The sequence below is a fragment of the Erwinia sp. HR93 genome (assembly GCF_034555055.1).
In the GTDB taxonomy this organism is placed as follows: domain Bacteria; phylum Pseudomonadota; class Gammaproteobacteria; order Enterobacterales; family Enterobacteriaceae; genus Apirhabdus; species Apirhabdus apintestini.
The window spans coordinates 2,817,272-2,874,942 of sequence record NZ_JAXUDP010000001.1 but is presented as its reverse complement, the minus strand read 5'-3'; the positions used below and the strand labels follow the sequence as shown (position 1 = coordinate 2,874,942).

43 protein-coding genes and 8 pseudogenes (2 of these 51 running past the window's edge) are annotated in these 57,671 nt (G+C 53.3%); 13 read left to right on the top strand and 38 right to left on the bottom strand.

Features of this window, described 5'->3' with window-relative positions:
* Positions 1-656 carry the beginning of a sodium/proline symporter PutP gene (gene putP, locus SFA31_RS13465; protein ID WP_322838436.1) on the bottom strand. 853 nt of this gene lie to the left of the window's left edge, so only the first 656 of its 1,509 coding nucleotides appear in the window; the start codon lies at positions 654-656; its stop codon lies off the left edge, out of view.
* Positions 657-1,063: 407 nt separating this feature from the next.
* Between putP and putA the strand changes: the two genes are divergently transcribed.
* Both putA and SFA31_RS13455 read left to right on the top strand, forming a co-directional pair.
* On the top strand, positions 1,064-5,026 hold the full coding sequence (gene putA / locus SFA31_RS13460) for a trifunctional transcriptional regulator/proline dehydrogenase/L-glutamate gamma-semialdehyde dehydrogenase (protein ID WP_322838435.1): 3,963 nt from the start codon (positions 1,064-1,066) through the stop codon (positions 5,024-5,026).
* A 57-nt stretch (positions 5,027-5,083) separates the two neighbouring features.
* The gene (locus SFA31_RS13455) at positions 5,084-5,482 is read left to right on the top strand and encodes a lysozyme inhibitor LprI family protein (RefSeq protein WP_322838434.1); all 399 of its coding nucleotides are present in this window, start codon (positions 5,084-5,086) and stop codon (positions 5,480-5,482) included.
* Here the strand turns inward: SFA31_RS13455 and rutR are convergent.
* A complete protein-coding gene (gene rutR / locus SFA31_RS13450) occupies positions 5,479-6,114 on the bottom strand; it encodes an HTH-type transcriptional regulator RutR (protein WP_322838433.1) in 636 nt (211 codons plus the stop codon). The genes SFA31_RS13455 and rutR overlap by 4 nt on opposite strands.
* Positions 6,115-6,753: 639 nt before the next feature.
* On the opposite strand from rutR, the gene SFA31_RS13445 reads away from it, so the two are divergent.
* The 3 genes from SFA31_RS13445 (at position 6,754) to SFA31_RS13435 (ending at position 8,928) form a co-directional block, all read left to right on the top strand.
* A protein-coding gene (locus tag SFA31_RS13445; protein ID WP_322836662.1) for an IS3 family transposase occupies positions 6,754-7,889 on the top strand; the annotation gives its coding sequence in 2 pieces (ribosomal slippage) (positions 6,754-7,000 and positions 7,000-7,889; 1,137 coding nt in all).
* A gap of 153 nt (positions 7,890-8,042) precedes the next feature.
* Entirely contained in the window at positions 8,043-8,639 is a 597-nt protein-coding gene (gene wrbA, locus SFA31_RS13440) for an NAD(P)H:quinone oxidoreductase (protein ID WP_322838432.1), read from the top strand.
* A 61-nt stretch (positions 8,640-8,700) separates the two neighbouring features.
* Positions 8,701-8,928: a YccJ family protein gene (locus SFA31_RS13435; RefSeq protein WP_322838431.1), complete on the top strand. Its 228-nt coding sequence runs from the start codon at positions 8,701-8,703 to the stop codon at positions 8,926-8,928.
* Between the two features lie 59 nt (positions 8,929-8,987).
* Here the strand turns inward: SFA31_RS13435 and agp are convergent, their stop codons facing one another.
* Both agp and SFA31_RS13425 read right to left on the bottom strand, forming a co-directional pair.
* A complete protein-coding gene (gene agp, locus SFA31_RS13430) occupies positions 8,988-10,226 on the bottom strand; it encodes a bifunctional glucose-1-phosphatase/inositol phosphatase (RefSeq protein ID WP_322838430.1) in 1,239 nt (412 codons plus the stop codon).
* Between the two features lie 361 nt (positions 10,227-10,587).
* Positions 10,588-11,844 carry a mechanosensitive ion channel family protein gene (locus SFA31_RS13425; RefSeq protein ID WP_322838429.1) on the bottom strand — a complete coding sequence of 419 codons (1,257 nt, stop codon included), beginning with the start codon at positions 11,842-11,844 and terminating at the stop codon, positions 10,588-10,590.
* 316 nt (positions 11,845-12,160) lie between these two features.
* Between SFA31_RS13425 and SFA31_RS13420 the strand changes: the two genes are divergently transcribed.
* Entirely contained in the window at positions 12,161-12,514 is a 354-nt protein-coding gene (locus SFA31_RS13420; RefSeq protein WP_322838428.1) for a nitrous oxide-stimulated promoter family protein, read from the top strand.
* Between the two features lie 1,055 nt (positions 12,515-13,569).
* Here the strand turns inward: SFA31_RS13420 and SFA31_RS13415 are convergent.
* The 21 genes and pseudogenes from SFA31_RS13415 to tssB form a co-directional block, all read right to left on the bottom strand.
* The gene (locus SFA31_RS13415; protein ID WP_322838427.1) at positions 13,570-15,009 is read right to left on the bottom strand and encodes a VasL domain-containing protein; all 1,440 of its coding nucleotides are present in this window, start codon (positions 15,007-15,009) and stop codon (positions 13,570-13,572) included.
* A gap of 502 nt (positions 15,010-15,511) precedes the next feature.
* A complete protein-coding gene (gene tssE, locus SFA31_RS13410) occupies positions 15,512-15,955 on the bottom strand; it encodes a type VI secretion system baseplate subunit TssE (protein ID WP_322838426.1) in 444 nt (147 codons plus the stop codon).
* 381 nt (positions 15,956-16,336) lie between these two features.
* Complete coding sequence (gene tssA, locus SFA31_RS13405; protein ID WP_322838425.1) at positions 16,337-17,935, bottom strand: type VI secretion system protein TssA; 1,599 nt, start codon at positions 17,933-17,935, stop codon at positions 16,337-16,339.
* Positions 17,936-18,347: 412 nt separating this feature from the next.
* Positions 18,348-18,882 (bottom strand): annotated as a pseudogene (gene tssJ, locus SFA31_RS13400) (type VI secretion system lipoprotein TssJ).
* Positions 18,863-19,243: a hypothetical protein gene (locus tag SFA31_RS13395; protein WP_322838424.1), complete on the bottom strand. Its 381-nt coding sequence runs from the start codon at positions 19,241-19,243 to the stop codon at positions 18,863-18,865. The pseudogene tssJ and the gene SFA31_RS13395 overlap by 20 nt, the downstream one beginning before the upstream one ends.
* A gap of 23 nt (positions 19,244-19,266) precedes the next feature.
* Positions 19,267-19,380 (bottom strand): annotated as a pseudogene (locus SFA31_RS13390) (hypothetical protein); the annotation flags it as partial.
* Positions 19,380-19,478, bottom strand: a pseudogene (locus tag SFA31_RS13385) (type VI secretion system baseplate subunit TssF); the annotation flags it as partial. The pseudogenes SFA31_RS13385 and SFA31_RS13390, both read right to left, overlap by 1 nt.
* Positions 19,479-19,788: 310 nt before the next feature.
* A pseudogene (locus SFA31_RS13380) lies at positions 19,789-23,240 on the bottom strand (ImcF-related family protein).
* Positions 23,224-24,363: a hypothetical protein gene (locus tag SFA31_RS13375; RefSeq protein ID WP_322838423.1), complete on the bottom strand. Its 1,140-nt coding sequence runs from the start codon at positions 24,361-24,363 to the stop codon at positions 23,224-23,226. Before SFA31_RS13375 ends, SFA31_RS13380 begins: the two are co-directional and overlap by 17 nt.
* Complete coding sequence (locus tag SFA31_RS13370; protein ID WP_322838422.1) at positions 24,360-24,617, bottom strand: PAAR domain-containing protein; 258 nt, start codon at positions 24,615-24,617, stop codon at positions 24,360-24,362. Before SFA31_RS13370 ends, SFA31_RS13375 begins: the two co-directional genes overlap by 4 nt.
* A 20-nt stretch (positions 24,618-24,637) precedes the next feature.
* A complete protein-coding gene (locus SFA31_RS13365) occupies positions 24,638-27,079 on the bottom strand; it encodes a DUF2235 domain-containing protein (RefSeq protein WP_322838421.1) in 2,442 nt (813 codons plus the stop codon).
* A complete protein-coding gene (gene tli1 / locus SFA31_RS13360) occupies positions 27,067-27,594 on the bottom strand; it encodes a T6SS immunity phospholipase A1-binding lipoprotein Tli1-KP (protein WP_322838420.1) in 528 nt (175 codons plus the stop codon). Before tli1 (SFA31_RS13360) ends, SFA31_RS13365 begins: the two co-directional genes overlap by 13 nt.
* 62 nt (positions 27,595-27,656) lie before the next feature.
* Positions 27,657-28,183, bottom strand: a pseudogene (gene tli1 / locus SFA31_RS13355) (T6SS immunity phospholipase A1-binding lipoprotein Tli1-KP).
* An 86-nt stretch (positions 28,184-28,269) separates the two neighbouring features.
* Positions 28,270-29,022: a DUF4123 domain-containing protein gene (locus SFA31_RS13350; RefSeq protein WP_322838419.1), complete on the bottom strand. Its 753-nt coding sequence runs from the start codon at positions 29,020-29,022 to the stop codon at positions 28,270-28,272.
* Positions 29,023-31,401 carry a type VI secretion system tip protein VgrG gene (locus SFA31_RS13345; protein ID WP_322838418.1) on the bottom strand — a complete coding sequence of 793 codons (2,379 nt, stop codon included), beginning with the start codon at positions 31,399-31,401 and terminating at the stop codon, positions 29,023-29,025.
* Positions 31,398-34,064, bottom strand: coding sequence for a type VI secretion system ATPase TssH (tssH, locus tag SFA31_RS13340; protein ID WP_322839301.1), 2,667 nt, complete (start codon positions 34,062-34,064; stop codon positions 31,398-31,400). The genes SFA31_RS13345 and tssH overlap by 4 nt, the downstream gene beginning before the upstream one ends.
* A 287-nt stretch (positions 34,065-34,351) precedes the next feature.
* Positions 34,352-34,843 (bottom strand): type VI secretion system effector Hcp, encoded by a 492-nt coding sequence (gene hcp / locus SFA31_RS13335; RefSeq protein ID WP_322837070.1) that lies wholly within the window; start codon positions 34,841-34,843, stop codon positions 34,352-34,354.
* Positions 34,844-34,974: 131 nt separating this feature from the next.
* A pseudogene (locus SFA31_RS13330) lies at positions 34,975-35,361 on the bottom strand (OmpA family protein); the annotation flags it as partial.
* 1 nt (position 35,362) lies between these two features.
* Positions 35,363-35,446, bottom strand: a pseudogene (locus tag SFA31_RS19100) (hypothetical protein); the annotation flags it as partial.
* An 18-nt stretch (positions 35,447-35,464) separates the two neighbouring features.
* A complete protein-coding gene (tssC, locus tag SFA31_RS13325) occupies positions 35,465-37,012 on the bottom strand; it encodes a type VI secretion system contractile sheath large subunit (protein WP_322838417.1) in 1,548 nt (515 codons plus the stop codon).
* A 31-nt stretch (positions 37,013-37,043) separates the two neighbouring features.
* Complete coding sequence (gene tssB, locus SFA31_RS13320) at positions 37,044-37,541, bottom strand: type VI secretion system contractile sheath small subunit (RefSeq protein ID WP_322838416.1); 498 nt, start codon at positions 37,539-37,541, stop codon at positions 37,044-37,046.
* Positions 37,542-37,986: 445 nt separating this feature from the next.
* On the opposite strand from tssB, the gene SFA31_RS13315 reads away from it, so the two are divergent.
* Positions 37,987-38,616, top strand: a complete 630-nt coding sequence (locus SFA31_RS13315) for a hypothetical protein (protein ID WP_322838415.1) — start codon at positions 37,987-37,989, stop codon at positions 38,614-38,616.
* Positions 38,617-39,201: 585 nt separating this feature from the next.
* Positions 39,202-39,369 carry a hypothetical protein gene (locus tag SFA31_RS13310; RefSeq protein ID WP_322838414.1) on the top strand — a complete coding sequence of 56 codons (168 nt, stop codon included), beginning with the start codon at positions 39,202-39,204 and terminating at the stop codon, positions 39,367-39,369.
* Positions 39,370-40,663: 1,294 nt separating this feature from the next.
* Here the strand turns inward: SFA31_RS13310 and SFA31_RS13305 are convergent.
* Complete coding sequence (locus tag SFA31_RS13305; protein WP_322839367.1) at positions 40,664-41,677, bottom strand: LacI family DNA-binding transcriptional regulator; 1,014 nt, start codon at positions 41,675-41,677, stop codon at positions 40,664-40,666.
* 183 nt (positions 41,678-41,860) lie between these two features.
* Between SFA31_RS13305 and SFA31_RS13300 the strand changes: the two genes are divergently transcribed.
* The 4 genes and pseudogenes from SFA31_RS13300 to SFA31_RS13285 all read left to right on the top strand — a co-directional run.
* Positions 41,861-42,949, top strand: a complete 1,089-nt coding sequence (locus SFA31_RS13300) for a cellulase family glycosylhydrolase (protein ID WP_322839366.1) — start codon at positions 41,861-41,863, stop codon at positions 42,947-42,949.
* Positions 42,950-42,994: 45 nt separating this feature from the next.
* On the top strand, positions 42,995-44,389 hold the full coding sequence (locus SFA31_RS13295; protein WP_322838413.1) for an MFS transporter: 1,395 nt from the start codon (positions 42,995-42,997) through the stop codon (positions 44,387-44,389).
* 158 nt (positions 44,390-44,547) lie between these two features.
* Complete coding sequence (locus SFA31_RS13290) at positions 44,548-45,888, top strand: carbohydrate porin (RefSeq protein WP_322838412.1); 1,341 nt, start codon at positions 44,548-44,550, stop codon at positions 45,886-45,888.
* Between the two features lie 281 nt (positions 45,889-46,169).
* Positions 46,170-46,325: pseudogene (locus SFA31_RS13285) on the top strand (IS630 family transposase); the annotation flags it as partial.
* Between the two features lie 305 nt (positions 46,326-46,630).
* Here SFA31_RS13285 and SFA31_RS13280 read toward each other — a convergent pair.
* Positions 46,631-46,774, bottom strand: coding sequence for a hypothetical protein (locus SFA31_RS13280; RefSeq protein WP_322838411.1), 144 nt, complete (start codon positions 46,772-46,774; stop codon positions 46,631-46,633).
* A gap of 551 nt (positions 46,775-47,325) precedes the next feature.
* Here SFA31_RS13280 and SFA31_RS19095 point away from each other — a divergent pair.
* On the top strand, positions 47,326-47,760 hold the full coding sequence (locus SFA31_RS19095) for a DUF987 family protein (protein WP_416208330.1): 435 nt from the start codon (positions 47,326-47,328) through the stop codon (positions 47,758-47,760).
* Here SFA31_RS19095 and SFA31_RS13270 read toward each other — a convergent pair.
* The 11 genes from SFA31_RS13270 to SFA31_RS13220 form a co-directional block, all read right to left on the bottom strand.
* Positions 47,724-49,628 (bottom strand): acyltransferase family protein, encoded by a 1,905-nt coding sequence (locus SFA31_RS13270; protein WP_322838410.1) that lies wholly within the window; start codon positions 49,626-49,628, stop codon positions 47,724-47,726. The two genes, SFA31_RS19095 and SFA31_RS13270, sit on opposite strands and share 37 nt — an antisense overlap.
* Positions 49,629-49,700: 72 nt before the next feature.
* Entirely contained in the window at positions 49,701-50,132 is a 432-nt protein-coding gene (locus SFA31_RS13265; protein WP_322838409.1) for a tail fiber assembly protein, read from the bottom strand.
* A 2-nt stretch (positions 50,133-50,134) separates the two neighbouring features.
* Positions 50,135-51,490, bottom strand: coding sequence for a pyocin knob domain-containing protein (locus SFA31_RS13260; protein ID WP_322838408.1), 1,356 nt, complete (start codon positions 51,488-51,490; stop codon positions 50,135-50,137).
* A 2-nt stretch (positions 51,491-51,492) separates the two neighbouring features.
* On the bottom strand, positions 51,493-52,071 hold the full coding sequence (locus SFA31_RS13255) for a DUF2612 domain-containing protein (RefSeq protein ID WP_322838407.1): 579 nt from the start codon (positions 52,069-52,071) through the stop codon (positions 51,493-51,495).
* Complete coding sequence (locus SFA31_RS13250) at positions 52,068-53,231, bottom strand: baseplate J/gp47 family protein (RefSeq protein WP_322838406.1); 1,164 nt, start codon at positions 53,229-53,231, stop codon at positions 52,068-52,070. The genes SFA31_RS13255 and SFA31_RS13250 overlap by 4 nt, the downstream gene beginning before the upstream one ends.
* Complete coding sequence (locus tag SFA31_RS13245) at positions 53,231-53,578, bottom strand: hypothetical protein (protein ID WP_322838405.1); 348 nt, start codon at positions 53,576-53,578, stop codon at positions 53,231-53,233. The genes SFA31_RS13250 and SFA31_RS13245 overlap by 1 nt, the downstream gene beginning before the upstream one ends.
* Positions 53,575-54,300: a Gp138 family membrane-puncturing spike protein gene (locus tag SFA31_RS13240; protein WP_322838404.1), complete on the bottom strand. Its 726-nt coding sequence runs from the start codon at positions 54,298-54,300 to the stop codon at positions 53,575-53,577. Before SFA31_RS13240 ends, SFA31_RS13245 begins: the two co-directional genes overlap by 4 nt.
* Positions 54,297-55,178 (bottom strand): phage protein, encoded by an 882-nt coding sequence (locus SFA31_RS13235; RefSeq protein ID WP_322838403.1) that lies wholly within the window; start codon positions 55,176-55,178, stop codon positions 54,297-54,299. Before SFA31_RS13235 ends, SFA31_RS13240 begins: the two co-directional genes overlap by 4 nt.
* A complete protein-coding gene (locus tag SFA31_RS13230; RefSeq protein WP_322838402.1) occupies positions 55,168-55,494 on the bottom strand; it encodes a phage baseplate plug family protein in 327 nt (108 codons plus the stop codon). Before SFA31_RS13230 ends, SFA31_RS13235 begins: the two co-directional genes overlap by 11 nt.
* Positions 55,495-55,496: 2 nt before the next feature.
* Positions 55,497-56,273, bottom strand: coding sequence for a phage baseplate protein (locus tag SFA31_RS13225; RefSeq protein WP_322838401.1), 777 nt, complete (start codon positions 56,271-56,273; stop codon positions 55,497-55,499).
* Positions 56,270-57,671, bottom strand: partial view of a hypothetical protein gene (locus tag SFA31_RS13220; protein ID WP_322838400.1) — the 3' portion only. The gene runs 416 nt beyond the window's last position; only the last 1,402 of its 1,818 coding nucleotides appear in the window; its start codon lies off the right edge, out of view; it ends in the stop codon at positions 56,270-56,272. The genes SFA31_RS13225 and SFA31_RS13220 overlap by 4 nt, the downstream gene beginning before the upstream one ends.

The window sequence follows — 57,671 nt, the reverse complement described above, 5'->3', positions numbered from 1 at the left end:
ATAACCTCCAGCGAATCGCCGAAGCCGCCCACGGCGATAATCACCATTACCGGGGTTAAAATTAGCGCGAAAATCATCAGGCTCGCCTGTACGGTATCCGTCCAGCTTACCGCCAGAAAGCCGCCGATAAAGGTATAGATAATCGTTGCCGCCGCCCCGGCCCAAAGCGCCGTTTCATAGCTCATTCCAAAGGTACTTTCAAACAGGCGCGCGCCGGCCACCACGCCCGACGCGCAATAAATGGTGAAAAATAACAGAATGACTAACGCCGAGATTATCCGCAGCATCCGACTGTTATCTTCAAAGCGCGCGCTGAAGTAGTCAGGCAGCGTCAACGCGTTGTTATTCACTTCTGTATGTACTCGCAGGCGCCCGGCCACCAGCTTCCAGTTAATATAAGCTCCCAGCGACAGGCCAATGGCTATCCAACTTTCGGAGATCCCGGAAAGAAAAATCGCCCCCGGCAACCCCATCAATAGCCAGCCGCTCATATCTGACGCACCGGCGGAAAGCGCGGTCACAAAGCTGCCCAAGCTGCGCCCGCCGAGAATATAATCGTCAAAATTTTTCGTGGATCGCCAGGCGATAAAACCAATTAATATCATGCCCAGGATGTAGACCAGGAAGGTCACCAGCAAAGGGGTGCTAATGGTCATGTAGCCTCTCCATGTTATTGTGCCGGGCAGGTTCCACCCGGTAGCCCCTCATAAAACGAGACGAGGGAAGGTTAATTATTTTATGACGCTATTTTAATCAAAACTAATTTCATATTTACATTTCAATTAACATATATTTCACATCACGCACCGGTTTGCCAATCACTATTTCACTACAGGTTGCACTGGCTCACGTTTTAAAATAACAGCATGAAATAATAGTTATTATTTTCAATGCAATAGAACAAAACACCTCAATATCTATGCACTGGTAGTGTCTGATGCACTTCATTTGCATGACCAATTTTCAGAGTTGCCAGTCGCATCACAATTAACAAGGTTGCACAAAGTTGCAACATATCAGATAGTCCAGTCATAACGTATTCACCCAAACAGGAGCTAATGGAATGGGAACTACGACCATGGGGGTTAAACTGGACGAAGCCACCCGCGAACGCATTAAATCTGCCGCAACGCGCATCGACCGCACGCCGCACTGGCTTATCAAACAGGCGATATTCAATTATCTGGAGCGTCTGGAAGATAACGAAACCTTGCCAGAACTGCCCGCGCTATTCGCCGGTGCTGCGAACGAGGCCGATGAGTCTGTCACGCAACCCGATGAAATGCCACAACCTTTTATGGAATTCGCGGAACAAATCCTGCCGCAATCGGTCGCCCGTGCCGCTATTACCGCGGCGTGGCGACGCCCGGAAACCGACGCCGTTCCGCTCATTCTGGAGCAGGCGCGCATGGCAGACGGCGTTTATGAACGCGTTCATACGCTGGCCTGGCAGCTTGCCGATAAGTTACGCCATCAGAAAAGCGCCTCCGGGCGAGCGGGGATGGTACAGGGGCTACTTCAGGAGTTCTCCCTCTCCTCACAGGAAGGCATCGCCCTCATGTGCCTGGCGGAAGCCCTGCTGCGTATTCCCGATAAGGCCACGCGCGATGCGCTAATCCGCGACAAGATAAGCCACGGCGACTGGCAGGCGCATATAGGCCGCAGCCCTTCCCTGTTTGTCAACGCCGCCACCTGGGGGCTGCTGTTTACCGGGCGGCTGGTTTCTACCCATAATGAGGCCAATCTGTCCCATGCCCTCAATCGCATTATTGGTAAACGCGGCGAACCCCTTATTCGCAAAGGCGTGGATATGGCAATGCGCCTGATGGGCGAGCAGTTTGTTACCGGCGAAACTATTGCCGAAGCGCTGGCCAACGCGCGTAAACGCGAAGAAAAAGGATTTCGTTACTCTTACGATATGCTGGGCGAGGCCGCGCTCACCGCCGAAGACGCGCAGGCCTATCTGGTGTCTTACCAGCAGGCTATCCACGCCATTGGTAAAGCCTCGAACGGTCGCGGCATTTATGAAGGGCCGGGCATCTCAATTAAACTTTCGGCGCTGCATCCACGCTACAGCCGGGCCCAATATGACAGAGTAATGGACGAGCTGTATCCGCGCCTGAAATCGCTGACGCTGCTGGCCCGCCAGTACGATATCGGGATTAATATTGACGCCGAAGAAGCCGACAGACTGGAATTATCCCTCGATCTACTGGAAAAGCTGTGCTTCGAACCCGAGCTGGCGGGATGGAACGGAATAGGTTTTGTCATTCAGGCCTACATGAAACGCTGTCCGTTCGTCATCGATTATCTGATTGATCTTGCCACGCGAAGCCGCCGTCGCCTGATGATCCGTCTGGTGAAAGGCGCCTATTGGGATAGCGAAATCAAACGCGCGCAGGTAGAAGGCCTGGAGGGGTATCCCGTTTATACCCGTAAAGTTTATACCGACGTCTCTTATCTCGCCTGCGCGAAAAAACTACTGGCGGTGCCAAACCTGATTTATCCACAGTTCGCCACCCATAACGCGCATTCGCTGGCGGCGATTTATCATATGGCCGGGCAAAACTATTATCCCGGCCAGTATGAGTTCCAGTGCCTGCACGGCATGGGGGAACCGCTATACGAGCACGTGGTCGGCAGCAGCACGGAAGGTAAACTCAATCGCCCCTGCCGCATTTACGCGCCGGTAGGCACGCATGAAACGCTGCTGGCTTATTTGGTGCGCCGCCTGCTGGAAAACGGAGCCAACACTTCATTTGTTAACCGCATCGCCGATACTACGCTGCCGCTGGATGAGCTGGTGGCCGATCCGATGGCTGCCGTGGAAAAGCTGGGCGCGCGTGAAGGCCAGCTTGGCCTGCCCCATCCAAAAATCCCGCTTCCTGCCGCGCTTTACGGCCCCGATCGCCCTAACGCCTGCGGGCTGGATCTGGCCAACGAGCAGCGTCTGGCCTCCCTTTCCGCCACATTATTGCACAGTGCCAGTCGTCGGTGGCAGGCGCTGCCCATGCTCGAACAGCCGGTAGCGGCCGGCGATATGCTGCCGGTTATCAACCCGGCAGACGCCGGCGATATTGTCGGCTATGTTCAGGAAGCGCGCGCCGAAGACATTGACCGTGCGCTGGAGAGCGCCGTCAGCGGCGCGGCTATCTGGTTCGCCACCCCGGCTCAGGAACGCGCGGCGCTGTTAGCGCGCGCCGCCATGTTAATGGAAAGTCAGCTTCAAACACTGACGGGAATTCTGATCCGCGAGGCGGGGAAAACGTTCTCTAACGCCATTGCCGAGGTCAGAGAAGCGGTTGATTTTCTCCGCTACTACGCGCTTCAGGCGCAGCGTGATTTCAATAACGAAACCCACCGTCCGCTCGGCCCGGTGGTGTGTATCAGCCCGTGGAATTTTCCATTGGCCATTTTTACCGGGCAGATAGCCGCGGCGCTGGCCGCAGGCAACACCGTGCTGGCAAAACCGGCGGAACAAACCCCGCTTATCGCCGCGCAGGCCGTTGCCATCCTGCGAGAGGCCGGGATACCGGCGCAGGTGATTCAGTTACTGCCCGGCCGCGGCGAAACTATTGGAGCCCAACTCACCGGCGACGAGCGCGTTAAAGGGGTAATGTTTACCGGCTCAACGGAGGTAGCCAGACTGATTCAGCGCCACATCGCCGGCCGCCTCGACGCTCAGGGCCGCCCTATTCCGCTTATCGCTGAAACCGGCGGATTAAATGCCATGATTGTCGACTCCTCGGCGCTCACTGAGCAGGTGGTGATGGATGTTGTTGCCTCCGCTTTCGACAGTGCAGGCCAGCGCTGCTCCGCGCTGCGTATCCTTTGCCTACAGGAAGATATCGCCGACCACACGCTAAAAATGCTTAAAGGGGCAATGGCTGAGTGTCGAATGGGTAACCCCGATCGCTTAACCACGGATATTGGCCCGGTTATCGATGCCGAAGCACAGACGGTGATTACCCAGCACATTCAGGAAATGCGCAGCCAGGGGCGCCCGGTGTTCCAGGCCTGCTTTGGAGATAGTACGTCCGCAGCGCTTAATAAACAGGGTACTTTCGTGGCACCAACGCTCATTGAGCTTGACGGCGTTAGCGATCTGAAAAAAGAAATATTTGGGCCGGTGCTGCACGTTGTGCGCTATCAACGTCACGCGCTGGATGCGCTAATCAAAGAAATTAACCTTGCCGGATATGGATTAACCCTCGGCGTACATACCCGGATTGACGAAACCATCTCACAGGTGACCGCGCAGGCGCACGTGGGCAATATTTATGTAAATCGCAATATTGTTGGTGCCGTAGTCGGCGTCCAGCCGTTCGGCGGCGAGGGGCTTTCCGGCACCGGCCCTAAAGCCGGTGGCCCGCTTTATCTCTACCGCCTGCTAAGCTATCGCCCTGAAGCGGCGGTCAGCGCTACGCTGGCCCATCAGCGCGCCGAACCGGCTATCGGGGGAGAGCAGAAAACGGCTATTCAGGCACCGCACCGCGCTCTGACGCAGTGGGCCAACGGCCGTCCGGCGCTGTACGCCGCCTGCCAGCGGTATGCCGAACTCGCGCAAAGCGGTACCCTGTATACGCTACCCGGCCCTACCGGTGAACGGAATGTCTGGTCGCTGCTGCCCCGGGAGCGGGCGCTGTGTCTTGCGGATAGTGAAGACGACGCGCTGATTCAGCTCGCTGCCGTAACGGCAACCGGCTGCCAGGCGCTCTGGCCGGAAGACGCCCTGCACAAAACGCTGCTGCAGCAATTACCGCCTGAAGTAGTCAGGCACATCGCGATGGCGAAACCTGGGAATCTGTACGCACAGCAATTTGACGCCGTCATATATCACGGCGATTCCGACAGGCTGCTCGATGTGTGTGAGCGTATCGCCGCGCGCGAGGGCGCCATCGTTTCGGTGCAAAGCTTCGCGCACGGAGATACCAACCTGCTGCTGGAGCGTTTGTACATCGAACGTTCCCTGAGCATAAACACCGCAGCCGCCGGCGGTAACGCCAGCCTGATGACAATTGGCTAAGGCTCCGTTACAGTGGAAGGCTCCCGCAGCGGGAGCCTTTTTTGTCAGGGGATTTCCATGAAATATTTTTGTTTAACTTTCGCCGCACTATTGATCGGCCAGTCCGCGTTCGCCGCAGACTGTGTAGACCCTCAAACCCAGCAGGAAATGAATGCCTGCGCGGCTCAGGAATACCAAAAGGCCGACGGCCAATTGAACGCCACTTACCAGCAGATGCTGACTCGCGCCAGCGAGAAACAGCGCGAGCTGTTAACCGTCGCTCAGCGCGCGTGGCTGCAGGTGCGCGATGCCGATTGCAAATTCGTCAGTTCTGGAGCCGAGGGTGGTAGCGCGCAGTCTTTGGCATGGAACCAGTGTCTGGCGGATAAAACGCGCGATCGCAATGCATTTCTCACCTCGCTCTCCCAGTGTGATGAAGGCGATTTAAGCTGCCCGCTGCCGCCATCGGGAAACTAGCGCGGGATGAGTCCGTCCATCAGCATGCGTTGCACATTGTCCACCGCCTGCTGAAAAAAAACCGCATTTTGCAAAGTCTGGCCGGTTACCGCTTCGATTTGGGTCGCAAAATCCGCGTAATGCTGCGTGGTGGCCCAAATCATAAAAATTAAATGGTACGGTTCGCAGGCCGCTAATTCGCCGCCCTGTACCCAACCGCGGATAATCGCTGACTTCTCTTCTATCAGCGCCTTCAGGCTACCGGCGAGCTCCGCTTTCAACAGCGGCGCCCCCTGAAGTATCTCAAGGCAGAACAGGCGCGACGCCTCCGGGAAATCGCGCGAGACCGTCATCTTTAGCCGAATATAATCGCCAATCGCTTCACGGGGGCGTAGATTTTCGCGAAACGCTTTTAGCGGTGCCAGCCAAATATCAAGGATATCCCGCAATACCGCGACATAGAGCGCTTCTTTCGACGGAAAATAATATAGCAGGTTCGTTTTTGATACCTGCGCCCGCTCCGCTATTTGATCCAGCGTAACCCCGTGCAGTCCTGCGCGTGAAAACAACGCCAGCCCGGCGCGCATAATCGCCTTTTTTTTCGCCGCCACGGCGCGCGTGCGGCGCCCCGAAGCTTCGCCCTGGTCTGCCATCTGTCCTCCTCCTATTTTAAACAGCATAACAAAAGCGATATTCGCCCCCAAGAACGATACCGCGCAGCCGGCTATTTACAGGGAGTTGTCGGAGAGCGACGTCACAGATTGCAGATACGCAAGGCCCTGGCCGTCCTTATTTCGTTATTTGCGGCGCAGTGTAGTATAAACGGCTGATACCTGACGGACCGCCGCCGCGGCTGGACTGCGCGGCACGGTTCCCCTTTTGCAAAATCCCCACGCCGGGGCGTGATAGAGCAATACAGCGCTTATCATCGCGATAAGCAAACCTCTATACCGGGAAGCGGCGGTATCAAACGGAACCTAAAGCGCGTTGATATCACCGTATAGATGGAGGCGCCTTTAAGTTTTCTCTGCGTGACGGCAGAAAGCACGCCGCGCTTTTGGCTGCGCTCTAAGGGCTCGCCCGGGCTCTGGAATAAGAAACCCCGCTGCGTCTGCATTATCCGCTGCTCAGTTCTGGCGTTTACGCCAGGCGCCAGGCAACGTTAGCCGGGTTGTCTGGCGCTATTCCGCTGACTTGTTGCACCTACCGAAATGTACAAATCCTGAGCCAGTGTGGACTGACCCCACCCCGGTAGACGATCCTGATGTATAGTTTGAGCATAGGAGGACCGTATGGGCACACCACGATTTACCCCTGAATTTAAGGAAGAAGCCGTCCGTCAAATTACGGAACGCGGTTATTCCGTCGCAGAAGTTTCCGACCGACTGGGTGTCTCTGCGCATAGTCTTTACAAATGGCTGCGGGCCATCAAACCCGATAACAGCGAGCAGCATGCGCGTGATTTACTGGAAGCCAAAAGCGAGATCCTCAAGCTTCGGTCTCAGCTGAAGCGCACCGAAGAAGAGCGGGACATCCTGAAAAAGGCCGCGCGGTACTTTGCAAGGGAGCCCGACTGAAGTACCGCTTTATCAATGAACACCGCTCCGTATGGGGTGTCATGACAATGTGTCGGGTACTGAATGTCGCCCGGGCCGGGTTCTATGCGTGGCTGCATAATCCAGTTTCCGCCCGCGATAAAGATAACCAGCGTCTGCTGGCGCTTATCCGTGATTCGTATTCCCTCAGCGGTGGCGTATATGGCTATCGCCGGGTTCATGGCGATCTGAATGAAATCGGGGAAACCTGCGGTAAAAACCGGGTGAGCCGTATTATGCAACTGAACCGGATCAAAGCGGTGCGCGGCTATAAAGCGCCACGTCGTATCGCCGGCAGGCCTTCAGTGGTTGCGCCTAATCGCGTGCAGCGGCAGTTTACCGTTGTCCGGGCTAATCAGGTCTGGGTGACCGATATTACCTATATCCGCACCTGGCAGGGCTGGCTGTATCTGGCGGTGGTCATTGATCTCTTCGCCCGTAACGTGGTGGGCTGGTCGATGAAACCGACGCTGTCACGTGAACTGGCGCTGGATGCGCTGATGATGGCAGTATGGCGTCGAAAACCGGACAGAGAGGTAATAGTACATAGCGATCAGGGCAGCCAGTACGGCAGCGAGGACTGGCGGCGCTTCTGCCGGGCCAATAATCTGGCGCCCAGTATGAGCCGGCGTGGCAACTGCTGGGATAATGCAGTAGCGGAATCGTTCTTCAGTTCACTGAAAAAAGAGCGTATCAGGAAGAGAATATACAAAACCCGGGCTCTGGCCCGGGCGGATATCTTCGATTACATTGAAGTGTTCTACAACCGGGTCCGACGCCACAGCCATCTCAGCGGCGTCAGTCCGGAGGCCTTTGAACAGGCCTCGTCGTGAGGACAGAATTTGTCTACTGTCACGGGGTCAGTCCAGTGACAACCTTGCGATACGTCATGGAAACGCTATCTGGATTTGCACTCTCCCTGACACGTCATATCTTTAAAGACAGAGCGTTTTTATCCTGAATGATAAATAAGGAGAAGAAGTCGTATGGCGAAAATTCTGGTGTTGTATTACTCCATGTACGGACATATCGAAACGCTGGCACATGCGGTTGTTGAAGGCGCGGAAAAAGTGAACGGCGCAGAAGTCACCCTTAAGCGGGTCCCGGAAACGATGCCGCCTGATGTATTTACCAGGGCGGGCGGTAAAGCGCAGACCACGCCAGAGGCCACGCCTCAGGAACTGGCGGAGTATGACGCTATTCTATTTGGCACGCCCACGCGCTTTGGCAATATGGCCGGACAAATGCGCACTTTTCTCGATCAGACCGGCGGATTATGGGCCGCCGGCGCGCTGCACGGCAAAATCGGCAGCGTATTCAGCTCGACCGGCACCGGCGGTGGGCAGGAACATACTATTTCCTCCACGTGGACCACGCTCGCGCACCACGGCATGATAATTGTGCCCATCGGCTACGCTATCCCGGAACTGTTTGATATTTCGCAAGTTCGCGGCGGCACGCCCTACGGCGCAACGACGATAGCCGGTGGCGATGGTGCACGCCAGCCGAGCACAGAGGAGCTCACTATCGCCCACTATCAGGGAGAGTATGTGGCAGGCATCGCCGTTAAATTACAGGGCTAGTCCACCGGGAGCGCCGCGCAGAGATCCTGCATCTTTTCATCTATTAAAAAGGAGTATCACTATGGCCGTACAGCCTGAGAAAGCCCACCGCGTTCGTGAATGGGCCACGCTGCGTAACACCTCGCCGGAAATCGCCGAAGCGATATTCGAGCTTGCCGACTATGACGAGAAAAAGGCGGAATTGATTTGGGAAGAAGGCAACGATGAAATCCTGCCCCTCGCGTTTTCTAAAACGGACAAAGATACGCTTTTTTGGGGAGAGCAGACTATCGAAAGAAAGAACGTATAATTCGTTGCTGCCTCGCTTTTGCGAGGCAGCAACCTCAACGCAGCGCTTACAAAGCTATATTAGCGTGCGGCCTCGCGCATCACCTCGTTAAATTTATCCATCGGGCAAAAGCCGTCACCGTCAACCGGACAATCCGCCAGTTCAAGCGTCACGCGCTGCGGCGGGCTATTCAGCGACAGCGGCTGCGCCTGGCGTAGCTGCTCAGTGCTTTGGTAAACGTACTCAATTTTCATTAGGTCCCGGTTACTGCGCGTGTCATGCCAGCGTTCAAACATAACCTTGCCCCCGATGGGAGTACGCTCATATTGCCCGGGCAGCCGGTAAGGCTTGAAGTTAAGCGCCGTGAGCAGTGAGGCGATATTTGAATCATGCCCTACGAGCAGCGTGACGGCTGGGGATGAAGTTGCCTTATCCACCAGCGCGCTGGTCATATATTTCACCAGCGGGGCGGCCACATTACGCGCCACCGCCGGGGAGGTAAATAACGTATCCTGGTAGCTGTTTTTCAGCTCTGATAATAAGCGCCACTGCTTATCACTCTTGATTTCTCCCCAGGCAACCTGCTCTTCAGGGAAGCCCTCATAATATTGTAGCGTGAAGGCGTCCACCAGCGAGTTGCCGATTTTCAGTGGTCCGCTGACGCCGGGTTCATCGTGCAGCGGCGCTTTGAAGGCATCTTTTTCCTGATTAAGATCGCAGCGCTGTTTCTCTTTACATTCCGGGGAACTGCGATAATCAGCAATTTGCTCCAGTAATTTGAAGCTTTCTTTCAGAGAATAGCGGCTGCGCTGGTTTTCCATCGCTTTTACGGCAGCTGGACTAAACGCGCTGTCCGCATTGGTGATGGCCGGATGAAATACTGGATCCATCGTTCCCATCGCGGCCTGGTGATGCACGCTGATATCGCAGCCCGGAAAGGCACCGGTGATAAAAAATTGCGCCGTGGCCACCGTGCGCTGCAGGCTGTTTGCATAGGCATATACGCTTTGCTGCGCAGGGCAACTCTCCTGCGGCACTAACTTCTGCTGTGCCAGCCATTCGCGTAAATAGCGCCCCATATACACTTCCAGTACGCCGCCCTTGGTGGTTAGCTCGCCTCCGGGCACTTCCCATGCAGGCCACTTACGCGGGGTTGCCTGCTCCAGTACGCTGCCGTTGGTTGCCAGCAGCGCACGTAAATTGTGCCGGCTCATTAAAAGCACCTGCTGTAATTGATAGCCTTCCGGTACATCGTCTGCGGCGCTGGCCGCCACGGGAAGCATCGCACTCAGCAATATAGCCAGTAATGTCTGTTTCATCCGTTTTCCTTTTACTCGCACTGTAGTGGGCCAAGAGTGTGGCAGAAAATAGCACCGCCGCCTCTGTGCGGGCTCGCAAATTTAGCACTCGGTGGACGATAGCGCCCCAACGAGACCATCGCTCTGCGATTTTCTGTGCGCTTGCGGCTGATAGTAAGGATTTGTCGCTAAACCAGCCGGCCCGGTTTTAGGCTCGGCTCGGCCGCGGGCCGCACGCAGCGCCTGAGTCTGCGGCGCAATCGCAGCCGTAATTTCCGATAAAAAGCGTTTATTATTGGATGACGCAAAGAGGCGCCAGTGGAGAGAATAAGTACAGAAGAGGAGATGATGCGGGCCGCAAAAGCGGCCCGTAAAGTTAACGTTAATTTACCTGCTGCGGGCGCATTAACTCGCCGATAGCACGAACATCATTGCTGCCAGGGGTCTGATGTACACGCAGCCCGAACTCACTCACAATGGCAAACACGTGATCGAAGATATCCGACTGAATCGCCTCGTATTCAAGCCACGCTACAGTATTGGTAAATGCATAGACCTCTAGCGGAACGCCGTCTGCTACCGGTGCCATTTGGCGCACCATCAGCGTCATATCTTTGCGAATGCTCGGGTTTTCGGTCAGATAGCGCGTCAGATAAGCGCGGAACGTACCCAGATTGGTCATTCGGCGAGCGTCGAGAGAAGAACCGTTTTCACCGGTATTTTCGCTGTTCCATGTCTGTAGCTCCTCGCCCTTTTCTTCCAGATAAGGCTTGAGCAGATTACTTTTTTCCAGGCGCGCCTTATCTTCTTCTGACAGAAAATGCACGCTGCTGGTATCAATATTGATACTGCGCTTAATACGGCGCCCGCCGGACTCCGACATCCCGCTCCAGTTAATGAACGCGTCGGACACCAGCGCATAAGTCGGGATAGTGGTAATCGTATTATCCCAGTTTTGCACTTTTACCGTCGTCAGGCCGATATCAATAACGCTACCGTCTGCGCCGTATTTTGACATCTCCAGCCAGTCACCCATCTTCAGCATGTTGTTCGCTGAAAGCTGGATACCGGCCACCAGCCCCATAATGGGATCTTTAAATACTAACATCAGTACCGCGGCCATTGCGCCCAGGCCGCTAATCAAAATGGCCGGCGATTTACCAATCAGCAGCGATACCATCAGGATGCCGACAATGACGGCGGCGAGCAGTTTAACCCCCTGAAGGATCCCTCTCAGCGGTAAACGCGATATCGCGGAAGTTCTGCGGGACAGGTCGAGCACCACGTCCAGCAGCGAGAAAAACGATAGCAGCGCATACAGCATTATCCATAAGTGCGCACACAGCGAGAGAATATCTCCGGCCTCAGTATGTCGTAACCAAATTGCAGACTGAATGCTGACAATAATTCCCTGTAGGGTAAATGCCAGGCGATGAAATAATTTGTTTTGCGTAATTATCTTAAGCCAGATTTTAGAGCTGGCATGCGCTCGCCGCTCAAAAATACGCAGCACGATGCTATGCAAAATAATGTGCACAACAATAGCAGTTACTAAAATAATCCCCAGAACAAGGATTAACGACGTGGTGTGATTTAATTCAATGCCATATTTCCTTAAAAAGGATATAATTTCCTGCATAATAACTCCTTATTATTCCTGCGCATTTATCATGCCGGGACTAACGCAGGGTTGCAAATTTTTTTACCACTCGCCACGCCAAGCAGCAGCAGAAAACCACTAAAAAAACCAAAAAAGCAGTTAAATATTCGATTTTGTAACAATTCACAGCTTTTGTCATTACGATAAATATTCCCTGCCAACAAAGAGATAGCGGTAAATAATCTTCAACCCTGTTTGTAGACGCAGAATATTTGGACAGCGCTTCTCCCGTTGTCCAAATTTCGGTTTTATCTTATAATGAGTATACAAAATGCACTTTTAAAATGAGTTAATTATGGCTGGCAAGCGCAGACTTAGAGAGCAAAAAACCATCCATCATATGATAGCGCTGTTTGCAAAATACTCTCCCGCAGCGAAAGAAGACGCCGCACATTACGAAACTTTGTATGGCTATGCGGTTAACCGCCTCGATCGCTGCGCGTTTGGTGAAGAAAAACCGGCCTGTAAGCAGTGCCCGATTCACTGCTATCAGCCCGCCCGGCGTGAAGAAATGAAAGTGATTATGCGCTGGGCAGGGCCGCGTATGCTTTGGCGGCATCCTATTCTGACGCTGCAGCATTTGATTGACGATCGCCGCCCCGTGCCACCGCTCCCGGAAAAATACCGCAAAAAACGCGCGTCCGAATAATCACAAATTACCGTAAATTACGGCACATCAGCTCTATAATCATTTGATCTTCGGCGGGAATGCCCGCTGCAGATAGCACCGAACAGGCTACAATAAAATAGGATCTATCCCAACGCCAGACTGCCGTTTAGCCGAGTTAGCAGCGCTATGGCGGCTATTAATTAAACGTTAATGAATAACAGTGGCGCATATCTGGTTATTATTAAATGAATTTTCTATATCCCCTAATTTGTTAAAAATAAATTAATACTGCAGAATACATTTTATTACGCGCTTGCATCTCTGTAGAAAATAGCGGGCGAAGATAAATGCTATATCAGACCGTCGGCAATAAAGTGCGGAGTTATTACCCGGCATCACTTGTCGCTAAAATAAACCAAGCTATCTGATATAAAGCTATAATACTCACCGGCGAAGTATTTTACTCGCTAATTCCTGGCTAATCGGCAAATACCTTTGGGCAAGCGATTTTTATTAAATAACGCGCGAAGGAAGAAGTTAACGCTTTAATAATTCTGTTAATGCAGCCTATTACCTGTTACGCCAGAAACTACGCTAATATTGCTCCCGTTTCGCGCCCTGCTCCCGCCGTACGGTGACTATTCAGCGGTTCTTGCTATTTCGCCGCATCTGTTCCCGGTTAACGCTTATGTGTGAGGATCTTCATTTTCTGAATAACACTTCTTTATGCGCTATAAATCTACTGCCTGCGGGATATCCCGCTTCACAGACGCCCCCCGCCGACAATATCTATTTGCGCGCGGGTTTCTGAATGAGGCGCCATTACATTAGGTGGCAATTCAGAAAACAATCTCTCTAAAAACTCGCATCCCGTTCCACAAAGGTACAGTCTGTACGGTTTAGCAGGATGAAAGCGATATCTCTCACGGCCAGGAAATCATTATCCGTTATCCGTAAATCAAAAATTCGTATAGGCGCTCTCAGGCTGAGAGCTTTACTACCGACCTTGTTCGGCTAAGAGTTTTCCAATAGCCAAAAAAAGAGGAGCGGCGTTACCGCCGCTCCTCTGTCTTCAGTAAATCCAGAATGCGTATTTATTGGCTATTGGCTTTGTAGCCCACTGCGCGGGTATGTACGGGCGTGCGCCCCTTAATTTTTTCCTGTGCCAGGCGTGCCGCAAGCGCATTAAGCCGGGTTTCAATCTGTTTTATCCTTAATGCGGTGGGCACTGCGTTATCCGCGCTAATAAGGAGCCGTAGCTGCTCTTCGACCGGAATATTATGACCAAAATCAGAACGCATATCGTACACAATGGATTTGAGTTCGCTGACCGTCAGATATTTCCCGCGCCGTTCGTCCAGCCCGTTTAATTTGTCCGATAGCGACTGGAGCTGCTCCATTCCATTATGCCAGCCGTTGAGTTCATCCTGCGTCATCTCCGACAGCTCGGTTGCCTGCTGCCAGCGCGCGGGTAACGCGGCGGCGCGAACATTTTCCGGCCATAGCTGTTGAGCCTGCCTGATTAAACGTCGGGCATAATCATAGCGCCAGTCGGGTGACAGCGTTGCCAGCCAGTCAAGCTGCGCGGCAGTAGAGGCAATCCAGGCATCCGCCTGGCGCGAGACGGTGCCTGAAGCACGCAGGGTCGCCAGTTGACGTGGGGAAAGCGGGCCGGGCAGCGGCCTTACTGAAGCCGCCAGCGCGCTGGTATCCGCAGGCTGACGATGAAAATAGTGCCAGCCCCACAGCATACCCCCGCCTGCCAGCAGCGTTAAAAAAACGCCGGTTAAGAACGGCTTTAAGAATAGAGATTTCGGCGGTGCGGGCGGCGCAGCCGACTCGCGCTGGATAACATAAACCCGTGGCTCCGCTCCCCCTCCTTCACCGACAGAATGCGGCCGGGCGCTTACGACTGGCTCAGGCTGCTGAGCAGCTGGCGTATCCTGGCCAGACGGCGAAGCGACTACCGCTTCCGGTGGCAGCACTACCGCCGCACCGTGCGTTTCCATCAAAGGCAGATTTTCAAGGCGCGTGATGGCAAGCTGTATTTGGCGGAACAAACCTTCACACTGTACCGCCTGCTTCAGCTCAAGCCGGGATAAGGTATCAATAAATGCCGACAGCGTTTTTTCCGCCTGATAGAGCGCGGATAAATCGTCACGCTGCGTCAGGGATAGCGTTCGGAAAACTTTTTGCAGGCGCTGAAATAAACCACTCAATATTTCCACGCGTGAATGCGTGCTGGAGGGCCAAAGCGTCGACCATTGATAGGTTGCCAGCGCTTCGACAATCGCCAACCCTTCATTCATCCCCTTAAGCCCTGCGGTATGGGCACGCGCCAGGGTATACCATCCGGCAGTTTGCAACTCCATACCATTTTGTTCAAACAGCGCCATACAGCGAGTTTCAACATTCAACCAATCAACATCCGGGCGCGCAGGATGCGTTAATTTGCTTAGCTCATCGCGCAGTGCCGCATAATCCGGCAGCGTTCGAGGGTCACCGCCGGCGCTAATAGTTAGCGTATTTTTCATGCATGGGTTCCAGAGTCACAATAAAACATAACACGGTAGTCAACATTCCCGCCGCCGGTTACTCAACCGCAGCAACGGACTTGTGGAATATAACGTTTCTTTTGTCATCATAGCAGCATTCATACCCGCTCCACGTGACTAACTCTTCCTTAATAAACAAATAAGTAGGCTAATTTGTCGCCGATTTATGCACGCCAGAATGCCCCGCTATTTCTGCCGCCAGCCCCAGCGTGAAAGCATGCTTTGCGCATTAGCGGTCATTTGATACTTATTCCCGGCATTTCGTCATACACACTGCGGCAGCGGTGAGTCAGCAACAAAGACAACAACAGCATGAGCGTGACGGCAGTTTCTGTCACCGGAAAGGCCAGCTAACTGAAACGGCTAACAGCGTTCTGCCAGCGTTTTTATGCACTGCCGCTGTCAGGCACCTGTCAGCCGCTAAACCGACTTATCGAAACCGCTTTCGTTTATTGTTCAGTATTATGTCAGTCAACACGTATTAATATGCCGCCCTGCGTTCAATAAACTGCTGCTGTTTTAGGTGGCGAATTAATACCCGGCCTTCCGGCATGAACGCGGTGCCATAGCGCACCAGCCCTACATCTTTTAGCTCTGCATCAATGGCGTAGCGCAGTTCACCCGGCATGGTTTGCTCCAGCAACACAACGTCAATGCGGCGCAGACGCGGCTCATACTTTAATAAAACCTCTGACAGGGTGCGCAGTAATAAATGCGCGGTGCCCGGCATCCCCTGCAGGATGCGCGTCATATCAGGTAGCCCGTAATCCGGTAGGTGCGCCAACGATCCCGCTCGGGTGTTTAAAATACGCTGCATATTATCCAGTACGGATAATATCACCTGATTCTCTTCACTAACCTGATTGATTTCCAGCCCACCGGCAAAATGACCCGTGAGCATTTCATATAGCGAGGGTTGTGACATACCTGTGCAGCCTCTTATTTACGCAGCTCCGGTGAGAGCCGCTCACTCAGTGTTTAATAATACGCATCGTTATGTTGAGAGATGCCCGGTAAAAACACGTATCTATATTGTCATTTTATCGACTGCGCCAGCGCGCACCTGGTAAAAAGCGCAATAAATGACACATTGCTACTTTTTTTTACACGCGGTAGCCGCGTTTTCCGCGCCGTATATTCCGACGAGGGAGTGAAACTTCACGCTTCGCAGCGCCGCAATTTCGTGGCCTGCGGTGGCCTGACTTGTCGCACTGGCCGGGCATTCTTCACAATGGCCTTCAATGACGCGAATCACCGGCAGCGCAGCGGAACTAATCCCGACCTGCCGCAGTGTGTCAGGCGGCAATTAGCCACACAGTACCGCAGCGCGGGCCGGATCGAGACGGATTAACCCTGCAAGTAGCGCCTCCATTTGCGGCTGTAAGCGCTGCTTATCGCTTTCACTGCGCCCTGCCTTGATGCGAATTAGCCGCAGGGCTCTGGCTTTCACCTCAAACAGTAAATCCGGCTCCCACTGTGTCAGGCTCATTTCCACACCGGCACCGTCCAGCTCGGCCAGTAAATGCATGGCCAAATCGTGTTTACCATATTGCTCGGCAATTCTCGCCATCAGCAGCCGCAGCAGCCAGCGATTGCGCGGAGTTTCCGCACCCTGTCGCGTTTGTAGCCATCCCAGAGCGGCATCTACTCCCTCTTTATCCGCCAGCGTCAGCGCTTCCGGTTCCAGCAACAGAATATCGTCCTGCGCCGCTATCGTCGGGGTTTCAGCCTCATTACCCCAGCCTTCAGCGCTATCCAGTACGCGCTGATTGATCCAATTAAGCGTCACTTCATCAGCAAACGCCGTGCCGTCGCTGTATGCCAGCCCTTCCAGCCCCTTCAGACGTGAAAGCAGCCCTTTTAAGTCATACAGAATAATATCGGCCCACAGTGCGTATGGCGCTCCGGCCTTCCCGAGCGCCTGATGGAGATACCACTGCAGGTCAAGCCACAGGTGATTGACGCCTTCCGCGAACATACGGTCAGCCTGCTCAATAAGCTCCAGCCAGCTTTGCTGGAGAAACAGACGCTTAAGCTGAGCCCGATATTCTGGTTTCGGCGGCATCAGCCGCGTGCGACCGGCGGCATCCAGAGGCGGTAATTGATAAAGGGTATCCCAGCGCACGCTCTTCATTAGATGGTTCCCGGCAAGCCAACCCTCCTGCTGGTTACGCAGATACCCCGCCAGCAAACGCGCCTGCTCCATCAGCTCACGTCCGGAACTGACGCTACCCGTACCGCTCACCGGAACCTCACGACTGAGCGCAGGCGGGTCTTCACTACGATTCGTTTGCGGCACGACCGCCTGTGGGCCACCCGACTGGGCCATGCGGTTTTCTAGCGCGCTGTACAGCGCGCCAAGAGCAGGCTGCTCGTTTTCCGGCCAGCTATCCGTTATCTGCGCCATGAGCGCAAGAGCGCCAACGATAAGCTCAAAATCATGCCGGGTAACTTCCGGCCAGCGGGTAAGCGTATCGAGCATGCGCCCGCTTGCCAGCCACTCCAGCGCGGCCTTGCGCGGGCGGGCGCGCTGTGGATGCAGCGTGGTTGGAAATGCGCTTAGTAGCGCGGCAATCAGGGTCAGGCCCTGAGCCAGGCCGGATTCCCCTTCCTGCTGCAAGCGCGACCAGCACCAGAATGCCGCCACGCGTAAATCTTTACTGCTATGAATCAACAGCTTTTCGCTTAACCCGGCCACGCTCTCTACGTCTACGCCGGACAGCTTATTAACTTCATCACGAATAGCCTGAAAATCGTCGTCATAGCTAATATCCTCCCCTTCCGGCGCATCGTCGCGCACGGGAGCAAGCCATTTATCCCAAAGCGCCGCCTGCTGGCGGGCGTTGTCGAGAAGCATCTGCGGCTGTGCGCCGCAGGCAGAAAAAAGCGCGCTGAGTGTAGACATAATTATCCTGTAAAACGGTCAGGTAACACCGCAATCTATCTCGCCTTCCCGGCGAGGTTGTGATAACGAACTGAATCTTTTGTTACTGTACTTACGCCTGGCGCCCCGTTGAGACACGCTTACCGGAGCCGATAAAAATGAAGCAGGTAATGGTATTACGCCATGCCCATAACATCACAGCGGATAATCAAAAATCACACGTTTTGTTGGTTGCATGGCGGCTTGCTGGCTCGTTAATCTTAAAACCCACGCTTTGCCCGGCTATACGGTCAGCGTGCGAAGAACTACGATACTGGCACCGCAAGCGGGAATACATTGCCTGTATCCGGCTCGGTTGCGGGAAGACGGAGTGTTTTACCGGGCTGCTGACTGCCAAACTTAAGACGATATCGCACCGTGACAGGTATGAGTATCAATCTTCTTTTAATTTCTGCAGCGTTAGCCGGTTTTCACCCGCGTCGGTTACTCGCGCTTTATCCGGACCCAGATCGCCCCGCTCCAACACAATTCGCCAGGTAGTGTGCAACTGATCCGGTGACATAAATATTCCAGCAACCGCCGCATACCGCGCACTCTCTTCCAGCGGTATATTCATCGCTATCACAGCGCCAGGACGGGAAGGTGGATATCTTTTCCGCGACCAGAACGGTCTGGATCGCCCGGCAATCAGCCTTAAACAGTGGCGGGTAATCTGTACTATCAAAACCTTGCGGCCTTTAAGCTGATAAACCCTTATCACCGTAGACAGTGCTACGCCGCCCGCACTGTTTGTTATTCACGACCTTACGGGCATAAACATCGAGATATAGCATTTTTATCGATTTATAAGATTTGGTCACCGCAACATTACCGTCGAAGGTTTTTTGAGTTAGCCCACATGCGGCCAAAAGTATTTTAGCGCCCGACATCAGAATAAATATGGTTATTTTACCAGCGATAATTGCCATCTTCGTCAATTTCTCTACGGTGAATATGCCCCTGAGCCCGCTCATAGCAACCCAGATTAATGGTTAAGATTTTTGAGTGCACCGAAGTATTTATCGAATCCAGCGGTCGCATTACGGCCGTTCGATCCAGCTGCACTGCCCCTCTGCAAGGCTGGCTGCTCATGGTTGCGCCTGGAAGCAGGCGGTGCCCACACACAATTGCAGCCGGACAGCGAGACGATAAGCCGAGGTATACATGTAGCAAGGCTAATAAATCCGGGTGAATCTCCCCGTGCGGTAACCAACCCTGCACTTCCTCCCGATTAGTAGTAGCCAGACGCATCCGCACCAGCCTATTGACACTAGCGGCGTTATTGCCCATTACCGAGCGGTTTTTCAGGGTGGCTCCACGCCTCGCAGCAGATAGCCTTGCTCAAAACGCTGCAGGCGATGATGTTCGACCCGCTAAATAGATTCCAGACGCTGCGCGTTCAGCTCATCTTCCTGCCAGTTATAAAGATGGCCGCCTGCTCGGGGTGAGCCCGGGCAAATTCTTCACCGGCTTCCAGTAAATAGCGCATTTCAGCGTCGTAGTAACGCAGGGTTAAGTCATCCATAATTCTTTCTGTTTAGTTAATTACTGCGTGTTAAGTACGGAGGCAGACTTTGGGAGTCTGGCAGGGTTAAGCAAAAAAAAGAAATCCATCCATGCTGAATACAAAGATTCAATATCGATGCCGACAAGTTTGTTAACCTCCTGCCGGATACGCTGAAAATTATCGTCATCTCCCGGACCTTCTCATGCCAGGCGGGCATCACTGATGTGGATAAGCCAGCGATACCCGCTTTCCGTACATGGCTGCATCTATTTTCACCGCAGCGGTTTGACCGCCTGACAGCCGGCCGCCGGAGCCTGCAAAATGCCGGTTATTCAATCTCGTCCCGCTCGCTGCCTTCCCTGCCGGCTACCAGCGCCCGGGCCATGGCCGCGCTGTCGACGCTGAATATCTGCTCCGGCAGCGTAAAGCCCCGCAGCTCCAGCAGCGCCAGCGGACCTTTACCCAGCTGGGAGCGCAGCACCCACTGCAGCGTGCGGCCATCCGCTGCGGTGAAACTCATCATCCACTGGCTGCGGTCAAGCTGCTGACGCCTGCCCTCATCCAGCCAGCGAATAAAGCCCCAGGTCCCGCTGTAGTCACCAAACAGGCGCGCACCCGCACTGACCGTGGTCCAGGTCAGCATGGTGCCCGGCCTGTACGTGTCTCCCGGCCAGCGAAAGGGCTGCCAGTCGGCCATCTGGTTGAAGTAGCGCAGCTTTTGACCATCAATGGTCAGCTGTGTTTCCACCACGTGCGGCACCGGGCGGGCCTGCAGTTCGAAGCTGATACCCTGACCGCCATCGGTAAACAGAATGTCCGATATCTGGCTCAGCCGGTTAATGGCCCTAAGGAACGCCGGGTTAAAGCTCAGCCCCTGGCTGTTGACCTTATCCGGCACCCACTGACTGCCCTCTTTATGCAGCACTCCGCTGAGCTCCGTGGTCAGGAAGCGCTCTATTCTCCCGCTGTCCTTACGCACAAATTCAGCCAGCATCGGCAGGGAAGCATCGCTTTTACTGACGGCAAACGGAAAACGTCCGTCAAACGCGGTATGCCAGTTCGCAACAATCGAGCGGCTCCACCGGTCATTCAGGCTGGCTGCCGACGGCTGCAAAACGGTTTCCCATGCCTGATTCAGCGGCTGTACAAACATCGTGTTGCCAAAGCCGTTCCACTCTTCGCCGAGGCTTGCCGAAATCAGGCTGCCGTACTGCTGGGTGTCGGTCAGGTCCACGCTTTTGCCCTGGAATACGGTCTGCGCCAGCGCCTGCATCATCTCCTGCGGGTCGGAGGCGCTGGCCACCTGCTGCAAACGCAGGCGCACGCGGGTGATGCGGGTCAGATACGTCTGCAGGCTCAGGGAGTTGTCAGCCGACATAACGTTGCTGCCCTTATTTTTGCCCACAAGCTGCAGCAGCGGGCCAAAGGTTTCATCCAGTGGCCCCTGCGGCCCGGAGGCAGACTGGTCAATCGCCGGTTTATCTTTTCCGCCCACCAGGTCTTTCGCCGATTTGATGAGGGAGTCCGACAGCCTCTCGCTCCGCTGTCCGGTCTGCCCCTGCCAGGCGACGGTATTCACCAGCGCTATTAGCGGGGACTGGCGGACATCGCTCATCAGCGTCAGCTGGTCCGTCACATCGGCAATAGTGTTTGCCGGGTTAAGCCGCAGACCGTTGAGGAAACTCAGCCAGCTGCCGGAAAAATCGGTGAAGTAACGCTGCGTCAGGCGGGCCTTCAGGGCTTCCGGCGACAGGTCTGAGGAGACGGTTTTTCGGCTGTCGCTCAGCACCCAGTCAATTTCATCCCGCCGCGACCTCGCGGCCTTTTCGATGGCCTGCTGAATACCCTCTTCCCACGCCTGGCGGGTAAACATGCCGGGCACAACTTCATCTGTCGTGAACAGCCGCCGCGCATCGGTACCACTGGTCATGTCCTCCAGGGACACATCGGCGAAATTACGGCGCACGGATTTAAGCATATTCTCATACAGGGTGCTTTCCGCGTTACTCCGCCCTATCTGCTGCAGCAGCACCTGGCGACTCTGGCTGACCAGCTGCGCATCCGGCGTGATTTTCCACTGCGGCTGCTCCGGCAGCACGGCGATGTAAAAGGCCCACAAATCCGGCGACAGGCTCTGCCACAGGCCGGCTGAGATACCCGGGTGCGCCGGCTGCACGGTTTTCATGGTCTGCGCGTAATACGCGCCGTCGGCTTATCCGGGCGCGCCATCATCAGCCAGGCCTTCAGCTGGTTATAGCCCGGTTTTGCCAGCGCAGCCCGCTGGTCGCTGTTCGGGGCCGAGTTGGCCAGCGCGCTGAGCTTCTGCATCAGGGCGGCATTTGCCGGGTCGCGTATCAGACGATTGTTCGCCACGCCGTACCAGGGCAGCAGTGCGTCAAGTAGCTGCGGGTTATGGTCCAGACCAAAGCGCTGATACCACGGTGAGCCGTTCTGAATACGATGCTGCAGGCGTCCGGCATCGTTGCGCAGGGCGTGCAGGGCCGTCAGCTGGCTGTCCGAGACGGAAGGATGTTCCACCAGGGCATGCGCCTGCTCTGCAACAGAAACTATCTGTGACCGGTTGAGCGCAAAAGAGAGCAGCATTCCCGCCGCCCAGACGCCGATAATCGCCGTCAGCGCCCAGGCCAGCGCCTGCTCCCACGGCATTCCGACCCGGCGACCGCGTACGCGGGTGCAATCGTCCACAACCCCCTGCCAGGTAACAGATAACGTCAGGGCATGGCGCTGTGATTGCGGGATATATTTTTCGGCCCCGGCAGGGGCAGAGAGTCCGGCATCCTCAATGGCGCCGGATGACTGCCCCTGTGGCAGGCTGAACATCAGGCCACGCAGCGGAATGCGCTGCTGAGAGGCAAACAGCCACGGCGCCAGTTGTTCTGCCCGGCGGGCAATACCGCCCTCTGCAAGGTGCTGACCCAGGCGCAGCAGGAAGTCGTGACCGTTGTTCTCAGCGACCTGGCTCACGCCCTGCGCCCGCAGGGCCGGCAGCATCAGCTCAAGCTGGCGGATAATATCGTCTTCGGCTGCGCGCAGCGGGAAAGCGGCCCCCACCGCCTGCTCAGTGCGGCCGCTCTGCGACCAGCCGCTGTCGCATAATTGCCACAGCCAGACCGGTGCGGAATAGCGGAGCAGTTCGCTGATTTTTTCCAGCCCGCGCAGGTCGCTGTCGCTGATTTGGGGTGTCAGGTTAAACGAGGCAGGCATGACGCGCACAATGCCATCCAGAGGGCGGCCGCGCCGCAGTTTACGCAGCGCGGCGTATTTTTCGCGGTCAGGCTCAGCAGTCAGGCTGCCGCCGTAAATCAGCACGGTACGGCTGCCCTCAAGCCACTGCTCCTTCTGCAGGCCGGGCACCAGTTGCTCAATGGCTGCCTCATCGCCGGTAATCAACAACAGGCGGACTTTGTGGCGCCAGAACAATCTGTAGCGGAGTCGGAGGTATTTTTTCAGAGGCGCATAAGCGTGTTCACCTCTGCTAACTTTTATGGGTTTATGTTTGCGGGATGCCGACGGGCTAACCTTGTCCTTAATCAATAACCGGAAGGCCATAAACCCCAGAACAAGCAGGCTGAGCGCAATTCCCCAAATGATAAAGCCAGAGACGATAAGCGGGCGCAGCGTTTCCCATTCCGTTGAACGTTCGGTCGCCCACAGCCACCACGCCATTCCGCCCAGCAGTACCAGTAAAGTAGTTACAGCAATACATACCGTTGCCGTGGCTGCCCCAGAGATGGCAGCAGGTTTATTGACGTTGTCCATCAGGTTTTATAATTCCAGTTGCGAGGGGGTTCATCGGGTCGCGGGCAATCCAGCCACACGGTTGTTGGTGGTGCTCGGCATAGATTGCGGCCAGCGATAACACGATGAGCGCGTCCATATCGCCGATATCCCCCCAGTTGGCGTCCTGCAGATGCTGACTGACATCCCAGCCACCACTCGCCAGCGCCTTAATGTCGGGCTGGGAAAACAACATACAGGCCTCCGGAGGGTCTTTTATTTCGCTCTGTTCCAGTGCCCGGGCAAACACTGTGGGTAATATGTCGCCTTTTGCTGGCGAAAAAGTTTCACCACGCGTTAGCTGTACCGGGCCATTCCGTCCAGCCAGCCACAGTACGGCTGATTCTCCGGCTGGAAGCGCTGTACCAGGCTGTGCCGCGACCACCAGACATCCGGCGATCAGCATCGTGTCCTCAGGTTTGGCTTCAGCAAGATCGCTCGCTATCTCAGCCAGACTGGCTTCCCCTTGCCAGGGCTCAGGCCGTGCAGGCAGCGCGATTTCCGGGAAAGTGAGTGCCATCTGTGCGCGAAATGCCTGCCAGGTAATATCGGCCCCCTGCCAGTAGCAACGCAAAGGTGACGTGAGTTTTATTTCACTGCGCTGCTTTTGCCACTCAATAACCAGCATTTCCGCCAACCACTTTTCACGTGCGGAGGGATCTATCGCCGAAATTTGCGGCAGTCTCAGCGCACCGCTGCCCCCCTCTTTTTTTTCTTCTGGTGGGCGTTGTTCGCGATTAAGAACACGCAGCCAGTCAACTGAACGCGTACCCGCAGGCCCCAGCAATAGCACTTCCTTTAACCAGAACGACTGCCGGTGCTGTGCCCACCACTGCTGCTGTTCATATGCCACCAGTTGGTAGTAGAAAGCGGCGTTATGCATACTGGTACGATAATACAACAGCCGCACAAGCCAACCAGTGCCCGCCAGCATCAGTGCTACCAGGATACCGAGCGCAACCGGCGAACTTTCACCTTGTGTTGATGGCCATAGTGCGCCCACACCGCCGCAGCTCAGCACCAGTAATGCCGAGGCTGACAGCCACCTGGCTGCAGCGGGTGGCCGCGCCGTTTTGTATTCCGGGTAGACAGGAGCAGATCTCACTGTTCAATACCGCAGTCAGGAAACGAGCTGACCAGCGTACAGCCACAGGCACAGCGGTGGCCGTGCAGCGCTACCGGTTGACCATCAATCATGGTCAGTGAGCTACCTTCAACGATGGTGGTCATCCCATGCTGGTTGCAGCGAACCGAATCCCCTTTGCAGGCAAATCCCTGACCAAAGCACTGATAGTGCCCCCCTAATACCTTACCGCCATATTCCCGCAGCCTGTCCCCTGTGCGAATAACCTTACTCATCAGGTTCTCCTTCCTCTTTCTCAGGCGATCGCCGTCACCACGTTTTCAAGCCAGCTGGCCGGGATCGCAGCCCGCGCACGCGCCAGTTGCTGTTCAGCCACCTGCGCCTTTTGACGGGCAACCACCACACCTGGCTCCCGGGTAAACGCACGTAATTGCTCTCCCCCCGGCAGTTCCGCCACGGGTTCACGGGTGAGCCTGTCCAGTACCTCAACCTGCAGTGAGCGCACCGCGCCTGTCGCAGCCAGCCCTGCCACCTTTCCGGTCAGGCTCTTTTGTCTGAAACTCAGCACTACACCCGTGGTCAGGGTGGCAAACCCGACAAGGTTCCCGGCGATTACCAGCGGTGACAGAGACTTACTACATTTGTCGCTGAAATAAATCATCCGGTAACGGAAGTAGCCGCCCCACATCTCGCGCGTACCCAGCGCCGCGTGCATAAACCAGGCTCGCGAGTCGTGCACCTGGTCGTCGAACAACGCCCTGACCAGCCCGGCAGGCTGCTGCGCATTACTGGCCTCACCGGCTTCCGGGAAAAGCACAGCCTGCCGCGCGTCTCCGTCTGCCTTTATTCGCCGGTATTCCCGGGGTTCATCATCGGTATTGAGAACGAAAACTAGCGGCTGCAGCACGGTATCCAGCACTATCTGCGCCAGGTTCTCCGGGATACGGTAACCGTCGTGGTAATCCTTTCCAAACTCCTTCGCCGCTTCAAACAACTGAGTCTGCGCCATATCCGGGTCGAAATCCTTGATGCCCGGCTGAAGTACCAGCTCATCCATCTTGTCTGCGGACTGTTTTGCTATCTGTTCCTGACGCCTTTTCAGCACTATCCGCTGCTTTTCATCCCGTGCGTCTTCTGCAGCCTTACGCGCGGCGGGCAGCGCTTCGGTATTGGTGGCGCGCTGGTAGAACGGCGTTTTCAGCATCGAACCTCTGGCATAGCGCTCGATACGCCAGGCGGTGAGCCACGCAATCTGGTTTTCAACCACGGTTTCCAGACTGCCGCTGGCACGCGGTGGGTTGTATTCGCAGGCCTCTTCAGGCGTGACTTTTTCTGGCGTGGTCAGATTCAGGGTGAGTTCACGCCACGCGTTGAAGCGTTGAACTAATTCAGGCGCTACTTCAAATTCCAATTGCAGTTCAGGGGACAGCATTCGCCAATTATTTGATTGCAGGTCTTGTGATAATGAAATTGATGGAACTTTAAAGGGGGCACCGACGCTAAAAGCTGAAGAATACATATCATGTAATGTTATCTGTGACAGCAATAAACCGTCATCCTCCCCATTAGCCTTCCCCTGATCCCCCGGCGGATAACCGCCCCCCAGATCCGAGTGCATCCCCGGATACACCACCTCGGTGGCATAGGGCGGGTATTTGCCGTCACTCCGGCGCACCGAGTCGAGCGGAAAGCAGAGGCGCTGCTCATGCCCGGACACCAGATGCACGCATTTTTTTATCAGACCGCCGTAGGTTGCATCGTCCGGCAGCTCCATTGTGCCGTCTGCCCAGGACATATGCCCCTCGGCAACCGGCACCACGTGCGCCACTCCGACGGAGGCCACGGTATCCAGCAGCCCGAGAAACTCCACGCTGACGGGGAGCTGCAGCTCGCCAGTCTGCAGGCACTGTGGGGGCTTTTCGCCTTCCGCTTTCGGCGGGGGCAGCAGCTCGCTCAGCCAGCGTACAAACGTACGCGCCGCGGCAGCGCCGCGGGAAAAGCCGTAAACGTACAGTTTGATGCCTAACAGCTTCGGTTTACCCGGCTCCGGCTGGGTGATCAATGGCTTCAGCTGCGGGGCTAACTCATTCAGTAAGCGGCTGAACTCTTCATAGCGGTTGTGGCTGCCGCCAAACCACAGCCGGTTCCAGCTGGTACCCATTTTACTGAGGGACTTTCGGCTCTCTGCGGTGGTTAACCATTCTTCTGTAGCGGTAAATTTCAGTACATCAATAATGCGCAGCAGCGCCCAGTTAATACGCTCTTCCCCCCTGGTTGCGCCCACCAGCCCCAGGGTGGAATAGTCCGGGTCGTTCACTTCCGGGAACGGGGTGCCCACACCGGGCATGTAGAACTTAAAATATTTCCCGCCGCCGTCTTCAGCACCATCTAACAGTGTTGCCTGCCCGCCAGTCGGTACCCCGCCCGCCGTACCGGTTCCAATAGTGGCACGAAACAACCGCGCGATATTGGTCGGGTGCTTCGGGTCAGACAGCAGCAGATCATTGTTCAGGTTATTCCCCGTACCGTCGAAAAACAGACTGATATGCAGCGTTTTGCAGCACGGCGGCTCCACGCGTCGTCCGGCCGCCAGACACAGTTCCTGGCGGTAGAGCCGCTCGGCGCTGCTCTGCTGATGGCAGCTCTGCCCGACCTGCAGCGCCTGCGTTGGCAGGCGTCCCTGCGCCGGAAACGGCGGCGGAAGCCAGGCTAAATCGGTTTCCTTTATTTCGGACATACTCTGGGCTCCTTCATCCTGATGGGCTCTTTTATCGGGTAATTAGCATTTCCCGGTGACCAGCAGCTGGTCGTCACCTTCACGTCATCGCAGGGTAAAAAGTGCACCGTGATACCGCACACATCCTGGCCGTTATAGTCGGGCACCGGCACGGTTTTGCTGTGCTTGCGATTCTGAGCACTCATTTTTTTCTCCCAGGCTTTATATTTTTCGTAATCAGTAAATCCTGGGAAACCTTCTGTTGATGCCTCCCCACTTTCCCAGTCAATACGTACCGTCATACCCGGCGTCCAGCGGGCGGGCGCGCTGTAGCAGCAGCCACCGCCGCCCCCCTGAAACGGGCCGATAATATCAATCCCCGACTGGTTATCCACGCTGAAGTGGTTAATCGCCCATTTAGTGTGGTTGATGGCTTTAATGGTGCCGCCGCCGCCTCCGGCCTGAGCGGCAGGCTGCGAGCAGCCGGTTAACAGCAGCAGGCCCGCCAGCAGCGGGCTTAACAGTGAATGTTTCATCTGACTTTCCCTGTATAAAGAGGCACTAAACGCTGAGCGGTGGCAGGCTAAACTGGTTTCCTTTATTTCGGACATACCTTCGGCTCCTTCATCCTGATGGGCTCTTTTATCGGGTAACTGGCATTTCTTGGTGACCAGCAGCTGGTTGTCACCTTCACCTCATCGCAGGGCAAAAAGTGCACCGTGATACCGCACACATCCTGGCCGTTATAGTCGGGTACCGGCACGGTTTTGCTGTGCTGGCGTTTTAGAGCTTTTATTTTTTTTTCCATTCCAGATACTTGTCCCAATTTTCATACCCAGGGAAATCCGCTGAATATCCCACCCCGGTTTCCCAGTCAATACGTACCGTCATACCCGGCGTCCAGCGGGCGGGCGCGCTGTAGCAGCAGCCACCGCCGCCCCCCTGAAACGGACCAATAATGTCGATGCCCGACTGGTTATCCACGCTGAAGTGGTTAATCGCCCATTTGGTGTGATTGATGGCTTTAATGGTGCCACCGCCGCCTCCGGCCTGAGCGGCAGGCTGCGAGCAGCCGGTTAACAGCAGCAGGCCCGCCAGCAGCGGGCTTAACAGTGAATGTTTCATCTGATTTTCCTTGTATGAAAAGAGCATTTAAAAAGGGAGGATGTAACGGCGGATAAAACGATTTCTTTTCACCATCAGGCCCTTACTTATGTGTAAAACCACTTTTTCATGACCCAGGCCTCACGTGCTTCATCCAGAATAATGCCCTGATTGGTTGCCTCCACCATGCCCTGGTAACAATCAGAAAAAAGTGCCTGTTGTGATGCATACCTACCCGCTGGCGGTGCACAGTGCGACAGAAGGGTCATGACATCACATATGCACATCAGATACTCAAGCTGGCGATCGCTGAGGTCGATTTTGTTAGGTTTTTCATCGAGGGTCTGGGGCGTACCGCAACCTTGCATACCTCTGGCATTACCATCCATATCCTGCCATGCCCAGAACAGTACAGGGCGCAATAAAGGCTTTTGCTGATCCTCACTAAGGACGTGCGTAAAAAGCACGGGGAAAATCCGCGTATCGTAAAACCGTAAAATCCCGCTCCGCCCTTCCTGAAGAATATCGATACATTGTGTGAACCAGTGAGCCAGGGAAGAAAAAGGCCAGTGTGAACACAACAGCAGCAACGGAGCCTGAACGGCAACTTGCTGACTCATATGTTTCAACCACTGCATCTGCTGAAGATCATCAATTATAATACGTGCAACCAGCGGAGCATCATCGATGATAAACGTTTCCGGAAGCCCGTGATAAAGTGACTGCCACTCCACCGACAGTGCATTCAGTGCCGGAATAACGCTGAAATCCAGCCCTGCCTGGTCAACGATAATATCAAGATAATCAGTTCCGGAAGCCCGGCAGGTAACAGCAACTTCTTCAATCCATTGCGCGGTCATTTATGCCTCCCTAGGTACAAAACCCTGCGCCAGTTCCTGAGCTTTTTTAAGGCACTCTTTGCATACTGATGCCGGCAGTTCTGGCAGAGGAAAATCCTCGCCGGCTGGCCCCTGCAAATCGTGCAGACCTTTAAGACTGATTAATCCCGGCCCGTGAATATGCACCTCTCCCTGTGGCGTAAGACGAATATAAGCCCCACCACAGCCCAGAGTAATCCCGTTTTTTGCCGTCAGTTGCAAATGCCCCTGGGTAGACTGGACGGTGACATCCTTCAGAGATGTCATAGACAACGTATCAGCATGAGACTCTACCGCCAGCGGGCCTTTCGCCGACACCAGACGCATGCCTTCCTGTTGTGCAAGGATTGAAATTGCTTTGCTGGCATTAACCGAATGCCGCTGTGCCGTTGCAATATTCACTTCACCCAGGCTCTGTAAGTACAAACCTTTTCCGCTGTGCAACAGGGTGGTTTCTGGTGTAACGGCAGCAATACCTTTGGGTGCCGCCATCACCAGTGCGGCTTCTTTCAGATTACTGGCCCCGTTAACAAACTCTCTCAGCGACCCCGCATCCGGAGAAAAATTATGATGAGTCTGAGTGATACTTCCCCATTCGGTTATCTGGTTTACAGCCCCTTTCAACAGACTGACTGCCGCCCCCATCTCCAGCACCTGGCCCTGCGCCTGCGGCTGGCCGTCCGCGCTGATAAAAATCCCTTTCTGTGCCCGTATCGCGCCCCGCTCGTCGGTTCTGAGCTCAAAGCCCTCGCCGCGCCGTTGTTTTTCGCTGTCGACAAGGTGCCCCAGATTCAGCTGGCTCTTGCCGCCGTACTCGGTGCTGACCTTGATATGCTCCCTGCCACGCTCATCGTCGAGGCGGATTTTGTTGTTCGCCGGTGTGCGCAGCACGTTACGCTTGTAGTTGCGGATAGTGACGTGGTCGCCGTGCGCCGAGTCGTGCAGCACGCCGGCAATGTACGGCCGGTCCGGGTTTCCGTCCTCAAAGCCAATCGCCACTTCGGTGCCCGCCAGCAGCGGCAGGTGCAGCCCGTAGGTATCCCCCGCATACGGGCGCGACTGGCGCACCCACAGGCTCTCAAACCCGGTCTCCCGGCTGTCCCGGTCAAACAGCATGTTAACCCGGTAGCGACCGTCCCTGTCGATGTGGCCGTAGATGTCATTTTCGGTGGTGCTGGTGACCCGGGCCGGCAGGGTCCCCGCCATCACCGGGCGTGCCCCCGGCTCAGGGCTGAAGCTGAAGTCCGCGCTGTCCGGGATACCCTCAAAATTCACTCCAAAATCTTCGTCACGACGGGCGTGCGTGTGCATTGCGGTCACAACAACGCCCTGACCAAAGACCTCCGCCACTTCGTCTCCGCCCGTCACTTTCAGCAACATACCCGGTACCAGCGTCGGGCAGCTGGTGACGGCTCGGGTCTGCGTCTGACCGTTCAGGTAGCGCTCATGCCGGATACGGGCGTAGAACGCGCCGGACTCCGGCGCCGGGCTGCGCTCATACGCACTGCCCGCCGTCAGGTAGTTATCGGCATAGTGGTAGGCATCACCGTAGGTGGTGACATCCCCGCGCGTCACATCCACCCGGGCGTTCATGTCCTGCGTGGCCTGCCGGTAGTTGTAATCGCGGGTGCTGACCTGCTTCTGCACCACGCTATGATGACTCTCCATTCCCCACACCGCGTCCGCGCCCTGCGAGTGCTGCCCCGACGGCGGCACCGACGGCAGCGTCAGGCCTTTCTCATAGCCCTGCGGCCCGTCACAGAACTCCGCCACGTCAATATTCAGGCGCGTGTCGGTGGTAAAGCGGAACCAGATACCCACCTCTCCCAGCAGGCGGGTGATAAAGTGCAGGTCATCCTCACCGTACTGCATGACCTGCTCGCGGCGCGGGTATTCCTGGCTCAGCGAGAACAGAAAATCCTGCCCGCGCATGCCGTGGCGCTCGCGCAGAATTTTTTCCACGATTTGCGGGACGCTCATGTCCTGGTAGATGGCGTTCTGATGCGAACGGTCCAGCAGCGCCAGGCGTGGCTGCAGCGTCAGGGCGTAACGGGTTTCATCTTTTGATGTGCCGAGGCGTTCAAAGCCGCTCACCACCCCCTGCAGGGTGCGCACCGCCTGCTGGATTTTGATGCCAAAGCCCTGCTCCACCGGCGCCTGCAGCGTCAGGGCAGCGGCTTTCATCAGCATCATTTCCTGACCGAGGGTATGGTCAGCGCTGGTGAACTCAATGCGGTAGCTGAACGGTTTGCTCAGGGCTTCATGGCCTTCAAACGCCAGCACATCAAGCTCTGCTTCACACCCCTTCACCGAAAGCCGGTGATGGCTGTGGCTGAATCTTATCGGAGGATTACCGTTCATGCGTGCACTCCCTGTGGCAGGTCAAACGTCATTCCGACGCCCTCTTCTTCACTCCAGCCGAGCGTCAGAGCCTGCGGTTTCTGCTTCGCCGCCATGTGCGTGAGCAACTGCCGGCTCAGCGCCGGCAGGATTTGCTGGTTCAGCAGGCTGTCGACGTTGCGCGCGCCGGTGTCCGGCAGCAGGCAGGCGGCGGTCAGGGCGTCGTACAGGCTCTCTTCAATATGCGTGCTCAGGCCGTAGTGGCGGCGCAGGCGCTGACTCACCTGCGCGAGCTTCATTTCCACGATGGTGCGCATCGCCGCCTGCGCCAGCGGCCGGTAAATCACGGTCTGGAAGCGCGCCAGCAGCGCCGGCTGGAAGTGGTCACGTAAAATCGGGCGCAGCAGTTCCTGCAGGCTGGCTTCGCCGGCATCCGGCTGTTCATCCAGCAACTGCATGATGTGGTCGCTGCCGAGGTTCGAGGTCATCAGAATGACCGTATTACGGAAGTCGATTTCGCGCCCTTCGCCGTCGCGCATAAAGCCGCGGTCGAACACCTGATAGAACAGGTTCATTACGTCGCGGTGCGCTTTTTCCACTTCATCCAGCAGCACCACGCTGTACGGGCGCTTGCGCACCGCTTCGGTCAGAATACCGCCCTGCCCGTAACCGACGTAGCCCGGCGGTGAGCCTTTTAGCTGGGAAACGGTGTGCGGCTCCTGGTACTCCGACAGGTTGATGGTAATCAGCGATTTCTCCCCGCCGTACAGCACGTCGGCCAGCGCCAGCGCGGTTTCAGTTTTCCCAACGCCGCTCGGGCCAACCAGCAGGAATACGCCCTGCGGGCCGTTTTCTGGCGTCAGCCCGGTCTTCGCCGCGCGCAGGCGCTGAGCGATGGCGTTAAGGGAGACGTCCTGCCCGACCACGCGCCTGCCAATTTCCGTCTCCAGGTTCAGCAGTTCCGACTGCTCGTCTTTCATCAGCGAGGAGAGCGGCACCCCGGTCCAGTCGGCAATCACGCTGGCGACGGTGCGCACATCCACATCCACAGACAGCAGCGGGCTGGTGTGCTGCAGCCCGCTGAGCTGCTGCTGCAGCGCGTAAGCCTCTTCCCGGCGGGCGATATCCTGGCGGCTGGCCAGCAGTTGTTCAGTCAGCTTCTGTTCCTGATGGTAACGGCTTTCCAGCCCGCCGAGCTCCCCGCTCAGGCGCGCCTCTTCCTGCTCAATAGCGGCCAGCCGTTCACCCTGCGCGCCGTCACCGACGGCGACATCTTCCAGCAGCGCCTGTTTTTCCATTTCCAGCGCGGTCATTTGCGCACGCACCCGGGTCAGTGGCTCCGGCACGGTATCAAGGCTCATACGCACCCGCGCGGCGGCGGTATCCAGCAAATCGACGGCTTTATCCGGCAACTGGCGCCCAGTCAGGTAACGGCGGGACAGCGTGACGGCGGCGCGCACTGCCTCATCGGTGATGTGTACATGATGGTGTTCGGCGTAGCGCGATTTCAGGCCCCTGAGCATCAGGCAGGCGGTCTCGTCGTCCGGCTCGTCCACTTTTACCATCTGGAAGCGGCGCTCCAGCGCGGCGTCGCGCTCAAAATACTGCTTATATTCGCTCCAGGTGGTGGCGGCAATGGTGCGCAGCTCGCCGCGCGCCAGCGCCGGTTTCAGCAGGTTGGCCGCATCGGCGCCCCCGGCCTGGTTGCCCGCGCCGATGATGGTGTGCGCTTCGTCAATAAACAGCAAAACCGGCACCGGCGACTGCTGCACCGCATCAATCACGTTTTTCAGGCGCTGTTCAAATTCACCCTTCACACCCGCCCCGGCCTGCAGCAGGCCAAGGTCAAGCGTGCGCAGCGCCACGGGTTTGAGGGAGGCCGGCACATTGCCTTCGGCAATGCGCAGCGCCAGCCCCTCCACCAGCGCGGTTTTCCCGACGCCCGGCTCTCCGACCAGAATCGGGTTGTTCTTGCGGCGGCGCGACAAAATATCCACCATCTGGCGGATTTCCGTGTCCCGGCCAAATACCGGGTCGATTTTGCCTTCCTTCGCTCTGGCGGTCACGTCGAGGGTGAATTTATCCAGCGCGTTCTGCAGGGCCGGGTTCAGCTCACCGGCCTTCAGCCCGTCAGCCCCTGCTTCAGCCCCTGCCGGGCGCCCCACCATTTCCACATCGCCACCCGCGCAGGCGAGCTCTGCTTCCTGCTGCACTTCCGGGCGCTCATCCGACTGCGCGTCGAGCAGCGGCGTTAAGCGCTCAAGCTGGCTCTGCGCCAGGGTCAGCATCGGCCACAGGCCGTCGCAGCGCAGCAGTTTTGGCTTACCGGTCAGCGCCGTCAGCAGATGCAGGCTGCGTATCTGCGCTTCACCACTGAGCGAGGCCAGCAGCCAGGCTTCCTGCAGCAGGCTCAGCATGTTGCCGGAAAGCTGCGGTCGCCCCCGCACCGAACGCGGCAGATTGTCGAGCCAGCCCAGCAGGTCCTGCCACAGCGCATCCATGTCCCATTCGTAGCGGCGCGCCAGCACCGTCAGGTCGCCTTCGCCCTGCTCCAGCAGCTTCAGCAGCCAGTGCTCCGGGTAAATTTCCGCGTGGGCGCGGGTCTGACACAGGGAGGCGGCACCTTCCAGCGCACGGGCGCAGTAAGGATTCAGGCGACGTAACAGAACGGCTGGATTTTCCATGAGTTTCATTCCCTCTCTTTTTGACACGCTACCGCCCCTGGCCGCTAACCGATGCCCATAAGGTCAGTACTGATAAAATGTGTGACTGCTTTGCAAAACGCCCGCAGGGCAGACGTTGTGAAAAGCAGAAAAACGGGCAGGACGCGCTGCCCGTCAGGCGGTTACGCTCAATAGTTCGTGTTGCAGCGAGGCGGCAGGCGAGTGCCTCCCCGGGCGCACAGATAACCGTGTGACCGGGGTGCATGAACACCGCCCGCGCCGCTACGGCGCGAAATATGGCGCATCACTTACGCGGTGGCGCGCTCGTTCCAACTGTCGGAATGAACGATGTTGCCGTCTTTGTAAGACCAGGTGATTTTTTCGTAGCGCAGTTCTATCTGCTCCAGATGGTTATGTTTCTCGTAGGAAGGGTCCTTGATGTCGTGCATTACCGGGTTTACTTTCACCACCTTCACGTTTTCCAGTTTGGTGTTGAAGTACTCCACTTCCTGGCCCGCGTCGTTGATTTTGTACCACTTGAACTCGGCAGACTTCAGTGTCTGGCCGGTGGTAACCGCCTTGTACAGATACGGGCTGGAGGCGTCGATTTCCTTGGTGAACAGGAACGGGGTGTGGATACGGGTACCGGTCAGCTTGCCGGTGTTGTTATCGGTCGGGATGTACAGGTTGTGCTGCTGTGCAACCACTTCAATACTGCCTTCACGATCCTGAACGTCTACAGAGCCTTTCAGGTCCGCGCCGCCGTCGTCTTTCAGCCAAAGATAAACAGGAATTGCCATGTATTACTCTCCATTAATACACTTCATCCTTCAGGCTTTCTGCGGCAGGCTGCTCCGATGATCCGACTGCACTGGGCCGACGGCGTCAGTTATCGCCTCACCGCTACCCAAAAGACTGTGTGTATTTTGTTTTATAAAGCGCCATCATCCTGCGATGGCGCCGGGGTTACGCCCGGTAACTGACAGGCATCGGCCTGCGGCACCAGACTAATTTCGACACGGCGGTTGAGCACCCGGCCCTCCGGCGTGTCATTCGTTGCAATCGGGCGGCTTTCGCCATACCCCTGTACCACAAAGCGGCTTTCCGGCACGTCGCCGGTGTCCCGTATCCAGCCGCGTACCGCCTCGGCGCGCTTCAGGGAGAGGGGTTAATTCAGTTTCGGATTACCGGTGTTATCGGCGTGTCCGCTGGCGACGTTCGGCCAGCCGGGCTTCGCTTTAATACCTGCCGGAGAATTCACTAATAATTTTGTGGAGCCAGTCTTTAGCGCGGATTTACCGGAATCGAGCAGCGATACAATGAGCGTTCCAGCGAGCCTGCTGCTGGAACTGCTGTGGGGCCAGAGCGGCCCCATCCTCCCAAAGTGGACGAAACATTTTCATCCCGGATTTCCTCTTGCCTTAAGACTTAGCTTTTGGCATCTGGGAAACCAGCGATAAATTCACGTCCATACCTTCCACCTGGAAATGCGGTACCGCGTACAGTTTCACGCGGAAGAAGCCCGGGTTGTCCTCGATATCTTCCACCACCACTTTCGCATCGCGCAGCGGGTGCGATGCCTGCAGCTCATCGCCCGGATCGGTCATTTCCGTTACCAGGCTGCGCACCCACGTGTTCAACTCCAGTTCCAGCAGCCGGCGGTCTTTGGTGGTACCGATGTTTTCACGCTGGATAAGCTTCAGGTAGTGCGCAATACGCGACAGCAGGAAGATATACGGCAGGCGCGCGTTGATGCGGCTGTTCGCCGTGGCATCGGCGGTGTCGTACAGCGCCGGTTTTTGCGCCGAGTTGGCAGAGAAGAAACACGCATAATCGCGGTTTTTGTAATAAGACAGCGGGATAAAGCCCAGGTTGGCGAACTCAAATTCGCGGGTTTCCGGGATCATTACCTCTGACGGGATTTTCACCTGGTTGCCGGTGCCTAAATCATACAGATGAATAGGCAGGTCGGTAACCGCGCCCCCGGCCTGCGGGCCGCGGATTTGCACGCACCAGCCGTTATTGATAAAGCTGCGCACCATGTTGGATGCAAAGGCGAAAGAGGCGTTGGTCCACAGGTATTTATCGTGATCCGGGCCTTTCACTTCTTCGACGTAGTTAAAGCTGCGCACCGGCACGGTATCCGGCCCGTACGGCAGGCGCCCTAATACGCGCGGCATGGTCAGCCCGATATAGCGGGAATCATCGCTGTCGCGGAAGGACTTCCACTTAATGTATTCCGCCCGGTCAAAATAGTTGCCAATATCTTTAATCGCCGCAACGTCTTCCATGGTTTCTTTCAGGAAGAATTTCGGACCCACCGCGCCAATGAACGGCATATGCGCCGCAGCCGATACGCGGGAGATATTACGCAGCAGCGCCACGTCCTGCGCAGAGGCATCGAACTCGTAAGCGGAGATAAGCGCGCCAATCGGTTCACCGCCCGGGGTGTCGTATTCCGCCACGTAGGTTTGCAGATACAGCCCGCTCTGGATAGTTTCCGGAGAATCTTCAAAGTCCTGACGCAGGTCTTCTTTAGACAGGTCAAGCACCTCCAGGCGCACGTTCTGACGAAAATCTGTTTTATCAACCAGCGATTTTAGCCCGCGCCACAGAGACTCCACTTTCTGAAACTCTTCGTGATGCATGACCGCATCAAGCTGCCGGCTAATCTGGCGGTCAAGTTCTGCGATATGGCTGTCGAGCAGCGTTTTATCCAGCTTTTCAACTTTACTACCCGATTGCTTCAGGCGCTCCAGAAAGACCTGCATTGCCGCCGTAACGCGCTCGTCCGCCGTAGCATCCGACATCGCCTGGTTATCTTGCCACACCGACAGGTCGCTCAGTTGGCCTACCGGGTTCAGATTGATTTTTTCAAACAGGGAACCGTATACGCCACCCGCTGCCGGGCGCTCCAGTACTACGCCTTCATTTGAGGACGCATTTTCATTCTGCACAGACATCAGCATTTTCTCTCATTAATCCGTTAACACGCCGCCGTTACGCTTTTTCGGGCATTAGGGCAGACAGTTCGTTACGCAGTTCATTACTCAGGGCTGGATCCTTAAGGATGGCTTCCAGCTCTTTGCGAAAAGTAACGTTATCCAGCAGGTTCGATTTCAGATCGCGCAGCAGGTTACGCATGGCAAGCATCGCTTTTAGCTGAGGCATCTGGCGGGCGACCTGTTCCGGCTCAAAATCCTTCATGTCCCGGAATGTCAGGCGGACATTTTCTTCACTACCGTCTGCGGCGAGGGTATTAGGCACAGATAATGTGACAGCCGGTGAAAATTCGGAAAGTACGCTATTAAAGTTGTTTTTATTGACGTTGACTTTATTGCGCTCGGATAATGGCCCGGTTTCCTGGCCATTACTAAAATCTCCCGTCACCAATAATTTCAGCGGTAATTCAACTTTTTTCTTCGCCCCTCCAGTATGTAAATCCAGTTTTATATTTACGCGGGCTTTAGGTATTTCATTCTGGAATGAATCGCTCATGAGCACTCCTTGTGAATAGCGGTCCTGGAAATAAAACAATAGTAATATTCCCGGTGTGATTTTTCCCGCTCAATATAGTATGAAATACTAAAAATAATCAATATAGCAGCCCTTAGAATGGGATAGTCATTCCACAAAAAATATTATTTCGCACTCCGATATAATCCCTTATTTAAACCATTATTTCTGAAAGCTAAATCCATAATTGCACCGCTCAATAATCTGATATTTCAGAATCAATGAAAATATCAGACAAATACACCTTAAATTTAAGGTTATTGACTGTAATCATTGTTCAGCACTATTTGTTACACTCAGCATTAACGACAAACAGCAGGTTTCTCTGAATACATACTTTCTCCAGAGATCGAGACGCCGTATGAGTCATTGGCCTATAAGAAGGCCTTACCGTGTTATCGCAGGATGAACAAGTCAGGCAAATAAAATGTCCAGAACGCCTCATAGAGCCAGAAACCACCGCAGCGCATGGACAGCAAAAGAGCTGCACTATGTAGAAATGCATTATGGCACGCTGCCCACCGCTGATATTGCGTATCGTCTGGGGCGAACGCCAGCAGCCATTAGGCTGGCAGCCGCTAAGCTGGGCTGTAATCACCGGCAAAACCCGGAATGGTCCGCAGAAGAGCTGGCGATTCTGCAGACTCACTATGCCGATGGCGCAGGTATCACACGAATACAGCTTCTCCTTCCCGGGCGCACGCGTAAAACTATTTTTGAAATGGCACGTAAAATGGGTGTTGCCAGTGGGCGAGGCTGGAACGCCGCAGAGCAGCAACTTCTGCAGCAGTGTTATCCGATACAGGGCACCGCTGTCGCAGAGAAGCTGCCGGGTAGGACACCTGAAGCCATCAGGCTGAAGGCGGCAAGCCTGGGTCTAAAATATTGCGGCAACTCCAGGTCATCTTCCCGACGCTGGCGACAGGAAGAATTGACGCTACTTGCCCGAAACCTGGCGCTTCCGTTAGAAGCGCTGGTGCAACTATTCCCCGGGCGTAGCCGGGCGTCTGTCAGAAGAGCCAGAGAGCGATTGAGGAAAAAATCGACCGCATCATAAATAAATCGCAAGAAAAGCTAATGTTCATGCATAGAAATAGTACTTTTCGACGTAAATAATTAGACTATGTTAGTGCCTTACCTGTACTGACAGTATCGGGAAAAGCTCAGAACATAAATTACACTGGTTTCCCTGAAATTAAACTCAAACATTTCTCTGCTGTTAAAATAAATAATGATTTACAGATTCATGTAATATTCAAGAGTATTTCATATTCGCCGACGGATTCATTATTTAGGGTTATTAATAGAACATATTTTTTAACAAAAAACCCTCAGACATATATTAAGAACCAGCGCGTTTCATTGCCGACCAATGGGTCTGGATATTTATTACCGCTTCCGTGTTTGTCAGCTTCTCGCACTGTACCCCATAATAATTGCTTATAAAGGCTGTTGCTATTCAGGTAATAGCTAAATTTATTTTAGCAATGAAGCCATAATTTAATATTTATCCATAGATAACGTACTCTCGCCTTATGTGCCCTAGAGACCGTATTATTGCACTCTGCCCGGTAAAATTGATGCCCCGGGGGACTTTTATCCACCTCTTAAACTGCAGTCGGGACTCACCCGGAAGGCTTTCATGGTGCGACAGAGATATCTTTTTAACTCCATCGCCCTTCCCTCTGAAGAGGCATTACGCTACCTGCCATCGGTTTTTAACACTTCTACAATGCTGATTGGCACCGCAAAAATGAAAGGCGAAATACTCTACGAGCAAGGCCGCAAGTACGTGGTTTCTAATTTTTAAATCAGAGCATTATCTGGCTTTACTACACGCCGGAGTGCAGGAAAGAGACGCCGACGGGAGTTTATCAGGCAGGCAATGGCCGGCGTTTATTACATTATTTAGCAACGAATATCATCATATAGCGCGCGGATGTTACAGTAACCGCCGTCGCACGCGTCATGCTTCACAATAAACGCGTTTTTATGGCCGCACGCGCGGGTTTCATACTTTTACTTATTCGCCAGCTCTCTGCAAGCCTTGCTGATGCGGGGCATCGTCCAACGTAAATTGCCCCGCCGTCCGACAAGATACCAGGTATTAAGCAGCCTCTGGAGGCTGACTCAGTGTTGCTCAGGCTACGAGTGGGCGTGTCATGAAGCCGCTAAGTTCACAGACCGTGAAGCGGAATCAGCACTGTGCTTGAGTCAATTTCTAAAGCAGGCATTGCTGGTTGAGGTGCCATAAATACGGGCGATACCGAAGGCGTAAAGCGCGAAATATCAAAAGCGACACATTTTGAATATCTCCGGCACGCTCACTGGGTTTATTCTGCCTGAATGCTAGGAAAGGCTGGTGTCGACCATAAGCAGAATAATAGCCAGCGCAAAGCCAATCCAGTAACCCTCCTGGATAGAAGCCATACATGATCCCGATACGGCGGTATATATGGCGCAACCGCAACAGCTGAAAAGGCGGGAACGGCTATATTCAAATCCATGAATACAACGTACTCTTTCAGCAAATATCCCACGGCGCCACGCCCAATATGGAAAATAAGTATATTCTTCCAGAAGTTAAATCAGTTGCGACGTGGATATAAGCAACAGTATGTAAACATAAATTATAGAACGGGAAAGAATATCATCAGGATAACGACTATCTATAAAAACTATTTTTGGGATCTGATTTATTGGTTATCCAGTCTTACTATTTATTCAGTCGCACAGGCAGAAATAAAAAGTAGGACGCTCGGATGTAATAATCGTGCTGGAAAAACCTAAAGAATGGAATTCCACCGAATATTGCGTTGAGCTTCCATGTAGGAATATCCTCAGCGTTATCACCGTTTTCTCATAGCGATGATTACCGATACCAAAGCTCGTGATCAGTAAACTGAAGATACACCCGCTGCCCATGTTAGAGCGGCGGGGCTGGCACTACATCAATCAGCGAAACGAGGAAAGGGAATGGGTTCTGCGCTTCGTCAGCCCTATGATACAAAAGCGCTGGCCTGGAGGTTAATCCTGAGATCGGCATCACCGAAGCGGGGAGGACCATTGAAGCGATGCGGGTGCTGCTGGCAGAGTGATTGGGATTATCCGTCTTTTCTGCTCGATTGCCGTACTTTCAGTCTTCCTGCCAGCGTTACGTGCGTCGCAGCATCTTCCTGATTATACAGATACTCCACCGCGAGTCGCCCCAGCTCGCTATAGGGAAGTTCAATACTGGTTAGCGAAGGCGTCATTTGTTCGGAAATCTTTTGGTCATCATAGCCGGCTAACAGCATATCCCGGGGAATCTGTACGCCGTGCATCGCCAGCGACTGGTAGCAACCAATGGCAAGCCAATCGCTGGCGCAAAAGATGGCATCCGGGCGCGCCGACATCTGCAGCAGCGATGTCGTAGCGGTAAATGATTCACTGAATTGCCAGTTTGTCTGATAAATCAGGCTATCATCGTAGGCCAATCCTGCCTGTTGTAACGCGTCCTGATAACCAGCCAACCGCTGACGCGAGGCCTCCATCCAGCTTTCGCCGGTAATATGGGCAATGCGCTTAGCCCCACAGTCAATCAGGTGCTTTGTCACCTGGAATGCGTTGCCATAGTCATCAGGTATAAATGATGGCATTAAAGGCTGGCCGGGATCGCTCTGGTTCAGCATGACCAGAGGAATTTGAGTGCACTCCTGGAAAGCGCTCATGTCGACCAGCGTAGTGACCGGAGAAGCGAGAATAATACCTATGCAGTTGCGCCTTTCAAGCTGGCTAATAATATTCAGCGCCAGATCTACATCGTCACCATAGTCATAAACCGTGAGCAGTACTTTATTACGATAGGCCGTTTCACGAGCCTGACTGATAGCATCAATAAACGGATCGTAGCTTTGCAGGGAGCTGATTAATAGCGCCACTTCTTCCTGGTTATTCGGTGCGTGCATTGTAGGCAGGCGGTCATAACCGAGCTCCATCGCGACAGTAATCACCCGCTGGCGGGTCTCTTCACTCAGTTTTATATTACGCGACTGGTTAAGCACCAGCGATACCGTCGCCTGTGATACTCCCGCCTTGCGTGCAATATCATTCATAGTAATTTTATTTTTCCGCTTCATCGCTCCCCCATTACGTGAAAACGCATCATACCCTAACTGCTCGCTGAAGCGCTGCCGATCACGTTTCTTCTTATTAATGGCGCTAACTTTGTGACTCTTATCGCTTTTCTGCACGCTACAGTTTGCTCATTTATATTACAGCTAATATTTATTAGCTAAATATTATAAACATGAGGAAAAATGATGAAACAACGGTGGAGCAGCGCTCAGGTGCAGGCGTGGTATCAGGACCAGGGCTGGCTGTGCGGCTTTAATTACCTGCCGTCAACGGCGGTGAACTGGACCGACATCTGGCAGCAGGAAACTTTTGATGCGCTAACCATTGAACGTGAGCTGGGCTGGGCGGCGGACGCAGGCTATAACACACTGCGCATCAATCTGCCGTTTATCGTTTGGGAACACGATCGGGACGGGCTAATGGCGCGTATCGATCATTTTCTGCGCATTGCCGACAGCCACGGCTTCAGCACTATGTTGACGCTGATGGACGACTGCGGGTTTTCCGGCGATGAGCCCTACCTGGGGCCACAAAAATCACCGGTGCCCGGCAAACATAACAGTCAGGCGGCGGCAAGTCCGGGCCGTGATAACGTCTGCAACCGCGATAGCTGGCCGCGAATTGAACGCTATATTCGCGACGTTATCCGCCAGTTTCGCCACGATAAACGCGTACTGCTGTGGGATCTCTACAACGAACCGGGCAACCGCGGGATTTTTGCCACCGGCACAGAAGAAGTGCTGTATGACGAAAAGCTGGAGACGTTCGCTCATGAGCTAATGGAACTGGCGTTTCGCTGGGCGCGTGAGGAGGATCCCGATCAGCCGCTGACCGTTTGCGCGTGGCGTCTACCTCCGGAAGAAAAAGGGGAGCGCTTCTACCAGCATCCGTTGGATCAAACCGCGCTGGCGCTGTCGGATGTAATCAGCTACCACGCCTATACCAATACCGCTCGCATGACGGCCATTATTCAGCAGCTACAGCAGCTTGGAAGACCAATATTCTGTACCGAATGGTTAGCACGCCACGTGGGCAGCACCATCGAAGAACAGCTACCGCTGATGTATATGGCAAAAGTGGCGCCCTATCAGTGGGGGCTGGTGCGCGGTAAAACCCAGACCTGGCTGCCGTGGCCCGTCCTCATGAAAGAATCGACGGACTACTGCCGCCTTTGGTTCCACGATGTCTTCGAAGAGAATGGTATCCCCTTCTCCCGTAAAGAGATCGATCTTATGCGTAATCTTCGTGAAATTTCCTCGTCCACACGGGCATAACAACAATAACCCGGCACTGCACTGCCGGGTAGTAAGGTGCACACGATGGCAATGACAATGAAAATACCGTCTCGCGAGTTGTGGTCTTATTTTGGATATGGCCTAGGTCAATGTTTTAGTTTTGGTCTAGTTGGCTCATTTATTAACTACTTTTACACTGATGTGCTGGGAATATCGGCGCTGGCAGCAAGTTCTATTTTTTTAATCGCTCGCGCCTGGGATGCAATCCATGATCCTTTCTTTGCCAGTATTATGGATACCATTAATAGCCGACTCGGTAAATTCCGCCACTTTTTACTGATTGCTCCGCTGCTAATTACCGGCGTCACGCTGCTTTCGTTTTATAAAATTGAAGCGGATATGACCACTAAGATTCTCTACGCAGGAGTGACCTATATCCTGTGGGGAACAATGTATGCCATTTCGGATATTCCGTTCTGGTCTATGTCTTCAGTCATGACTAACGACTCAGGTCAGCGCACCCGAGCAGTAACCGCCGCGATGTTAGGCGTTAATGCAGGGATTGCCTGCGCTAATATCTTCTTCCCGAAACTGGCGGCGCATTTCGCCCAGTATAGTAACGATAAAGGCTACTTTATGGCGGCGCTGGTTATGCTTCTGATTGGCCTACCGCTGATGTTAAACGGCTTTATGCAGATTAAAGAACGTGTACCACCAAGCCCGGAAAAGGTAACAATTCGCGATACATTCCATAATCTTCGTCAAAACAAGCCGCTGTTTATTATTTTAACGTCTTTTTTCTTCTGTCTTTTTCATAATGTAGCCGGGGGTTTGAATATTTATTTCTTTATTTACAATATGAAGGACGCTAGCCTGCAAATGGGGATTGGTATCATAGGAATTGTAGCTGCAATCGTATGTCTGATTGTCCCGATGCTGACGCGTAGAATGTATAAAAGAAAGTTATTTATGATTCTGTGTGGATTAGATATCGCGGTACGCATCGTGATGTGGTTTGTCGGATATCAACAGACGGTGCTGCTCTTTATTTTGTTAGGCTTCAGCACGCTGTTTGTGATGATGTCCAATATACTGACGTCATCAATGATTGCCGACACCATCGAATATGCGGAATACCATACTAACAAACGCTGTGCGGCCATTACTTTCTCCGGGCAAACCTTTACCGGGAAAATGTCAGTGGCGGTTGGCGGTGGGTTAATCGGCGTATTTCTGATGGTAATCGATTATGTGCCACAGGCACAGACGCAGAGTAGCAGTGTACTTACTGGCCTGTTCTTTGGTATCTGCCTGCTTCCGGCAATTGGCTCGCTCATTCGCCTTGGCTGTATGTCATTCTTTACCTTTACGGAGGATAAACATGCCGAGATTTGCCGTCTGCTAGCTGAACGCCGAAAGGAGAACCTCCCTACCGGTGATGTTGAAGAAAAATTAGAGAAGCTGGCTACAATAAATTAGTTCTAACTTAATAAATAAAATGGCCATTCGTTAGAATATATTGTCCATTATCATTAATAACGCGCCTATTGCCAGTCATGGGTTATTAATCACATTATCATTATTACTAATTGCATATGACACATTCCCTTTTAATTAAAGAATAAAAAAGGTTTGCGATGAATAAAATATGGATTATTTTTTTCTCGACTCTATTTACCCCTGTATCCAATGCACAAACGCCCTTATCTATTGAGGAACGTCTGGCGCAAATGGAACAGCGACTAAAAGCAACGGAATTGCGTGCAGCGCGCGCGGAAGCGGAAATTCATGAGCTAAAAAAACCGATGATACCACCGACAGCCACTCATGCAGCAGCAACTAAATCCATATTACAGCTTACGGGTGATACGGATTTAAAATTCTACGGCGACATTGAGTTCAATATGGATGGTGCCAGCCGTACGGGCAGTCTTACGTCGATAAAAACCAGCGCTAATAAAGATTGGGCTCCGGGAGATAAAGAACGTTGGGATATTAACGGACGCATTCTTTTAGGCTTTGATGGATTACTTAAAAGTACTAACGGTAAATTTTCAGGATTTAGCGTACAACCACTGGCCGATATGACCGGCAAAATGAATCTTGACGATGCAGCCTTTTTCTTTGGCCAGGAAGACAACTGGAAATTTAAAGTAGGCCGTTTCGAAGCCTATGATATGTTCCCACTTAATCAGGATACATTTATTGAATATTCCGGTAATACAGCAAACGATTTGTACAGTGATGGCTATGGTTATATTTTCATGATGAAAGAGGGACGCGGGCGTAGCAACAGCGGCGGTAACTTTCTGCTCAGTAAAACTTTCGACAACTGGTATTTCGAGGTAAATACGCTCGTCGAGGACGGCAGCTCGCTATTTGTTGACCAGAAATATCATGGCAATGCGCTAGATAATCGCAAAAATATAGTGTATGTGCGCCCGGTAGCAGCCTGGCTGTCAGGAGCGTGGTCTGTCGCTACGGCGCTGGAAAGTAATCTCATCAATAATGCCTATGGTTATCAGAATCAAAATGGCCGCTGGATCGATCAATCCAAGCGTACCGGCTATGGCATGACGCTAAGCTGGAATACGCTAAAAGCAGATAATCAAGATGGCGCAGTAGTGAATATAAGCGCAGCATATCTGGATGCGGCGGATGAAAAAGACTTCAGCGCCGGTATCAACGCGCTATGGCACCGCGTAGAACTTGGCTATATATATGCCCATAACAACATCGACCAATTTAATATGGCTAACGTCAGCGCAGAATGTAGTGGCGACTGCACGGTGCTGGCGCCAGGCAACTATGATATCCATACCATTCACTCATCCTGGCAGTTACCAAACATTATGGCTATGCCGAACTTTAATATTTATCTTGGAGCCTACGCATCGTGGCTGAATTCGTCATCCACGAAAACCGGCAATACCGACGAGCGCTACGGTGCACGGGTACGTTTTAAGTATTTCTTCTAACGGCGATATGAAGCATGGAGCAGGCATTTTAACAATGAAGTTGTATCGGGTATAAGCCCTTTTTCATCCTAATGGCACCTGCACGTCTATAGCCCGGTTCCCGCTATCAGGTGCTATCAAATATTTCGAATAATTCCAGAAAATATTGTCTCCGTGAATTACCCCGCGTCCTTTATCAGGCGGCGGGATTTTATTTTTCACGCTGAGAGTCTTGTATGAATAACTCTCATGAACTTCAGGCAATTAAATAACTACCGGATCGCTTCCACCACGCTTCACCAGCTTATTCTCAGTTCAGGATAATTTATCAGCCGGTTTACTCACCGTGGATAAATTGCATTGAGCGGTGATGGCAGGCGCTTTATAACACCGTAACGCGTAATCATCGGGGCCGTTCAATGTGGCAACTGCTGAGGAATATTTGTCCTTTTATGTAGCCGACGAACCCATTTTCTGGAGCAAACATAGGATTGAAAAGTGTAGCGGTATCAGGAGCAGCTATAGTTGGGCTGATCCCAACTATCTCGCCAGACTGAAATCACTGCCGCCATATCGCCTGGTACACAAAGATTAAAGTTCTGGCCGAAATACTTTGCCACCATCCGACAATGGATATGACTGGAGCCCCCGCATCGTTGGCTGGATGGACCGCCTATGCCTGGGCTTCTGATATTTTTATGCCCGCAGCAACGCCAGCGCATTTATAGCGCCAGCGGCAAATGATATCAGTCATGATAGATAGTCACTGTTGAATGCCATAAATGACAGCGGTGCCAATATAAGCAGCAAAAACGCCAATATTGCTATTTGTCCGCTGGTCGACAACCGCCAAGTCTGCCGCATTAAATGTGATGCTATAACCGACTGCGGGAGTATGCTGAGCCATTCCCAACCGCCACATCACTATGCGCCTCATCGATTAGACGCCGGAAATGGATGCACTCACACCAGTCATCAGCATAGCGTTAGATTTATCCCCACCCCCATACCATCCCCTGAAATACCGCCCTACGCACGGAAGAGTATTCAACGTGCACTGGGGGTTATTTGAAAGCGATTGCGGGAGCCGGGCGCTGCGATTATATCCGTCAGCAGCTCACGGGACTGGCTGCGCGTAAAAACGATTGGGCTAATGTGAGAGATATTCCCGGTGGCGTGGCCGGATAGCCGGCACCGGCGACTGGCCAACGACCGGCAGTTTTAGCACCGTTCAGATACATCCTCGCAAAGTGGTTAAGGTTACCCTGAAACACAATGTTGCAGCAGCCCACAGTGGCGCATAACCATCCGTCCGACCACGTACGGGTGATACAAACCGGCATATCACAAAGCCGCTCAGGCTGGCGCTGATAGACATCAGGCGGCCCGAGCATCTGGTTATCGGTAGAATGGATATACCTTATTTGCTGAACGCGGCTGGTTACCGGAACAGGCTGCATGATAATTATCAGTAAACGCCAGACCATAGCGATATACCGACAGCGCTCTGAGTCCAGGCTATTTTGCTTCTGTACCGGAAAGTATATGAAAAGAAAAACCCCAGCTAATTCGATTAGCTGGGGTTTATGTTTGGCGGAAGCGCAGAGATTCGAACTCTGGGAGGGTTTCCCCTCGCCGGTTTTCAAGACCGAAGAAAAACACCAACATATCAATGAGTTAGCGTTTTTATTTGGTATATTGATCGCATTTTCACCGCCGATAAATCAATATGTTAGGCAGTATCCGCAAGATAGTATACCAACACTTTTATCGACTTCTGGCATGAGCGTTAATATCGATACGCGGCACCGCCACCACTCCATATCCAAGGCGCGAGCCATAAGGCCCGCAACAATTCAGTTACTAAATGGATTCGTGTGTGACTTAAGATAGGATTTGGCTAAAATTCTGGCTCCTTGCTCAGTGATATGATCTGTATCCAAGTACAAGATTTGTCCATCCAAAGCCACTTTACACTCTTCTGCAGCGCATATAACTTCATTAGGATCGATAATTTTTACCCCCTGCTTATTGCTTAAATTATCTAATCTATAATTAATTCCAGATTTTAAAGTAGTGACTATCTGTTCAACTTTACCGCCATGAGATAACGAGTATATTGCCCTCTTTAATATGGAGTCTTCAATCGCATTGGGTCTTCCTATTACATAAACCTGAATTCCTGACCTTATAAAATCTCGCACAGTATCTTCGAGTGCTGTTTCTGTCTGAAAATAAGGGTAATGATTCCCCCAGCTTCCAGCCAGTATCACAAAATCAAACCCCTTAGCCTTATTTAACCGCTGTAAATTATACTCCAATTTCTGCGGTGTTCTTTGATCGTATGATTGGGCAAAGCTCTTAACGGAATAAACAGGAGGAAGACCAGAAGATGCACTACCATAGACTGTAACATCCGCATCATTAGCTAAAATGTTGACAAACCCCATGTAATGCCCTGCCATAGAGTCGCCAATTAACATTCCTTTCCGTGCTCCATTTTTAGCACCCAAGACACAAAACCCATCGGGATCAAGTCTGTATGAGTTGAAGCATTTTTTATAAACTGAATTTGGAACGTTATCTGGTTTAAAATAAGATTTAGCATCAGGAAATCTATCTTCGAATCCTTTGTTTTTTGGAACTACATATCCAAAAACAACTGATGCGATCACCATGGGAAGCAGAACAAACCCAACTGTGCTTTGTATGCTATTCTTAACCCCACGCTGAATTGGCTTTTCCACAAAAGTATAAGTAACCATTGCCATCACCACGGTTATAAGAATTATAAACAGTGAAACATCCGTTGTCTTCTCATAGCCTCTGTAATTAACAAACGCTATAATTGGCCAATGCCAAAGATACATTGGATATGATATTTTACCAATGTACACAAATGGCCTCGAAGAAATGAATGCGTTACCATGCGCCAACCTACCATCCTTTCCCGTCATAATGAACAATGCGGTCAGCAAGCAAGGAATTAGAGCCATAAAGCCAGGAAAGGAGTTACTTTTACCAATTAAAAACCCAGTACATAAAAGCCCTACCAGAGAAGCAACTGAAATAAAATTCATTGCCTTACAAGGTAACGAGGGAGAGGTCCCCCCACAAAGCAATGCCAGCAAACATCCTATCAGTAGTTCAAAGACCCTGCTACCCAATGAATAATAAGACGATACCGGCCACTCACAAATCAAATAGGAAGAATAAATGCAAGAGATTATTGCAAAAAAAGAAATCAAGACAATAACGCTATTTATCTTAGCCCTCAACAATTTGAAAGAAACAAAAAGAAGCAAAGGCCAGATGATATAAAACTGCTCTTCTACGGCAAGTGACCACGTATGCAAAAGAGGAGCCTGCTCCATCAGTTGTGAAAAATAGTCAGATCCATGCTTGATAAAGAACAAGTTTCCTATCGATAGAGATGTATATTTTACACTCTTAGAAAAAGAAGATAAATCATCGGGAAATAGAATAAAAAAGGATGTTATACTTGTAACAAGTATAACAACAAAGAGAGCGGGGACTATCCTTTTTATACGACGGGCATAAAAAACAGAAAAAGAAAATACCCCCCTATCAAAATCACTTCTAATTATTGATGTTATCAAATATCCAGATATAACAAAAAATATATCTACACCTATAAAACCACCACTAACAAGTTTAAAGCCAACGTGATAAAAAATCACCAACATAACAGCTATGGCTCTAAGCCCATCGATATCTGGTCTATATTTTATCGCACCCATTTATTATCGCCGGTTTGTTTATTGTACACGCATCTTAAATGATGCGTGTAGTATGCCACAATCCAGTATGGGTTACACTCCCGGCAAAGTAGGCCACTCAATATCTGGGGCTTTACTTGTATCCACACGGTTCAGCAATACCCGGTATTTTTTCCAGGTCATCAGCAACGCAGTTTCTTCGTCTGTGGCAATGTCGAGATCTACGGCATCCTGTAGCGGTGCAATAGCCATCGCTGCCGCCACCAGCAGGGACGATTTTTTAGATTCAGCACTCGCTATCAATTCATCCTGTGTGAGTGCTGGCTGGTCCCCCCACGCCGGTAGCCCATCGTCCCCCGTTACCATGATTTTTCCTGGCGGCGCCGGATTGGCGCCAAATTCCTGGTAGATTTCGTCACTAACAGGTTTGGCATCATCAGGCCACATCCCGGTATCATTGTAATCGTCAAAAAGTGACTCAGGGAATAATAGGTTTTTTGATGCGCTGTAGTAGTACTGTTCCATAATTAATATCCTGTAGCCTCAAAATAAACGCCACTTATGCCGTGATTATCCCAGTTAGCACATGCTGCAACACGCATTTGTGAGTTGCTGATGGCTTTACCATACGCAGAAATTATTTCTGCGGATGAGTTAGCGGCCTGAGAAATCGGCGTCACATTCATTGATGCGCAAGCGCCCGGAAATGGAATGGGAAAGTTTGCTGTAACAATGGCATTGTCCGTGACATTAACTATTCCCCACTGTCTGATAATTCCTGTTGACGAATCTTTATGCCAGCCGTTGATAGCTTTTGAGGCAGTATTTTTTAAGTTATAACGCCCATCAAATGTATTAAAACTGGTTGGATTCAAATCCCCCTGTACACGAATAGTCGCGGTTGATGATCCCCCGTTAATTCGGACACTTCCGTCATCCAGAATCTGGACACTGGTTCCACCAACATAATTCGATAGCGCAACTCCTGTATTACCTGTGCGCCCGACATTCCAGTCGCTGGAGCCACTAAGGTTTCGTCCCAGAATATAAGAGACTCTGCCTGTGGCGACTGGCTTCAGTACCAGTCCGGCATCGTTATTATTTATTGTCAATAACCCGGTCATGGTGTCACCGTTTTTCGCTACTGCTCCGGTGTCTTCTGCCGTGGGTTTGTTTGCCGTATCATATTGTTTCGCCCATTCTGACCAGACACCACCGTATAACGCCCTGATATAACTTCTGGAGTTGCCATAAAGTCGATATATCTGGGTAATACCAGCATGTTTATAGATTTCCAGAGAACCCGCCTGCGCCTCGGGATAATTCTTTCCTGTCTGCGCCTGCGAGTTCTGTGGCTGGTAATACAACCCCGGCGTGGTATAGATGTTCAGGTCAGCAGCATTTCCAATTCCAACCGCCTGCTTGTTAAAAATATCCTGTGACGTGACATTAACATCAGCGTTAAGGGGATGACCGTTTACCTTTGTGCTCTGGAATACATAACGCCCATCAAGATTCTCGACAGGAAATAATGGCGTCCAGTTACCATCATTTTTATTTGGTTCGGCACTGGTTTCTCTTGCTGCCCTGTAGACAACATTATCATGAATCACCACCGCTTTCTGCGGCCAGGTTCCTGCTTCCCATTCAGGAATAGCGTTCTGTAACAGCCATAAAATAGACTCGTCAGTACGTTGTTGTACGCGGTTGAACCACTCCATAGGTGGGATGCCATTAGTCGGTTCAGTCACAGAACTTCCCGTTGCATCCTGCCCATCGACAGTGACCCCCCAACCACGAGAGAGCGCCGGAAACTCCTGCACCTCCCCCTCTTTAGCTCCAGATGCAAAAACTTCACCATCAGGACGTTTACCTGTCGCCATGATTAAACCTCATTTTCTACAAACGTGTATTTCATGCCGGAAGAGCGCGGTAGCACGTCAAGCTCTTTCGCACAGAATAAAATGAACGGATCAGCATCCGTCGTAGTAACTTCCCAGTGACAGGGCCCAATTATTTCGATGCTGTACCGGTTGCGGCCAAATAGCTGTTCGCAGGCCTGCTCTACGCTATCCAGCGTGCAAAGGGAGAAATTTTTGATACAGCGCGCCCTGATTACGGCTCTTAATTCAGAATCGGTTAGCGTTGCGGTTGAGGCTATGGCATCGCCTTGTCTGTACCAGGGCGATCCCCCCGTTCCGCCACGCTGAAAACCCTCAGTAGGGCTTTTGTCCAGGAATGCGAAAAACTCCCTGGCCACCGCACCGGTCAGCACCCGGCTCTGCCCTACGATTTTCCCGATAACGTCCAGGCTAATACCCGTGGCAGTCTCTATGTTCAGCATCCCTGCAACAGAAAGCGCCCCATCTCTGGAGCGCTTCATGTCATCTTCAAGTGCCTGTATCGTTGCCCTGGCGCGGGGCCGCGTGGCGTACTGACTAATCAGTAAATCGGTATAATTCACGCACTGGCTCCCTCTTCGATAATCTGAATGTCGATATCGGTTTCCTGAAAGCGCGCTTTTTCACGAGGGCCGATCGTCACGGCCAGCGTTTCCCCGGGGGTGTCCCCCTTCCGCGACAGCAGAATTTCGCGGACATAAACGCCAGAAACCGCATTCACGGCCTCAGATACATCGGAGGTATAGACGTATTCCCCGGTCGAGAACTCCATGCCGGTTACGGCCTCTTTTATTTTTTCCTCGTCAACATACGTGAAGCTGGCCCGGCGCCCGACTTTAATCACTGCCGCTATATCGACATACTGAGGCCTGTCAAATCGCATGGTGGCTGTTTTACCGCTGCGGCGCGTTACGTCAACCTCAATATCTCCCTGCAATCCCGTTCCCGGCCAGTTGTTGTAAATGGCCTGGGCGATTTCAGCGTTATCCCCACCCTCGACGATGTAATTTACTGTGTGTGCCGGCACGCCGTTATCGTCCGTGGTATCCGTTTCGTTCTCCAGCGCGGTAGCATCAGTCACGCCGGTAATTCCCGCGATATCTGCCAGGGTGCCATCGACACAGTTCGACGAAGCGCGGGAACGGGATTTATAGAAGCGGGCCAGCAGTTCGGGATCAGTTTCTTCATTCTCGCCAGGCGTGGCGGCCAGCGTCGTTTCTGCCCGACTCCATCCCGCAATAACCGTGACGATATCCAGCTTAACGCCAGCATCAACGCTGAATTGCCCCGCATCAGAAGAACGAAAATCACTGTAGGCTGTCCCGTCCTCCCCCAGCGTAACGTTAGCCTGTAAAATCCACTGATTACCGGTTCCATCTTTCACTATCGATCCCGAGGGGATCACCGTTCCCGCCGTACCGGTCAGCAGCGCATCTTCGATAACTGAGTACGAAGGCCCTTTGCGCGTCAGGCCTGCGAAAGCCACCTTTTGTTCAAGCCAGGTGCCGGTGGCGTTGTCGGGGTCGTTGGCCTGGTAAACCAGTTCAATGACGTTTTCCACATCCGCCCGCATTTGCGCAAAAATACCTATAATCTGCCCGTCGGGATCGTCCGGGTCTGTCAGAATATCGTCGCCGTAGATGCTCTTAAATTTTGTCACCAGGCCGGAAAAAATATCATCGAGCCTGTCGGCCACGTAGCCGGTGCTTGTTACGCTGCCCATTAAATTTCCACCTCGCCGCTGTTGCCGTAGATATCAGTGAATGTGGCATAAACCGTCAATCTTCTGGTTTTAGGATCAAACTGCGGAGAAAATTCCGTGAGCGTTTTAACGCCGTCAGTCTGAAGTATGCAGGTACGAATCTGCGCTTCCAGTTTCAGTCTGGTACCACGCCGCGCTATGTTGTCAAACCAGTCCAGACCGTGATCCAGATTCAGGAACCAGTCATTTTTAAACGACAGCAGTCGCGTTTTTATTTTCTGCCGGACGCACTCCGAACGGGTTGCATAGGACTCGCGCCCGCGGCCAAAGGTCCAGTCGCCAGCCGCATCTAATCGCCGGGTTCTCATGGTTTAGCCCCCGATGTGTTTCCACCCTGGCTGTCAACGTGATGGTGGGATTTAGATCCGATTCCGTCCACTGTCAGATCGCCGCCGGTAATCTCTGCGGAGCCTGAAATTTTCACCGCTGCCCCTTCTCCCCCCTGGGCCGTCACGCCGCCGTTGCAGGTTGTTAGCCCCTGCACCGTTGCCGTGTTCAGAAATTCGGTCTGGCAATGTACTGTCAGTTTTGCGCCATCAATATCAACATTGCCGCCATTGTCTATTGAGACATAGCCCGAGCCGCTTAACTGCCGCATCACCACGGCATCGGTACGAAATGAACCGATAGCGCGGGCAATACTGGACACCCCCGGAAGAAAAAAGGCATCGCTCAGATCGTGCTGGCGGTGGTCATCGGCCTGGCTGACCTGGCCGGATGAAAACCAGCCATCGATACAGCGATCGGAAAAAACAGCCAGGCCTTCATCGCCAGCGGCCACGGGGAATGTGAATGCGAAACCTCCCCCCCGGGGAAACTTCACTGGCACATCAGCCAGGGGCGGCATTTTCAACGCAGCACCATCGGCGCCAGTACCGGCGATAGCGGGCTGCAACGTCACTGTCTGTCGTTCTGCGTTGAATTCGGTCACGATGGCTGGCAAAGCCACGCGAATCTGCGATGAAAGATCGCCCCCGGCCTGAGCCATTACGCTATCGAAAGAGGCCGTATCACGGTTAAGAATACTCATTCGCTCTTTTCCTCCTTCTTACCTTTTTTCTTCAGCTTTTTAGCCTGCTTAAATTTCCCGTTCACAACGGTTAACCGGGATTCCCAGCGGGATGAATGAGTGTCGCCCTGGGACTGAACAGCAACTACTTTGTAATCGCCGTTGTAGTCGTCCACGATGGATTCGATGCGAACCAGAGAACCCACGACAATTTCCGGCCGCAGCAGGCAGGAAACCTCAAGCCCTCGATCGGTCGGTTTGGGGCTGCCGAGCATCCCACTCGACTCGTTCAATAGCACTCCCTCACCCGGCAGGCAGTAATCCGGGTGCAAAATATGCAGTTCACCATTCTGGATCATCCAATCAGCGCCGTGATGGTCAGCTACCTGGCTCAGTACGTGCCGCGCTGGCCCATAGCAGACCCTGGCACGCTTGTACGTCACATCAGAAGGTAATCCCACGTTACCCGGCGTTACGCTGTCCATAGTGCCGCTACAGTGAGATATCAGATCACTGTGGGTGCTACCTGCGGCCAGCGTTACGTTGATAAATGCATCCCGGTACGCCGTCGCGCCGTCGTCACACGTTAATTCCAGAATAAAATCCAGCCCCTCACGGATCACTGATGGTTTCGTAATCTGGCCCGCATAGAGCACACGGCAGTTTTCAAGCGAACCATAGCCAACGGCCAGCGACACCTGCTTAAACTCTCCTGACGTTACCTGGCGGCGATGCGAGGGGTTCAGATTCCAGACGCGGATAGTGGCTTTATTGGGGGTTTTATCGTGGGTGTGAGAGATATTAAACGAGACATGCGCGTTGTTTATCTGAACGGATTCTTTGCTGTTCCCAATCACCAGAACATATTGCCGCCCATACTGCTGAATATTATTGTTCATCGCTCCTGTCCATCACGTACAGCAGGCAGCGCCCGCCCAGGTCATTTCCGCCATAGGGGTTCAGGTTCAGGCTGCTACTGTCATAGAGATAAAACCAGAACGGGAGCCGGGTACGTTTTAAAACCGGCACACCGGCCACCAGGGCATACCCACGAATTAATTCTTCGCTGGTATTCGCGTTATAAATATCAATGAACCACTGGCCGCCGGTGGCGACAGGGTTATACCGGAGATCGAGCTGATATTTTGTATCCCCGACGGTAAATTTCATCGTCTGGGATGGTTCACTTCCAATAAAAAGCTGATAAGGCGTCATAGCTAAAGCCCCAGAGATTCCAGCTGGCTGTTTAGTTTATCGTTGGCCTTCAAATCTATTTTTTCAGGCTGAACCGTTCCCTTATCGACGGCTTTTGCCGCCTGCTTCGCCGTTCTTCCGGCACTCTTCCCGGTAGACGGGACTTTTAACCCACTGGCAGTTTGTGTCGTCGTAATAAAAATTTCCCGGCATTTCAGGCTGAACTCCGCCGAACCGCTGCGGCTGAATCTCACATCCACATTCAAAATCAGGCACTGCTCATACGTCGCCGTCTGGGTTGTGATTGTGATGGGAACGGCGGACTGTTGCATACTGCGCAACGCCGCTAACGCATCGGCCACGCGCTGATCGCTTGTTGCAAGGTCTGTCGCATCGTTATTCGCCAGCGACGGCAGCCATTGCGCCAGGGCACGCTGCCCACTGACGCCCCCAACCAAAGAGCTGGCCGCTGAGGCAACCTGATCCAGCGCCCTGTTCGCCAAGCTAACGGCCTGAGAAGTCATATTTTTAAGCCCGGGAATCGGAACGTTGTCGATGAAGCCAGGTTCACGGATATAATTTTCCTCGGCAAGCTGATTAAACAACGAGTCCGCCGGATTAAAATCAACCATGATTCCGGTTACTTCGAACGGTCTGGGCATTAAAACGGCGTGGTCGGAAATTTGCGATCCGGACTCGACGGGGTTATCCGTCACTTTTAGTTCCGAATGATGGTTTTCTTCTGTTACAACATCGAAAACAAACGTACCAACTTTTGTCGTTACCGCTACATCACTCATGGCCGCATCCCCGCAGGTAAACCAAAATTCAGCATTGTGGAGCCCAGCGCGTCACCGGATTTGCTTGCTTCTTTTGCCAGAGCGTTGGAAAACTCCTTCGGATCATTGGCCTGGACGACCATACTGTTAATGCTGATTGAATTCGTTTCTGTCCGGTTCTGCTGCACCCGATTATTAACTGTCTGGCCGCCAGGAGCGGCAAGCTTGGGCGCTCCCCCATGAATCAACATCGGCTCGATCAGTTGCTTATACTCATCAGGAGAGCTTTTACTGATATAGGCGAGAAGCTGCCCACGATCTAAATCAGGTCTGGCGTCATGCGCCTTTTGAATAAGCTGAGCACGTTGCTGATCCTGTCGGTGCGACTCGCGATTTTTTCGGGCCGCTGCATCCTCATATTCACCTTCACTCATGCCGTATTCTTTTTGCAGCGTCCCCAGATGTTTTTGCTGGTCGTCGGAAAGTCCGCCGGGGAGGTAACTCAACATTTTTAAAATGCCGATTTGTGCTTTTGCGCCCAGCCAGTCGAGCATTGCGCCAAACCGCGCCATAGCATCGCTGATATACAGGAAAAAGCGGTCAACCCACCCTGTGGTAAATCCATCCTTAAATTTTTTCCACTGCGTAATGAGTACAGCGATTGCAGCAATGGCAGCGGTAATGGCTATCGGGATTAGTGCTATTGGGGCAAGAACGGCATCCATCAGCAGGCCCAGCGCCGTTACCGTCTCTTCGCCAGCGGCCACCAGCGACAGGGCTACGGCAACTTCACGCAGATATCGGCCAAGCGAGATGACCAGCCCAATGATGGTTTGCCATTTGCTGATCACAAACATAGAACCCAGAATAAAAGCAATGCTGTTTGCGCTTCCCATCCATTTTGCAAACCACTCCACAACCTGAGCAGTAAGCCGGATCCCCTCCCCCAGAAGTTTTACTATCATGGTTAGCATCTGGCTCACGGTAGATAGCAAAATTTTTGCATCGGGGGATTTTGTAAAACTTTCCCACTCATCGAGCAGCCGTGATAATTCTTCTTCAAGTGCAGCGAATACATGATTATCCATAATATCCTTCTGGAACATCATCCAGTCGCTACTCCAGCGAGCAACCAGCCCCGTCATCGTCTTGCTATGCGCATTCATGGTGCCGTCAAAGCGTTCCCGCATAATCTGCATAAACTGATCTGTCGCTTTTTCTGCGTTATTAAAATCCAGCTCGACTTCGACTTTCTCTCCCTTTCGGTTTACGTATGAACCTTCATAAACCCTGTTTTTTCCCGAGCCGTGTAGATTAATCAGCGGCGAAAGCACGCCGCCCGCGTTATAACGCCCCTCGATCAGTTCGGCCAGACCCTGCGGGATCATCTTTCCAACTTCCGGCATAGCCGACATAGCA

Excerpts from the sequence above, each read along its gene's own strand:
- SFA31_RS13240 (WP_322838404.1), bottom strand. The coding sequence starts at position 54,300 with ATGAGTATTCTTAACCGTGATACGGCCTCTTTCGATAGCGTAATGGCT.
- SFA31_RS13295 (WP_322838413.1), top strand. The coding sequence starts at position 42,995 with ATGGCAATGACAATGAAAATACCGTCTCGCGAGTTGTGGTCTTATTTT.
- SFA31_RS13365 (WP_322838421.1), bottom strand. The coding sequence starts at position 27,079 with ATGTCCGAAATAAAGGAAACCGATTTAGCCTGGCTTCCGCCGCCGTTT.
- SFA31_RS13265 (WP_322838409.1), bottom strand. The coding sequence starts at position 50,132 with ATGGAACAGTACTACTACAGCGCATCAAAAAACCTATTATTCCCTGAG.
- SFA31_RS13280 (WP_322838411.1), bottom strand. The coding sequence starts at position 46,774 with ATGGCTCAGCATACTCCCGCAGTCGGTTATAGCATCACATTTAATGCG.
- tssC (WP_322838417.1), bottom strand. The coding sequence starts at position 37,012 with ATGCTGATGTCTGTGCAGAATGAAAATGCGTCCTCAAATGAAGGCGTA.
- rutR (WP_322838433.1), bottom strand. The coding sequence starts at position 6,114 with ATGGCAGACCAGGGCGAAGCTTCGGGGCGCCGCACGCGCGCCGTGGCG.
- putA (WP_322838435.1), top strand. The coding sequence starts at position 1,064 with ATGGGAACTACGACCATGGGGGTTAAACTGGACGAAGCCACCCGCGAA.
- tssB (WP_322838416.1), bottom strand. The coding sequence starts at position 37,541 with ATGAGCGATTCATTCCAGAATGAAATACCTAAAGCCCGCGTAAATATA.
- wrbA (WP_322838432.1), top strand. The coding sequence starts at position 8,043 with ATGGCGAAAATTCTGGTGTTGTATTACTCCATGTACGGACATATCGAA.
- SFA31_RS13290 (WP_322838412.1), top strand. The coding sequence starts at position 44,548 with ATGAATAAAATATGGATTATTTTTTTCTCGACTCTATTTACCCCTGTA.
- SFA31_RS13315 (WP_322838415.1), top strand. The coding sequence starts at position 37,987 with ATGTCCAGAACGCCTCATAGAGCCAGAAACCACCGCAGCGCATGGACA.
- SFA31_RS13420 (WP_322838428.1), top strand. The coding sequence starts at position 12,161 with ATGGCTGGCAAGCGCAGACTTAGAGAGCAAAAAACCATCCATCATATG.
- agp (WP_322838430.1), bottom strand. The coding sequence starts at position 10,226 with ATGAAACAGACATTACTGGCTATATTGCTGAGTGCGATGCTTCCCGTG.
- SFA31_RS13305 (WP_322839367.1), bottom strand. The coding sequence starts at position 41,677 with ATGAAGCGGAAAAATAAAATTACTATGAATGATATTGCACGCAAGGCG.
- SFA31_RS13300 (WP_322839366.1), top strand. The coding sequence starts at position 41,861 with ATGAAACAACGGTGGAGCAGCGCTCAGGTGCAGGCGTGGTATCAGGAC.
- SFA31_RS13435 (WP_322838431.1), top strand. The coding sequence starts at position 8,701 with ATGGCCGTACAGCCTGAGAAAGCCCACCGCGTTCGTGAATGGGCCACG.
- SFA31_RS19095 (WP_416208330.1), top strand. The coding sequence starts at position 47,326 with ATGATAATTATCAGTAAACGCCAGACCATAGCGATATACCGACAGCGC.
- SFA31_RS13370 (WP_322838422.1), bottom strand. The coding sequence starts at position 24,617 with ATGAGTAAGGTTATTCGCACAGGGGACAGGCTGCGGGAATATGGCGGT.
- SFA31_RS13425 (WP_322838429.1), bottom strand. The coding sequence starts at position 11,844 with ATGCAGGAAATTATATCCTTTTTAAGGAAATATGGCATTGAATTAAAT.
- SFA31_RS13415 (WP_322838427.1), bottom strand. The coding sequence starts at position 15,009 with ATGAAAAATACGCTAACTATTAGCGCCGGCGGTGACCCTCGAACGCTG.
- tli1 (WP_322838420.1), bottom strand. The coding sequence starts at position 27,594 with ATGAAACATTCACTGTTAAGCCCGCTGCTGGCGGGCCTGCTGCTGTTA.
- SFA31_RS13230 (WP_322838402.1), bottom strand. The coding sequence starts at position 55,494 with ATGACGCCTTATCAGCTTTTTATTGGAAGTGAACCATCCCAGACGATG.
- SFA31_RS13395 (WP_322838424.1), bottom strand. The coding sequence starts at position 19,243 with ATGGGCAATAACGCCGCTAGTGTCAATAGGCTGGTGCGGATGCGTCTG.
- SFA31_RS13245 (WP_322838405.1), bottom strand. The coding sequence starts at position 53,578 with ATGAGAACCCGGCGATTAGATGCGGCTGGCGACTGGACCTTTGGCCGC.
- SFA31_RS13225 (WP_322838401.1), bottom strand. The coding sequence starts at position 56,273 with ATGAGTGATGTAGCGGTAACGACAAAAGTTGGTACGTTTGTTTTCGAT.
- SFA31_RS13350 (WP_322838419.1), bottom strand. The coding sequence starts at position 29,022 with ATGACCGCGCAATGGATTGAAGAAGTTGCTGTTACCTGCCGGGCTTCC.
- SFA31_RS13345 (WP_322838418.1), bottom strand. The coding sequence starts at position 31,401 with ATGAACGGTAATCCTCCGATAAGATTCAGCCACAGCCATCACCGGCTT.
- tssE (WP_322838426.1), bottom strand. The coding sequence starts at position 15,955 with ATGTCACAACCCTCGCTATATGAAATGCTCACGGGTCATTTTGCCGGT.
- SFA31_RS13310 (WP_322838414.1), top strand. The coding sequence starts at position 39,202 with ATGGTGCGACAGAGATATCTTTTTAACTCCATCGCCCTTCCCTCTGAA.
- tssA (WP_322838425.1), bottom strand. The coding sequence starts at position 17,935 with ATGTCTACACTCAGCGCGCTTTTTTCTGCCTGCGGCGCACAGCCGCAG.
- SFA31_RS13235 (WP_322838403.1), bottom strand. The coding sequence starts at position 55,178 with ATGAACAATAATATTCAGCAGTATGGGCGGCAATATGTTCTGGTGATT.
- SFA31_RS13270 (WP_322838410.1), bottom strand. The coding sequence starts at position 49,628 with ATGGGTGCGATAAAATATAGACCAGATATCGATGGGCTTAGAGCCATA.
- tssH (WP_322839301.1), bottom strand. The coding sequence starts at position 34,064 with ATGGAAAATCCAGCCGTTCTGTTACGTCGCCTGAATCCTTACTGCGCC.
- SFA31_RS13455 (WP_322838434.1), top strand. The coding sequence starts at position 5,084 with ATGAAATATTTTTGTTTAACTTTCGCCGCACTATTGATCGGCCAGTCC.
- SFA31_RS13250 (WP_322838406.1), bottom strand. The coding sequence starts at position 53,231 with ATGGGCAGCGTAACAAGCACCGGCTACGTGGCCGACAGGCTCGATGAT.
- hcp (WP_322837070.1), bottom strand. The coding sequence starts at position 34,843 with ATGGCAATTCCTGTTTATCTTTGGCTGAAAGACGACGGCGGCGCGGAC.
- SFA31_RS13260 (WP_322838408.1), bottom strand. The coding sequence starts at position 51,490 with ATGGCGACAGGTAAACGTCCTGATGGTGAAGTTTTTGCATCTGGAGCT.